We start from the raw sequence: 55,712 nt of genomic DNA, 5'->3' as shown, positions 1-55,712 counted from the left end.
CGGGGGACGATTCCATGCGGCGCCCCGCCGGTCGAGGGCGAGGGTCAGGTCACCGGGACGATCCGCGCCCCGGTGAGCGTGCCGTCGCGGATGTCGAGGAGGCCGAGGGTGCCGTGCGGCTGGCGGCGCCGGTCGGTCGGCGACCCGGGGTTGAAGATGCGGACGCCGTCGCCGGTCTCGTCCAGCGGGATGTGCGAGTGCCCGAACACGACGAGGTCGGCGGCGGGGAACCAGCGCCGCATCCGGGCGGTGCGGCCCCGGGCCTGGCCGCTGTCGTGGACCATCGCGACGGCGAGGCCGTCGAGGTCGAGTCCGAGGCGTTCGGGCGCGCCCCACTCCGCCACGTCCGGGCCGTCGTTGTTGCCGAGGACGGCGTGGACGGGCGCGTACTGGGCCAGCTCGTCCAGGACGGAGGCGAGGCACACGTCGCCTGCGTGCAGGATCACGTCGGCGCCCCGCAGGTGCTCGGCCACCCGCGGCGGGCACGACTTCCAGCGCCTCGGCGCGTGGGTGTCGGAAATGGCCACCGCTCTCACATGTCCCATTGTCCCCGCAGGGGCACAATGGGACGGATGCGGATCGACATCGGCGGTGTGCGCCTCTACTTCGACGTCGAGGGCGCCGGGCTGGTCCCGGACGGTGCGGCGATGGCTGAGCGGCCCGTGGTCGTGGCGCTGCACGGCGGTCCCGGCGCCGACCATTCGCTGTTCAAGCCGGTGCTGGGGCGGGCGACCGAGTTCGCGCAGGTCGTCTACCTGGACCAGCGCGGCAGCGGCCGGTCGGACGTGAGCGAGCCCGCGCTGTGGACGTGGGAGCGCTGGGCGGACGACGTCGTCGACTTCTGCGACGCGCTGGGCATCGACGACCCGGTCCTCCTCGGGACGTCCAGCGGCGGGTGGGTGGCGCTGACGGTCGCGCACCGCCACCCGGAGCGCGTCCGCGGTGTGGTGCTCGACAGCGTGATGCCGGGTCCCGCCGAGGAGCGGCTGGAGGTCTTCGAGCGGCTCGGAGGCGCTGAGGCCCGCGACATCGCGCGCCGCTACTGGGGCGGGGAGGACGTCCAGGACGACTGGGAGCGCGTGTGCCTGCCCCTGTACTCGCGGCGTCCGGACGGCGACCCGGAGGCGAGGGACAGGCTGGCCCGCATCCGGTGGAACCGAGACGTCATCGAGCATTTCCGGCGGTCGCTCGCGGGCGCGTTCGACCCGTGGCCGTACCTTGAGCGGATCGTCCGGCCCGTCCTGGTCCTGAACGGAGAGGACGACCCCGTCGCGACGATCTCGGCGGCCCGGAAGCTCGCCGAGGCCCTGCCGGAGGGCACAGCCGAGCTGCACGTGCTGCCCGCCACGGGCCACGGGGTGTTCAGGGAGGATCCGGACCGGGCCGTCGCCCTGCTCCGCGACTTCGTCGGGCGGACCGCCGCGCGGGGGTAGCGGACGGCCGCGGGGCGCCCGCCGGAAAGGGCGGTGATTTTGCCACGCCCCACTTCGGACACGTGTGGGAAACAACTGTAAGCACGCTGTCATTACCGAGGACTGACCTGCGGAGTTACGCTCGAATTCCTCGCGACCGTCCCAGAAGGATTCCGACCGTACGCCCCCGGTCGGCTCTTTCCGACACGGCGACCCAGCACCGCGAGGGCACAGTGAGGGCGGCCGGGCCCCGAGGAGGATGAACACTCCCTTGCACCGGCCCCGGGACCCGGCCGCCTCTCCGCCTGCCGCGCCGGGGTTACGAGGTCAGGTAGAGCTTGCGGTCGAAGACCCCGGAGCCCGGCGTGCTCTCACCGCGGGCGATGGCGGAGCCGCTGCCCGTGCCGTTGGAGGGGCACAGCGCGCTGCTGCCCGTCTGCCGCACGAGCGTGATGTCGTCGGACCTGCCCTGCGCGTCGTCCTGGTCCGGCATCGGACGGTTCGGGTTGTCGCGGTTGTAGACGTCGAAGCGCAGACCGTCGGTGCTCCCCGTCCGGAACCCGTAGTAGCAGGTGACGGTGATGCCTAGGATCTTGCCCTCCATCTTGAAGCGCAGGCCGCCGTTGATGGACAGGACGCCGTCCCGGCCGCCCTGGACCGGGTCGTAGGCGACCTGGCCGCTCCTGTCGGCCACCTCGCCGAGGTCGAGGTCGGTGGCCGGAGAGCTGAGGCCGTTGGACGTCCGGCACGCGCCGATCGACGCGGCGGTCAGCTCGCCCGCGCCGGTGGACTGGACGGTGCCCTGCAGCCGGGCGCCGTCGCAGGAGCCCGTGACCTTCGCGCCGAGGTAGTCGACGGAGAACTGGAGCGCCCCGACGGTGGCGACCTGCCAGTTGCCGGAGTACGGCGCTCCGGCGGCGGTCTCCTCGCGGATCGTGGTGGTCGCGGCGGAGGCGGCGGGCGCCGCCAGGGCGAGCGCGGCGGTCGCGGCCGCCAAGGGCGCGGCCAGCCTGATGGGAGCCTTCACGGGGTTTTCCTCCTCGGGAAGAGGGATTTGATTTTTTCTACCCGAGTGACCGTGAAAAGCAAGGGCTTTCCAGCCCGATATCCACAGTTTAGAGAATTCCGCTAAACGGCGGCCGCCGAATGCTCGGCGACCGATATGTCAAGCGCGGAGTTGCGCACTTGGTGCGCAAGAAGAGGAGGGCGCGCGGCCGGGACGGGAGGTACGGACGGAACCCGGCCGCGCGCCTGGCCTGTCAGTGGAACACGGGCTTCATCGCGTACACGCGGTTCGGCTTGTTGTAGCCGAAGAAGACGCGGGTGCCGCGGCCGGCGGGTGCGACCGCCAGCCCCTCGCTCTCCCCGGTCAGCGGGATGTCGATGGCGTCCAGGATCGTCCCGGCCCGGTCCAGCACGGTGATCGTGTTGTTGGTGTAGTAGAGGACCTTGTCACCGGCCATCTCCAGGCCCTGCGGGACGCCCTGGTAGCCGAGGTCGAAGGTCGAGCGGACGGTTCCGTCGAGGTCGGTGAACGCGAACACGAACGGGCCCTGGTCGCCCGGTCCGGCGTGCACGAGCAGGCCGTCGCGCCGGTTGTCGACCGCCACGAGGCCCGAGTTGCCGAGGGAGGCGAAGTCGATGGTGCGCACGACCTCAGGCTCGCCGCTCCAGTCCACCACGTTGACCTGGGTGGGGTTCTTGCCGCCGCCGGTGGCGACGTAGAGGAGGCCGTCGCGGTCGCGGACGCTGATCTCGGCGGCGTGCCCGACGGCGAGGGGCGCGCTCTCCTTGAGCGTGTTGCCGTCGCGGTCGTACTCGCGGATGACGCCGTGGCCGCCGCCCACGTCGAACCCGACGTAGAACCGGCCGCGGCGGTAGGCGAGGCCCTGCATGTTGTCGGTGTGGGGGACGTTGAACAGCAGGTCGAAGGTGTAGGGGCGGCCGGCCGCCGCCGCGGGGCGGGCGCCGGCCAGGGCGGCGGCTCCGGCGAGCGTGGCGGCGCCCGCGAAGCCGAGGACTCTGCGGCGGGTGGGAGCGACCTCGCCGAGTCCGGGTCCGTGCATCGTGCCTCCTTGGTGGGGGGTGATGGGGAGGAAGGTCAGGGGCGGGCCGGGCGGGGGGCCTCCAGCACCTCGGGGTTCGCGCAGTGGACGAGGGGCTCGCCGCGCAGGTGGCGGCCGACGTCCCGGGCGAGGATGCGGGCGGCGTTGGCGGCGGTCTGCTTGCTGGCCCCGGCCAGGTGCGGCGTGACGATGATGTTCGGGGTGGTCAGCAGCCGCGACCCGGCCGGGATCGGCTCCTCGGGGAACACGTCGAACGCGGCGGCGAACAGGTGCCCGGACTCGGCGGCGTCGCAGACGGCCTCGTAGTCCAGCAGCGACCCGCGCGCGCAGTTGACGATGATGGAGCCGGGCGGCATCGCGGCGATCTGCGCGGCGCCGATCATCCCCGTGGTCTGCGGCGTCGCGCGGGCGTGCAGGGAGACGATCTGCGCGCGCGCCAGCAGCTCGTCGAGCGGGACGAGCTCGGCGATGCCCGACAGGTCTCCGAGGTCGTCCAGGTAGGGGTCGTGGACGAGCACGCGGGCGCCGAGCGCGGCGAGCATCCGGGCGACGCGGCGGCCGACGGCGCCGCAGCCGACGAGGCCGGCGGTGCTGCCGAGGATCTCGATGCCGACGTCGTCGTAGCGGTAGTAGTCGCCGCGCCACTGCCCCGCCATCAGGTCGACGTGCGTCTGCGGGATGCGCCGCACCGCCGCGAGGATCAGCCCGAGGGTGTGCTCGGCGGTCGCGCCCGCGTTGCGTCCGGGCGCGAAGCAGACGGCCACGCCGTGCTCGGTCGCGGCCTCCAGGTTGGCGTTGACGGGCCCGCCGCGGCTGATGCCGAACAGCCGCAGGTCCGGGGAGGCCTCCAGGATCCGCCGGGTCAGCGGGGCCATCTGGGTGACGCAGACCTCGGCGCCGCGCAGCGCCTCGATGAGCTGCTCCTCGGTCCCGGACGCCTCGTCCACCTCGGCGACGCGCCCGAACGGCTCCACCGGCCACGGCAGCGTGACCTCCGAGAACGCCAGACCGCCGGGGGTCTCGGCGCGCAGGGCGTCGATGAGCAGGTCGTTGCGGACGAAGAGGTCACCGGCCGCGAGCACGCGGGTAGTCATTCATCGCTCCAGTGGGGTGTTGAACTCCAGGAGGGCGGCCTCGCCGTCCCGGAGCCGGATCTCGGTCAGTGCGCAGTTGCCCAGCGACGGGAACCGCCGCCGGTAGTCCTTGAGCGGCATCCCCAGCAGCCGGCACAGCGCGAGCCGGATCGCCGTGGAGTGCGCGACGACCAGGACGCGCCCGCCCTCGTGCAGGCGCGCGATGTCGTCCAGGCAGGCGGTGAAGCGGCGCGCGGCGGCGGCCGGGTCCTCGCCGCCGGGCAGGTGCGCGGCGACGGGGTCGGCCAGGAACGCGCGCAGCTCCTCGGGGAACTTGCGCTCCATCTCCGCGCGGGTGAGCCCCTCGCCCTGCCCGAAGTCCAGTTCCCGGAGCCGCCCGTCGACGTGCAGCCGCGAGCCGATCGCCGCGGCGGACGGCGCCGCGGTCAGCCGGGACCGCGACAGGTCCGAGCACCACACCGCGTCGGGCCGGGCCTTCGCCGCCCACGCGGCCAGCGAGCGGGCCTGGTCCAGGCCGAGCGGGGTCAGCGCGACGTCGCTGACCCCGGCGTAGCGGTTCTCGGCGTGCCATTCGGTCTCCCCGTGCCGGACGAGGACGAGGCGCGTCATCGGGATGTCCTCTCGCGTGCGTGCGCGGCGGTCTCGGCGGGCAGCCACCCGCGCCGTTCCAGCTCACCGACCAGGCGCAGGTAGGGCGCGTCGAACACGCCGGTCTTTTGCGGACGCGGGTCGATCACCGCCTTGACGGCGACCATCCGCCCGGCGGTCTCGGCGACGTCGCGGCCCGGCGCGGCGGCGAGCACGGCGGCGCCGAGGGCGGGCTCGGCCTGCCGGGGCAGCACGACCGGGCGGCCGAGGATGTCGGCGCGCAGCTGGCACCAGTACCGGCTGCGCGCGGCCCCGCCGGTCAGCGTCAGGTCGCCGCCGGTGGGCGCGCCGAGCAGGTCGAGGTGGTCGAAGCAGAGCCGCTCCAGGTAGCCGACGCCCTGCAGGACGGCGGCGAAGTCGTCGGCCTCGTCGCCCGTCCCGCCGAGCCGGAACCCGCGGGCGTCCGGCGCGAGGAACGGGAACCGCTCCCCCGCCGGGACGAGCGGGTACGCGAGCGCCGCCGCCGGTTCGTGCTCCGCCGCGCGGCGGTCCAGGTCGGCCAGGTCCCGGCCCGGGAAGTCGCGGGAGATCGCGCCCGCGCCGGTGCTGGACGCGCCGCCGGGCAGCCACCGCCCGTCCGGCGCCTTGTGGGAGTAGACGACGCCGAACGGGTCCTGGACGAGTTCGTCGCTGACGCCCTTGAGGACGAGGGTCGTCCCGAGGACGGAGTTCCACGACCCGACGGTGAGGCGCCCCGTCCCGAGCTGGGCGGCGCACCCGTCGGTGGCGCCCGCGACGACGGGGGTCCCCTCGGGGACGCCGGTCGCCTCCGCGGCGGCGGCGCAGACCGTCCCGAGCGGCGTGCCGGACCGTTCCAGCGGCGGGAGCAGGCCGGCGGGGACGCCCAGCGCGTCGAGGACGTCCGCCGGCCAGGCCTCGGCGATGAGGTCCGCACCGGTCTTGAGCGCGTTGCTGAGGTCGGCGGCCACCGGATGGCCGGTCAGCCGCCGGTTGACGAAGTCGGCCTGGTGGGCGAGGTGGGCGCCCTCGTGCGGGTGGTTCTCCAGGAGCCACAGCAGTTTCGGCAGGGCCCAGGCGGGCTGCATGCGCTGGTAGCCGAGGGAGCGCCACACCTCGCCGCCGGCCTCGTTGACCCGCTGGACGTGCGCGGCGGCGCGGGTGTCGTCGTACATGAGGGCCGGGGTCAGCGGCCGGCCTCCGTCATCGGTGAGCAGGACCGTCCCGGACGTCGCGTCGACGGCGACGGCCTGCACGGCCCCCGCCGGGACGTCCCGGAGCGCCTCGCGGCAGGCGGCGCCGACCGCCGTCCACCAGTCCTCGGGGTCCTGCTCGTGCCGGGGGCCGTCCCGCCGCCCGGTCAGCGTCCGGCTGCCGGCCCCGGCCACGTCCCCCGACGCGGTGACGGCGAGCGCGCGCACGCTCTGCGTCCCCAAGTCGATCCCGACCCAGACCTCCTCGTTCTGGTCGGTCACCGGGCGCCGCCGTCCCGGCCGGTGCGGGCACGGGCCGCCGCGAGCGTCGGCCAGGCGGGCGCCGTGGCCGAGCGGATCGCCAGGAAGTCCTCGTAGGCCCGGGCGTAGTGGTCGGCCCGGCCGGGGTCGGGGGCGTAGGCGTCGCCAGGACGGACGTGGGCGTCGGCGGCCTCGCGGGCGCCGGCGGCCCGCCCGGTGGACAGGAGCCCGACGATGAACGCGCCGCGCGCGCCGGCCTCGGTGTCGGCCGACCGGACGACCGGGACGCCCGTGACGTCTGCGAGCATGCCCAGCCAGACGGGGCTCGCCGAGCCGCCGCCGCTCACCCGCAGTTCGGTGGGGCGGGTCTCGGCCGCGGTCAGGCAGTCGCGCACGACCAGGCTGAGCCCTTCCAGCACGGCGCGGGCGATGTGCTCGCGCTCGTGGTGGACGGTGAGGCCGTGGAACGCGCCGCGCGCCCGCGGGTCGAGGAACGGGGCCCGTTCCCCCGCGGGCGACAGGTACGGCAGGAAGACCAGCCCGTCGGCGCCCGGCGGCGCCTGCGCCGCCAGGTCGGCGAGCGCACCCGGTGCCGGCAGGCCGAGCACGCGGCACGCCCAGTCGACGACCTGGCCGCCCGCGAGCGTCGGGAAGGCCCGCAGGTAGCGGCCCGGCAGGCCCATCGCGACCGTGAGGCCGGACGGGTCGCCGGTGAGGCGCGGGCCGTCCACGACCGTCTCCGTGCACAGCGTGGTGCCGAGGATCGTGCAGGCCTGGCCGGTGTCGACCGCGCCCACGCCGATCGCGGTGGACGCGATGTCGTACGGGGCGAGGACGACCGGCAGCCCCTCGGGCAGCCCCAGCTCGGCCGCCGCCTCCCGGGTCAGCGGGGCGGCGCGCCGGTCGTCGCCGCGCACCTCGGGAAGGAGCCTCGCGGCCCATTCCATGTCGTAGCGGCGCAGCAGGTCGTCGGAGTACCGCAGGGCGGCGATGTCCAGGAACGGCGCGGACGCGTCCGAGCCGTCGACCGCGATCTCCCCGGTGAGCCGGGAGAAGATCCAGCCGCCGCAGGTCAGGGACGCCGCCGAGCGGGCGAGCCGGTCGGGGTCGTGCTCGCGCAGCCAGGTGAGGATCGCGTTCGGAAGCCCCGCGAAGTGCAGCGACCCGTTGACGCGGAACGCCCCCTCCAGCACGCCTGCGGCCGCCCAGCGCTCGACGGCCGGGGCGGCGCGGCCGTCGTTCCACAGGATCGCCGGGCCGGTGGGGGCGCCGTCGCCGTCCACCAGCCAGCAGCCGTCGCCCTGCGCGGTGAGCGCCAGGAAGTCGGGGTCGCCGCCGACCCGGGCGAGCACCTCCCGGACGGCGTCGGCGACGGCGCGCCACACCGCGGCCATGTCCTGCTCGGCGTGTCCCGGCGCGGGCCGGGACACCTCTGTGGGCCGCCGGGCGACGGCCAGTTCGGCGCCGTCCCCGCCGTACCCCACCGCCTTGATCATCGTGGTGCCCGCGTCGACGCAGACGACCGTCATCGGCTCCCCCGTCCGTTGCGTAGTGGTCCCATCAGATGCGCGGTCCCATCAAAGCGCGCGCCGGTCAGGCGCGCCCGTGCGAGGCGCGCGAGCGGCGGGCGACCGAGTCCAGCGCCACGGCGAGCAGCAGGACGGCGCCGGTGACCATGAACCGGTAGGACGAGTCGAGGTTCAGCAGCGTCAGCCCGCTGGAGATCGACTGGATGACCAGGATGCCGAGCAGCGCCGCGAACGCGTTGCCGCGCCCGCCGAACAGGCTCGTCCCGCCGATCACGGCCGCCGCGATCGCGTTCAGGTTGACGTCGCCGCCGCCGCTGCTCTGGTTGGCCGCCGCGAGCCGCGCCGCCGCGAGGACGCCGCCGATCGCGGCGAGCGTGGTGCACATGACGAACGCGGAGGTGTAGACCGTCCGGACGTTGATGCCGGCGCGGCGCGCCGCCTCGACGTTGCCGCCGACCGCGTACACGGACTTGCCGTACTTCGTCCGGGACAGGACGTAGTGCGTCGCCAGCACGAGCACCAGGAACAGGACGAACATCCAGCCGACACCGCGGTCGCGGTTCAGGTACCAGACCGCCACCGCGAGGCCGGCCAGCAGGGCGGCGCTGCGGAGGATCAGCGTGCGCTCCGTCGTCGCGGGCAGGCCCGCCCTGCGGCGCTGCGCGGCCCGGTTGTGGCCCGTCAGGTACAGGATGGCCGCGCCCGCGACCACCAGCGCGTACGCCAGCCACGGCGGGAGGAAGTCGAGCTGGGCGAACGTCACCAGCCGCGAGTCGAACGGCAGGTTGATCGAGCCCTTGGGGCCGAGGATCCACAGCTGGAGGCCGAGCCAGCCGAGCAGCCCGGCCAGGGTGATGACGAAGCTGGGCACGCCGAGCCGGTTGAACACCTGCGCGTAGAACCAGCCGAGCGCGACGGCCAGCACCACCGCCGCGGCGATCGCCAGCCAGGACGGCCAGCCGTGGTCGACGAACAGCACCGCGACCACGGCGGCGCTGAGCCCGCTGACCGAGCCCACCGACAGGTCGATCTGCCCGACCAGCAGCATGAACACCACGCCGAGCGCGATCACGCCGACCGGCACGCACTCCAGCGCCAGGTTGACCAGGTTGGCGCTGGACAGGAAGACCGGGTTGAGGATCTGCATCACGGTCCAGATCACGATCAGCCCGCCGACCACCGGCGCGACGCCGAGATCGCCGCCGCGGACCCGGTCGGCGGCGGCCGCCAGCGCGGCGCGCACGCCCCGGTCGCCGGAGTCGCCCGGCAGCCCGGTCCTCGCCTCCGGCGGCGCCATGAGGTCACTCATCGCCCGCTCCCTTCCTCAGGCCGCCCGGTGCGACCCGCTCGGGCCGGTCGTCGGCCGGCTCCTGCGCTCCGGCGGCGTCCACCGCGCCTTCGGCGGCGTCCTCCGCGTCCCCGGCCTCGGGACGGGCCTTGCCCGCGCGGCGGCTCACCACGTTGTCGGCCGCGCCGGTGATGGCGGCGACCAGTTCCTCGGCGGAGGTCGTCCGCGCGTCGAACACGCCGTTGTTGCGGCCGAGCCGCAGCACGGCCACGGTGTCGGCGACGGCCTGCACGTCCGCCATGTTGTGGCTGATCATGAGCACGCCGTGGCCGCGCTCCTTGAGCCGCTCGATCAGGTTGAGCACCTCGGCGGTCTGCGCGACGCCGAGCGCGGCGGTCGGCTCGTCCAGGATGATGACCTTGGGGTCGCCGAGCAGCGACCGGGCGATCGCCACCGTCTGGCGCTGGCCGCCCGACAGCGCCGCGACCGGCACCTCCACCGAGGGGATCTTCGCCGAGAGCTGGGTGAGCAGCTCCCGGGACCGGACCTCCATCGCGACGTCGTCCAGGCGCAGCGCCCGCATCTCGCGGCCGAGGAACAGGTTCTCGATCACGTTGAGGTTCTCGCAGAGGGCGAGGTCCTGGAAGACGGTCGCGATCCCGAGCTGCTGCGCGGCGGCCGGGGTGGGGATGCTCACCTCCCGCGACTCGAAGGTGATGGTCCCCGCGTCCGGGGCGTGCACGCCGGACAGGACCTTCACCAGGGTGGACTTGCCGGCGCCGTTGTCGCCGACGAGGGCGACGACCTCGCCCGCGGCGACGTCCAGGTCGACGCCGGTGAGCGCGGCGACCGCGCCGAACGACTTGCTGACGCCGCGCAGCGACAGCAGCGAGCCCGCCGCGCCGGCCGGTGGAGTGGGCGATGGTGACATGACGAACCTTCGGGAGATCGCTACTTGAGGCCGAGCTTCGCGCAGGCCGCCGCGTAATCGGCCGTGCAGACCTTGTCGGTCTTGAGGGCGCCGTCCGGGCCGAGCAGGACCTTGCCGATGTTGTCCTGGGTCACCACGGTCGGGGTGAACAGCTCCGACGGCGTGCCGAACAGCGTCGTGTTGCCCTTCGGGCCCTCGCCCTGGACGAACTTGTACGCGGCGTTCGCGGCCGCCTCCGCGACGATCTTGATCGGCTTGGAGATCGTGTTGTACTGGTCGCCGGCGATGATCCGCTGGGCGGCGGCGAGCTCGGCGTCGTTGCCGGTGACGGGCGGGACGTCCACGCCGGCGGCCTTGAACGCGGCGACGGAGGCGCCCCCGGTGCCGTCGTTCGCGGCGACGACGCCCGCGATCTGACCGCGGTACTTGCTGATCTGGCCGCTGACCCACTCCTGGGCCTTCGCGGGCTCCCAGCCGGGCGTGTCGTACTCGGCGAGCAGCTTGAAGCCGCTCGGGTCGACGGCGCTGTGGATGCCCTTCTTGATGAGGTTCGCGGCGGCGTCCGTCGGCGAGCCGTTGACCTCCAGGATGCCGCCCTTCGCCTTCTCCTGCTTGAGGTGGTCGACGAGCGACTGGCCGATCATCGCGCCGATCTTCTCGTTGTCGAACGAGACGTAGTAGTCGGCCTTGGCCGCCGGGATGGGGCGGTCGTAGGCGATCACCTTCACGTCCCGGGACTGCGCCATCCGGACGATCGACGCCGCCGCGGCCGAGTCGACCGGGTCGATCACGATGGCCTTGACGCCCTGGGCGAGCACCGAGCTCGCCTGCTGCTGCTGTTTGGAGGCGTCGGCGCCGGCGTTCTGGTAGAGCACCGAGCAGCCGCCGCACAGCTGCTTCATCCTGGCCTTGAACAGCGGGGCGTCGTAGAGCTCGTAGCGGGTCGAGGCGATGTCGGGCATGAGGAACGCGATCTTGGCGTTCTTCGCGTCGCCGCCACCGGACCCGGCGCTCTTGGAGGAGCACGCCGCGGCGGGCGCGAGCACGGCCAGCGCCGCGGCGGCCGCGGCGACCGTCCTGAGGGAGGGCTTCTTCACAGAGTTCTCCTCGGGGGTACGCCCGTGAAGGGGGCGATGGAGCCGATGCGGCGGCCGTGCGACCGGGCCGGCCGGCCGCCGCGGGGAGAACGTAACATTGCGAACGTTAGAAGTGTCAATACATGGGCGTTAACTAACACAGATGATCGTGAACAGGGATGGCCGGTGACCCGGTTAGCCCAGGTCACAGCTCAGCATCGATCCCGTAGGGGCCCTAGGCACGCACGGGGCAGGGGATGTTAGTTATAACGTCCGTCGTTCACACGAGGTCAGCGGCGCGGGCGCGCGGCGACCTCGTGCTCGACCTTGTGCTGCGCCAGCTCGGCCAGCGCCGCGGGCGGCGCCCCGTCGTCGACGATGACCCGCTCGAAGTCGCTCAGCGGCGCGACCCGGTGCAGCGCGGTACGGCCCAGCTTCGTGTGGTCCACCAGCAGGACGTTGCGGACGGCGCTGCGCAGCATGGCCCGCTTGACGACCACGACCCGCTGCTCCTGGTGGCCGGCGTTGCCGGCCGACACCGCCGAGGTCGACACGAAGCACAGGTCGACCTGCAGCGACTCGATCATCTCCACGCACGAGACGCCCATGAACGAGTTGTGCAGCGGGTCGTAGTCGCCGCCGAGCGCGATCAGCCGGATGCCCTGCACCGGGGCCAGCAGGTTCAGGCCGTCCAGGAAGTTGGTGACGACCGTCAGGGGGCCGAGGCCCGGCAGCCGCCGGGCGAGGGCGAGGGTGGTGGTCGAGTCGTCGAGCATGATCGCCATGCCGGGCTCGACCAGCTCCACCGCCCTGGCGGCGATGGCCTCCTTCTCCTCGCGCATCGTCTTGGCACGGTAGGCGACGCTGCTCTCGAAGACCCCGGACCGCTGCGCGGTCACCCCGCCGCGGTACTTGCGGACGACCCCCTGGCGCTCCAGCTCGTCGAGGTCGCGATGGATCGTCATGAGGCTGACCCCGAAGCGCTCGGCGAGCTCCGCGGCCGTCCCCGACCCGGCGGCGAGCACCGCCTCGGCGATCGCGTCCTGCCGCTGCGCGGGCCCCCGCCGCTGCCGGTCGCTCATGCCCCGCTCCTCACGTCCGGACGCCAGGCCAGAAGTTAACACCACGAATGTTAAGAGCTCAACTCACCGGGTCACCGAGCGCCGCCCCGGTCGCCGGCAGGCCCGCCGCGCGCCACGCCTTGAACCCGCCCACGATGTCGGTCGCGCGCGTCAGCCCGAGGTCGTGCAGGGACGCGGCGGCGAGGCTGGAGGTGTAGCCCTCCGAGCAGAACACGATGACGCGGACGTCGTGGCCGGTGGCCTGGGGCAGCCGGGCGTCCGAGGACGGGTCGAAGCGCCACTCCAGGACGTTGCGCTCCACGATCAGCGCGCCCGGGATCTCGCCCTCGCCCGCCCGCTGGGCGGCCGGGCGGATGTCGACCAGCACCGCCCCGTCGCGCGCCTCGGCGTGGGCCTGGTCGGGGCGGACGCGCGCGAGCCGGTCGCGCGCCTCGGCGAGGATCTCATCAATGGTGCGTGCCATGCACCAATCATGGCAGCTCAGGCGGCCAGCTGAGCCTCGGCCGAGGCGAGCACCTCCTGGATGCGCAGGCCGTGGGCGGCGTCCAGCGCCGGGCTCGTCCCGCTCCGGACGGCGGCGGCGAACTCGGCCACCATCGTGGCGAACGCGTCGTCGCCGAGCTGCGACCAGTCGAGCCGCGCGTGGCCGCCCCGCCCGTACACCTCGACGTGGGCGGGCGGGAGCTCCCCCATGCCCGCCATCGACACCGAGGCCTGGCTGATCGCGCCGCCCTCGTGCTCCAGCGTCAGCCCCAGCCAGCCGAGGGGGTCGCCGTGCGCGCGGACGCCGGCGACCCGGCCCAGCGCGGCGTCCAGCAGGTCGACGATGTGGGGGCCGAGGTCGAGCAGCGCCCCCTTCTCCAGCCGCCACGGGGTGGCGAAGGGCCCCCCGCTCAGTACGGACGACACGAACGAGCCGTAGCCGCCGAACGGCTCCAGCCCCCGCGTGCGGTCGAGGAAGTCGCGGGCGGCCCGCGAGTAGCGCAGCGTGAAGACCATCTGCGACACGACGCCCGCCTCGGCGACGGCCCCCGCGAGGCGGCGGGCGCCGTCCAGGTCCATGGCGAGGGGCTTCTCCAGCAGGACGGCCTTGCCCGCGCGGGCGGCGCGGGCGGCGAGGTCGGCCTGGACGTCCGGCGGGACGGAGAACGCGACGGCCTCGCAGGCGTCGAACAGGTCCTCGATCCGCTCGAACGACGGGGCGCCGTGCTCGCCGGCCAGCGCGGCGGACGCCTCCGGCCGCCGCGCCCACACGCCCGCGAGCCGGGTCGCCGGGCCCGCCGCCAGCGCGGGCGCGTGCACCATCCCCGCCCAGGGTCCCGCTCCGACCAGCCCCACCGCCACGGAATCGCTCATGGGACAAACCTAGGCGATCTACCGGCTTCCCGGCGCGGGCCGGAGGCGGGCCGGGTGCCGCGGCCGTCAGCCGAGCTGGACGCCGAAGAACAGCGCGAGGAGGGCGCCGAGGGCCCCGAGCGCGCCCCAGACGGCGAGCCCGGCCTTGGAGGTGGCGCGCATGTGCAGGAACGCGGCCACCCCGGACAGCAGGACGAAGACGAGCTTCACCTCCAGGGTGCGCTGCGCGGGGCCGCCCAGGTCGCCGGCGGTGATGTTCCAGATGCCGGTGAGGACGAGGACGGCGAACGCGGGCCAGGCGATCGCGTTGAACCGGCGGGCGGCGGCCTTGGTCACGCCCTCGTAGCCGCGCAGCGCGGGTACGAGGGCGCCGAGCGTGATCTGCCCGCCGACCCAGATCGTCGCGGCGAGGACGTGCAGGAAGATCCGCAGGTCGGCGAGGGTGACGGCGAGCACGAGGTCCTCCGGGGGCATGCGGGGCGGTGGTCGGAAGGGTTGCCCTCGGACGTTACCGCCCGCCCTCGCGGAGTCCGGCACCGCCCCGGATCTGTCAGGCCCGCTCCCACCCGCGGCGGGGCCGGTGCATGCCGAGCTGCTCGTCGCGGCTGCGGTAGACGATGTAGGGGCGGGTCAGGTAGCCGATCGGCGCGGTGAGCATGTGCACCAGCCGGGTGAACGGCCAGATGCAGAACAGGACGAGCGCGCTGATCGCGTGGAGCTGGAACAGGATCGGCACCCCGGTCATCAGCGCGGGGTCGGGCCGCAGGTAGAAGATCGACCGGAACCAGGGGGAGACCGTCTCCCGGTAGTCGTAGCCGCCGCCGATGATGTTCGCGACGACGGTCGCGGACAGGCCGAGGAGGATGGTCAGCGCCAGGACGGCGTACATGAGCTTGTCGTTGCGGGTGGTGGCGGAGAACACCGGCCCGACCGTGCGGCGCCGGTAGATCAGGATCGCCAGTCCGGCCAGCGTGCAGAAGCCGGCGATGGTGCCGAGCACGACGGCGACGATGTGGTACATGTCCTCCGTCACGCCGGCGGCCCGCGTCCAGCCGTCGGGGATCAGCAGCCCGCCGACGTGGCCGAGCGCGACGACGAGGATGCCGAAGTGGAACAGCGGGCTGCCGATCCGCAGCAGCCGCCGCTCGTAGAGCTGGGACGAGCGGGTCGTCCAGCCGAACTTGTCGTAGCGGTAGCGCCAGATGTGCCCGAGCACGAACACCGCCACGGCGACGTAGGGCAGGGCGACCCAGAGCAGGATGCCGCCGACGCCGGGTTCGCCGCCGCTCTCGGCGGCGAGGACGGGCAGGTCACTGGTCATGAGCGGGCTCCAAGGACGGGATCGGGCAGGAAGACGGGCCCCATGGCGGTCGCGTCGGCGCCGTAGGGGGCGAGGCCGACCTCCTCCTCCGGCGGGCCTTCGGCGATGAGCCGGGCGACGGCCTCCTCGGTCCGCCCGGTCAGCGGCGGCAGCGTCGCCGCGACGGCGTCCAGGACGTCCTTCCACGGCGAGCCGGACTCGTTGAGGGACAGGCGCAGGAGCTCCAGGCCGGCGCGGTGCTCCAGGAGCAGCCGGCGGCCCTGGGCGAGGTCGCCGGTGGCGGCGAACTCCAGCACGACGGACAGGTGGTCGGGCAGCTCGCCCTCGTCCAGGTCGAGCCCGGCCGCCTGGTACGCCTGCTTGAACCGCACCAGGGCCATGCCGCGTTTGCGGGTGTCGCCGTAGGCGTAGTACGTGAGGTACAGGCAGCAGCGTTTGCGGTGGTCGAACGTGGCGACGTAGTCGGCCGCCAGCTCGCGCGGCGGGGTCGCGTCCAGATGGTCGAGGATGCGGCCCAGCGGCTCCGCGACGTGCGCGGGCAGGCCCGCCACGGCCCGGCGCAGCAGCGGCCGCCGCCCGAGCAGTTCCTCGTCGGGGTAGCCGAGCAGCAGCGAGGCGGCCTGCCAGGCGGTGGCCAGCTCGGCGTCGCTGAGGCCGGACCTGCTCGCGGGTCTGATCTTCACGGCTTGGGCTCCGTTTCCGCGTCGCCCGAGTCCGCGGGCGGGTTGCCGCCGTCCGGGCCCGGGCCCTCGTCCTCGCGGGCGGGGAACAGCCCGGCCGGGGCGCCCTTGCCGTCCCAGTTGAGCAGGTTGACGCGCTTGTGCTTGTCGGCGGGGTCGACCGGGTTGTCGGAGGTCTGCCGCTCCCTGAGCATCTGGAAGTTCTCCACCGCGATGGGGCTGGGACCGCCGGACGCCTCGCCGAACGGCCCGGAGCCGCCGCCCAGGCCCGCTCCGCCCATCCCCGGCCCGCCCTCGTAGTCGAGGGCGCACTCGGTCGCCAGTTCCTCCAGGCCGTGCGCCTGCTCGGCGTGCGCGGTGGGGATCACGTACCGCTCCTCGTACTTCGCCAGCGCCAGCAGCCGGTACATGTCGTACATCGCCTCCCCCGACATCCCGACCCCCTGGGGGATCGCCTCGTCGGGCTCGCGGCCGAGGTTGATGTCGCGCATGTAGGACCGCATCGCGGCCAGCCGCCGCAGCACGGCGTCCACCGGGGCGGTGTCCCCGGCGGTGAACAGTTCGGCGAGGTACTCGACCGGGATGCGCAGGGCGTCGATCGCGGCGAACAGGTTCCCCTTGTCCTCGGCGTCGTGGCCGGTGTCGCGGACGACGTCCACGACCGGCGACAGCGGCGGGATGTACCAGACCATCGGCATCGTCCGGTACTCCGGGTGCAGCGGCAGCGCCACCTTGTAGGTGTTGATCAGGGCGTGGATCGGGGAGCGCTGCGCGGCCTCGATCCAGTCGGCCGGGATGCCGTCGCGCTCGGCCGCCGCCACGACCTCCGGGTCGTTCGGGTCCAGGAACACCTGCCGCTGCGCCTCGTAGAGATCGGTGTCGTCGGGGGTGGACGCGGCCTCCAGCACCTTGTCGGCGTCGTAGAGGACCAGGCCGATGTAGCGGAGCCGCCCGACGCAGGTCTCCGAGCAGACGGTGGGGATGCCGACCTCGATGCGAGGGAAGCAGAACGTGCACTTCTCGGCCTTGCCGGTGCGGTGGTTGAAGTACACCTTCTTGTACGGGCAGCCCGACACGCACATCCGCCAGCCGCGGCAGCGGTCCTGGTCGACCAGGACGATGCCGTCCTCGGCGCGCTTGTAGATCGCGCCGGACGGGCAGGACGCCGCGCAGCTGGGGTTGAGGCAGTGCTCGCAGATCCGCGGCAGGTAGAACATGAAGGTCTTGTCGAACTCCATCTTCACCTTGTCGGAGATCTCCTTGAGCAGGACGTCCTTGTCGCCGTGCTCGATCGAACCGCCGAGGTCGTCGTCCCAGTTCGCCGACCAGGAGACCTTCATGTCCTCGCCCGACAGCAGCGACTTCGGCCGCGCTACCGGCGTGTGCTCCTGCAGGGGCGCGTTGGTGAGGGTCTCGTAGTCGTAGGTCCAGGGCTCGTAGTAGTCGTCGATCCCGGGCAGCTTGGGGTTGGAGAAGATCGTCAGGAGCTTGCGGAGCCGGCCGCCGCCCTTCAGGGCGAGCCGGCCGCGCCGGTTCAGCGTCCAGCCGCCGCGCCAGCGCTCCTGGTCCTCGTACCGCCGGGGGTAGCCCTGCCCGGGCCGGGTCTCGACGTTGTTGAACCACACGTACTCGACGCCGCTGCGGTTCGTCCACGCCTGCTTGCAGGTGACCGAGCAGGTGTGGCACCCGATGCACTTGTCGAGGTTCATCACCATCGACATCTGCGCCATGACCCGCATCAGTACTGCACCTCCTGGGAACGGCGGCGGATGACCGTGACCTCGTCGCGCTGGTTGCCGGTCGGGCCGAGGTAGTTGAACGCGAACGACAGCTGCGCGTAGCCGCCGATGAGATGGCTCGGCTTGATCAGCAGCCGGGTGAGCGAGTTGTGGATGCCGCCGCGGCGGCCGGAGGTCTCCGAGCGCGGGACGTCGATCAGCTTGTCCTGCGCGTGGTACATGTACACCGTGCCCTCCGGCATCCGGTGCGACACGATCGCCCGGGCGACGACGACGCCGTTGCGGTTCACCGCCTCGATCCAGTCGTTGTCGCGCACGCCGATCTTCGCGGCGTCCACCCCGCTCATCCAGATCACCGGGCCGCCGCGCGACAGCGACAGCATGAACAGGTTGTCCTGGTACTCGGAGTGGATCGACCACTTGTTGTGCGGGGTGAGGTACCGGACGGTCAGCCCCAGCTCGCCGGTCTCGCCGAGCTCGGGCTCGCCGAACAGGGCGGACATGTTGAGCGGCGGCCGGAACGTCGGCAGCTGCTCGCCCAGCTCGGCCATCCAGTCGTGGTCGAGGTAGAAGTGCTGCCGCCCGGTCAGGGTGTGCCACGGCTTGAGCCGCTCCACGTTGATCGTGAACGGCGAGTACCGGCGCCCGCCGGCCTCCGACCCCGACCACTCCGGGGAGGTGATGACGGGGACGGGACGCGCCTGGGTGTCGGCGAACGTGATCTGCTTGCCCTCGTGCTCGGCGGCCAGATCGGCCAGGCGCTGCCCGGTGCGCCTCTCCACCGCCCGGAAGCCCTGGGTGGCCAGGTGCCCGTTCGTGGTCCCGGACATCGCCAGGATCGCCTCGCAGGCGTGCACGTCCCGCCGCAGCGACGGGCGCCCGTCCGCCGGGCCGCCCCGCACCACGCCGTTCTTGTGCTTCAGGTACTGGACCGCGCCCTCCATGTCGAACGTGACGCCCTTGGTGGTCGCGCCGAGCCGCTCGGCGAGCGGGCCGAGCGCGGTCATCTTCGCGGCGACGGCCGGGTAGTCGCGCTCCACCGTCACCAGCTTCGGCATCGTCACGCCGGGGATGGGCTCGCATTCGCCCTCGGCCCAGTCGGCCACGCGCCCGTGGGGGGTGGCCATCTCGTCGGGGGTGTCGTGCAGCAGCGGCACGGCGACGACGTCCTTGCGGACGCCCAGATGCCGCTCGGCGAGCCGGCTGAACTGGACGGCGATGTCCTGGAAGGCCCGCCAGTCGCTCCGGGTCTGCCACGGCGGCGCGATCGCCGGGTTGAACGAGTGCACGAACGGGTGCATGTCGGTGGTGTTGAGGTCGTGCTTCTCGTACCAGGTCGCGGCCGGCAGCACGATGTCGGAGTAGACCGTGGTGCTGGTCATCCGGAAGTCCAGCGACAGCAGCAGGTCCAGCTTCCCGGCCGGGGCCTCGTCCCGCCAGACGACCTCCTTGGGGCGCTCGTCCGGCGGCGTCTCCTCCGCCCGTACCGCGTCGGCGGCGCCGAGCAGGTGCTTGAGGAAGTACTCGTTGCCCTTGGCGGACGAGCCCAGCAGGTTGGACCGCCACACGGTCAGGACGCGGGGGAAGTTCTCGGGGGCGTCGGGGTCCTGGCAGGCGAACTTCAGCCGGCCGGCCTTCAGCTCGTCCACGATGTGCTCGCCGGCCTGCCTCCCCGCGGCCTCCGCCTCGTCGGCGAGGGCGAGCGGGTTGCGGTCGAAGGTCGGGTAGGACGGCATCCAGCCCAGCCGCGCCGCCTTCGCGATCACGTCGGCCGTGGACCGTCCGGCGAGCTGCCCGCCGCCCGTCGCCGCCGAGAGCGTGCCCGCGTCGAACTGGTCGTAGCGGAACTGGTCGGAGTGCAGGTACCAGAAGGCGGTGCCGATCATCTGGCGGGGCGGGCGGGACCAGTCCAGCCCGAACGCCAGCTGCGCCCACCCGGTCACCGGGCGGCACTTCTCCTGCCCGACGTAGTGCGCCCAGCCGCCGCCGTTCACGCCCTGCCCGCCGGTCAGCGTGGTCAGCGCGAGGAACGTCCGGTAGATGGTGTCGGAGTGGAACCAGTGGTTGGTGCCCGCGCCCATGATGATCATCGACCGGCCGCGGGACTCCTCGGCGTTCGCCGCGTACTCGCGCCCGATCCGCTCGGCCGCCTGCGCGGGGACGCCGGTGATGGTCTCCTGCCAGGCCGGCGTGCCCGGCTCGGACGCGTCGTCGTACCCGGACGGCCAAGAGCCGGGCATGCCGTCCCGCCCGACCCCGTACTGGGCGAGGAGCAGGTCGTAGACGGTGGTGACGAGGTGGCCGCCGACGTCCCGGACCGGCACGCCCCTGCGGAGCGTTCCCGGCGCGCCGTCGATGCCGTCGAACCGGGCGAGCTCGATCTCGACGGCCTCGCCGCCCTCGACCGACAGCAGCGGGTCGGCGTCGCCCAGGTCCAGGTTCCACTTGCCCACGCCGGCGTCGCCGTAGCGGAATCCGAGCGACCCGTTCGGCACCAGCGGATGGCCGGTGTTCGCGTCCAGGATCACGGTCTTGAACGCGGCGTGCTCGGACTCGGCCTCGGCGCCCGGCAGGTCGGCCGCGGTGAGGAACTTGCCCGGGACGCAGACGCCGTCGCGCTCCTCCAGCCGCACGAGGAACGGCAGGTCGCTGTAGCGCTTGACGTAGTCGGCGAAGTACGGCGCCTGCCGGTCGACGAAGAACTCCTTGAGGATGACGTGTCCCATCGCCATCGCAAGGGCGCCGTCAGTGCCGGGTTGGGCCGCCAGCCACTCGTCGGCGAACTTGACGTTGTCGGCGTAGTCCGGGGAGACCGCCACGACCTTCTGGCCCCGGTAGCGGGCCTCGGTCATCCAGTGCGCGTCCGGCGTCCGCGTCACCGGCACGTTGGAGCCCCACATGATCAGGTAGCCGGCGTCCCACCAGTCGCCCGACTCGGGCACGTCGGTCTGGTCGCCGAACACCTGCGGGGACGCCACCGGGAGGTCGGCGTACCAGTCGTAGAACGACAGCATCGTCCCGCCGATCAGCGACACGAACCGGGCGCCCGACGCGTGCGACACCATCGACATCGCCGGGATCGGGGAGAACCCGGCGACCCGGTCCGGGCCGTACTCGGCGATCGTGTGGACGTGCGCGGCGGCGATCATCTCGGTCGCCTCGTCCCACGACGCCCGCACCAGCCCCCCGCGGCCCCGCGCGCCCTTGTAGACCCGGCTCTTCTCCGGGTCGGAGACGATCTCGCGCCACGCCTCCACCGGATCGCCCGTCCGCGCCCTGGCCTCCCGGTACATCTCCAGCAGCACCCCGCGCACGTACGGGTAGCGCACGCGCGTCGGCGAGTAGGTGTACCAGGAGAACGACGCGCCCCGCGGGCAGCCGCGCGGCTCGTACTCGGGGCGGTCCGGGCCCACCGACGGGTAGTCGGTCTGCTGCGCCTCCCAGGTGATGATGCCGTCCTTGACGTACACCTTCCAGGAGCAGGACCCGGTGCAGTTCACCCCGTGCGTGGAGCGCACGACCTTGTCGTGCGACCAGCGGTCCCGGTAGAAGGCGTCCGCCTGCCGCCCGCCCTTCTTGGTCATGGTCCGCAGATCCGGTGAGACCTGCGCGCGGGTGAAGTACCGCCGCGTGCTCACCAGTGCGTCTTCCAGCGGGCCGTCCAGTCCGGGCCGGCCATCGGTCGAGCTCAACTCCGCTTCCCTTCCCTATGCGGCTTGGCGGCTCTGCACCGCGCGGCGCACGACCGTGGCGGTGAACACCGCCGCGGCCGCGGCCACGAGCGCGAGCGCCACGAGTCCTGCGGCGTACGAGCCGTAGCTTCCGTAGACGAAGCCCATCACCAGCGGCGGGACGAATCCGCCGAGGCCGCCCGCGGCGCCGACGACGCCGGTGACCGCGCCGACCTTGCTCACCGGGGTGAGCTGCGCGACCAGCGCGAACGTCGCGCCGCTGCCGGCGCCGAGCGCGGCGGCCATGGCGAGGAACGCGATCGTCCCGAGCGGCATCAGCGGGGGCGCGGACGCCTGCGCCGCCGCGCCCGCCACCGTCACGGCGAGGGCCGCGGTCATCACCCGGGCCGCGCCGATCCGGTCCGACAGCCATCCGCCGACCGGGCGCATCACGACGGCCAGCAGGACGAAGCCCGCCATCCGGTTCGCGGCGTCCGCCTGCGACAGCCCGTACTCGGTCTTCAGATATGTGGGCAGATACACCGAAAACGCAACATAGCCCCCGAAGGCCACCGCGTACAGGGCCGACATCTGCCAGGTCACGCCCATCCGGACCGTCGCGACCAGCCGCTTGGCGAGCGGCTCGGTCGGCGCGGTGCGCCCCGGGGCCTCCCGCAGGACGAGCCACGCGGCCGCCGCGTACACGGCGAGCAGCACGGCCATCACCACGAACGGGAACTCCATCCCGTACCGGTCGACCTCCTTGACGGTCGTCAGCGCGCTGATCGCGGTGCCGCCCATCCCGGCGCCGAAGATCCCGACCGCCAGCCCGCGCCGCTGCGGCGGGAACCAGGCGTTCACGAACGGCACGCCGACCGCGAACGTCGTGCCGGCGATGCCGAGGAAGAACCCGCCCACCAGCAGCGACGCCAGCGACGAGGTCCCGGCCAGGCCCAGGTAGAGGACGGGCACGATGGTGAACAGCGAGACCGCCGGGAACATCACCCGCCCGCCGAACCGGTCGGTCAGCGCGCCGACCGGGATCCGCCCCAGGGAGCCCACGACCACCGGCACCGCCACGAGCAGCGACTGCTCGAACGACGACAGGTCCAACGAATCCTTGAAGCGCGGGCCGAGGGGGCTCAGCAGCGCCCACGCCCAGAAGTTGACCGCGAACCCGATCGTGGCCATGACCAGCATGACCATGGGCCGGCCGCCGTCACCGCCCGCCCCGGTCTCCGCGGGGCCGGCCACCGCCGCCCGCCGTGTCCCACTCACCGTGTCCCCTGCCTCCGTCAGCCCGATTTCGGGGGGCCTTCCCCTCGCGTCACGCGGATAACCATGATCGGTTTCCGCCGCTTCACCCTCGTGGAGCGCGGTGACGCGCGGTAGGGACCTTGGTCCCGACAAAGGCCCCGCGAGGACGCGGGAGCCCGGCGACCGGCGGCGCCCGCGATGACCTACCGTTGTCACCGTGACCGACCATCGTGAGCACGGCGAACTGGTGGAGGCGCTGCGGGCGGCCGGGGTCAGCGGGGTGGACGACTCGGCGCTCGCGCGCTCCATGTACTCCTCGGACGCCTCGCTGTACCGGGTGCCGCCGAAGGTCGTGGTGACGCCCCGTGAGGCCGAGGAACTGCCGACCGTGCTGGCGGTCTGCCGGGACGCCGGGGTACCGCTCACGATGCGGGGCGCCGGGACGTCCATCGCGGGGAACGCGGTCGGGCCGGGGGTCGTCGTCGACGTGAGCCGGCACCTGAACCGGGTGCTGGAGATCGACCCCGAGGCGGGCACGGCGCTGGTCGAGCCCGGCATCGTGCAGGCGGACCTGCACCGGCAAGCGGCCGGGCACGGGCTCCGGTTCGGGCCCGATCCCTCGACCCGGACGCGGGCCACGCTCGGCGGGATGATCGGCAACAACGCGTGCGGGTCGCGGGCGCTCGGCTACGGGCGGACGAGCGACAACGTGCTCGGCCTCGACGTCGTCACCGGATCCGGGGAGCGGCTCCGGCTGGGCGACGTGCCGGGGGCGCGCGCGGACAGCGTGCTGCTGGAGCGGCTGCGCGGCCTGGTGGGCGAGAACCTGGCCCTCGTCCGGACGGAGTTCGGGCGGTTCGGGCGGCAGGTCTCCGGATACTCCCTGGAGCACCTCCTGCCGGAGAAGGGGTTCGACGTCGCCCGGGCGCTGGTCGGCAGCGAGGGGACCCTCGCGCTGACGCTCGCGGCACGGGTGCGGATGGTCCGGGAGCCCGCGCACCGGGCGCTGGTGGTGCTCGGGTACGGGTCGATGGCCGAGGCGGCCGACGCCGTCCCGGCGATCCTGCCGCACGGCCCGGTCGCGTGCGAGGGCCTGGACTCGCGGATCGTGAACGTCGTGCGGGAGCGCCGGGGCGCGGGCGCGGTCCCGCCGCTGCCGTCCGGCTCCGGCTGGCTGCTGGTGGAGCTGGCCGGGCCCGAGACCGGGGCGCTGCGCTCCACGGCCCGCGAGATCGTCGCCGCGTCCGGCTGCGCCGACTCGGCGCTCGTCGAGGACATGGCGCTGGCCGACGCGCTGTGGCGGATCCGCGAGGACGGCTCCGGGCTCGTCGCGCGCACGCCCGCCGGCGAGCAGGCCCACGCCGGGTGGGAGGACGCGGCCGTCCTGCCCGAGCGTCTCGGCGCCTACCTGCGGGAGTTCGAGGCACTGCTGGCCGGCTACGACCTGTTCGGCGTCCCGTACGGGCACTTCGGCGACGGGTGCATCCACGTCCGGATCGACTTCCCGTTCGGGCGGGCCGACGGGACGCGCGTCTTCCGCGACTTCCTGAACGACGCGGCCTCGCTGGCGGCCCGGCACGGCGGCACCATGTCCGGCGAGCACGGCGACGGGCGGGCGCGCAGCGAGCTGCTGCCGCACATGTACTCGGCCGAGGCGCTGGCGCTGTGCTCGGCCGTCAAGGACGTCTTCGACCCCGACGACCTGCTCAACCCCGGCATCATCGTCCGTCCGGCGGCCGTGGACGCCGATGTGCGCGCCGTGCAGACGATCCCGCTCGACCGGGGCCTCGCTCTCGCCTACCGGGACGACCGCGGCGACCTGTCCCGAGCGGTGCACCGCTGCACCGGCGTGGGCAAATGCCGCGCCGACAACACCGGCGCGGGCGGCGTGATGTGCCCGTCCTACCTCGCGACCCGCGAGGAGAAGGACTCCACGCGCGGACGGGCCCGGGTCCTGCAGGAGGTCGTCAGCGGCAAGCTCGGCCCGGACGGCTGGCGCTCCGAGGCCCTGCACGACGTCCTCGACCTGTGCCTGGCGTGCAAGGGCTGCGCCTCCGACTGCCCGACCGGCGTCGACATGGCCTCCTACAAGGCGGAGGCGCTGCACCGGCGGTACCGGGGGCGGATCCGGCCGCGCTCCCACTACGCGCTCGGCCTGCTCCCCCGCTGGACGCGGCTCGCCGCCCGGGCGCCCGCGACGATCAGGGCGGTGAACGCGGCGCTGCGGTCGCGGGCGCTGAGGCCGCTGCTCGCCTGGGGCGCCGGCATCGACCGGCGGCGGACGCTCCCCGCGCTCGCGCCCGTGACGTTCCGGCGCTGGTTCGCCTCCCACCGCAGCCCCGAGGGCCGCAACGGCGACGTCGTCCTGTTCGTGGACAGCTTCACCGACGCCTTCTCCCCGGAGGTCGGCCGGGCGACCGTGCGGGTGCTGGAGCACGCCGGGTACCGCGTCACGGTGACCGAGCGGCCCGTGTGCTGCGGGATCACGTGGATCTCGACCGGGCAGCTGGACGGCGCGCGGGCGCAGGCGCGGCGCACCGTGCGGGCGCTGCTCCCCCACGTCCGGCGCGGCGCCAGGGTCGTCGGCATGGAGCCGTCCTGCACCGGGGTGCTGCGGTCCGACGCCGAGGAGCTGCTGAGGGGGGTGGACGCGGCCGCCGCGCGCGAGGTGGCCGCCGCGACCCGGACCCTGGCCGAGCTGCTCGCCGAGACCCCGGACTGGACGCCGCCCGACCTGTCCGGCGTCACCGGGATCGCGCAGCCGCACTGCCACCACCACGCCGTCATGGGCTGGGCGAAGGACGCCGACCTGCTGAGGGAGGCGGGCGCCGACGTCGAACGCCTCGGCAACTGCTGCGGGCTGGCGGGCAACTTCGGCGTCGAGCAGGGGCACCACGAGGTGTCGGTCGCCGTCGCCGAGCAGCAGCTGCTCCCGGCCGTCCGCAGGACCGGGGACGACGGCGTGGTCCTGGCCGACGGGTTCAGCTGCCGCACGCAGCTCCGCGAGCTGGCGCACCGCGACGGCGAGCACCTCGCCCAGCTGCTGGCCCGCCGCCTGCCGGAGCGCTGACCGCCCGGCGCGCCCGGCCGTCCGGTCGGCCTAACCGCCCAGGGTGCGCGACAGTGTCAGGGCGGCGGTGTGGACGGCCGGGGCGACCGCGGCGAGCCGCATCCGGGTCGCCCAGCCCGACACCGACAGGGCGCCGAGGACCAGGCCGTCAGGGCCGAGGACGGGGCTGGCGGCGCAGACGATCCCGCGGCCCGACTCCTCCCGGTCGTAGGCGACGCCCTCGCGCCGGATCGTCTCCAGCTCCCGGGCGAGCAGCCCCGGCGCGGTCACGCTGCGCTCGCTCGCCTTGACGAGATCGGACTCCAGCACGCGCTTCACCACGTCCGGCGGGGAGAACGCGAGGATCGCCTTGCCCACCCCGGTCACGTGCGCGGGCAGCCGCCCGCCCACCTGCGACGGCAGCCGCGGCCCGCCGGAGGAGCCGAGGATCTCCACGTACACGACCTCGCGGCCTTCCAGCACCGCGAGGTGGACGGTCTGGCGGGTCGCCTCCCGCAGGTCCGACATGTACGGGACGGCGGCGTCCCGCAGCACCCGCTGGCGCGGCACCCGCTGCCCGATCTCGAACAGCCGCAGCCCGAGCCGCACCCGCGTGCCGCGACGCTCCAGCAGCCCGGCGTCCACCAGGTCGAGGGCGATGCGGTGCGCGGTCGACTTCGGCAGGCCGCTGCGGCGGGCGAGCTCGGCGGCGCCGAGGCCGTCGTCCTCCGGCCGGAACGCCGACAGCACCGCGACGACGCGGCGCAGGAAGCTCTCCTCGGACGGGACGGGCGGCATGGAAGAAGTGTCCCACCACGCGGGACGGGCGCGTTGCCCGCGGTGCCCCCGGCGGGAGAGGCTCGGCCTGCCCATACGACGAAAGGACGGCCCCATGGACCCGGGTTCCGTGGAGAAGGCCGCGGCCGCGCTGCTCGACGCGTACGCCACCGGCACTCCCATCTCGCCGCTGACGAAGGACCATCCGGACATGTCGGTGGCCGACGCCTACGCGGTCCAGCTCGCCCAGGTCGAGGCGTGGAAGGCCGCCGGCGCGCGGATCAAGGGCCACAAGGTCGGGCTGACCTCGGCCGCGATGCAGCGCCAGATGGGCGTGGACCAGCCGGACTTCGGCGTCCTGCTGGACACGATGTTCCTGCCGGAGAGCGCCCCCATCGACACCGGCCGCTTCCTGCAGCCCCGGATCGAGCCGGAGATCGCGTTCGTGCTGGGCCGCCCGCTGGCAGGGCCCGGCGCCACCGCGGCCGACGCGGTCGCGGCCGTCGAGTACGTGCTGCCCGCGCTGGAGGTCATCGACTCCCGCATCGCGGACTGGAAGATCACTCTCCCGGACACGATCGCGGACAACGCCTCCAGCGGCGGCGTCGTGCTCGGCACCCGCCCGGTGCGGCTGGACGACCAGGACCTGTCGCTGATGGGCTGCCTGCTGCGCCGCGACGGCGACCTGATCGACACCGGCGCGGGCGGCGCGGTCCTCGGCTCGCCGATCAACGCGCTGGTCTGGCTGGCCAACGTCCTCGGCGAGCGCGGCGTGAGCCTGGAGGCCGGGCACGTGGTGCTGCCCGGCTCGATCACCGCGGCCGTACCGGTCGCGCCTGGGGAGACACTGACGGCGACGTTCGCCGGGATCGGTTCTGTGACCGCCCGGTTCGGAGAGGAGGGTCAGGCATGAGCGAAGCGACCCGGGGGGCGCGGGGGGTCGCCCCCTCGCAGGGAACAGGCATGAGCAGGTTGACGGCGGCGATCGTCGGGCCGGGGAACATCGGCACCGACCTGCTGGTCAAGCTCCAGCGCAGCGAACTGATCGACGTCCACTCGATGGTCGGGGTGGTGCCGGAGTCCGACGGCCTGGAGCGCGCCCGCAAGATGGGCGTCCCGGCGTCGGCGGAGGGCGTGGACTGGCTGCTGAAGCAGCCCACGCTGCCCGACATCGTGTTCGAGGCGACGTCGGCGAAGGCGCACCTGGCCAACGCGCCCCGCTACGAGGAGGCGGGGATCACGGCGATCGACCTCACGCCGGCCGCGACGGGCCCCCTCGTGTGCCCGCCGGTGAACCTGGACTCGCTCTCGGACGCCCCCAACCTCAACATGATCACCTGCGGCGGGCAGGCGACGATCCCGATCGTGCACGCGGTGTCGTCGGTGGTGCCGGTGCCGTACGCGGAGATCGTCGCCTCGATCGCGTCCCGGTCGGCCGGTCCCGGCACCCGCGCGAACATCGACGAGTTCACCGAGACCACGGCCCGCGCGATCGAGCAGGTCGGCGGCGCCGGGCGGGGCAAGGCGATCATCATTCTGAACCCGGTGGACCCACCGATGATCATGCGGGACACGGTGTTCTGCGCGATCCCGTCCGACGCCGACACCAAGGCGATCGCGGAGTCGGTCGAGAAGATGGTCGCGGAGGTCGCCGCCTACGTCCCCGGCTACACGCTGCGGGCCGAGCCGCAGTTCGACGAGCCCCGCGACATCTGGAACGGGATGGCCCGCGTCGCGGTGTTCCTGGAGGTCCGCGGCAACGGCGACTACCTGCCGCCGTGGGCCGGCAACCTCGACATCATGACCGCGGCCGCCGCCAGGGTCGGCGAGCAGCTCGCGCGCAGGAAGGCCTCCTCATGAGTGAAGCGAACCAGGTGAGCGACGTCAGCGAAAAGATCCGGATCACCGACTCGACGCTGCGGGACGGCAGCCACGCGATGGCGCACCGCTTCACCGAGGAGCAGGTCCGCGGCGTCGTGCACGCCCTGGACGCCGCGGGCGTCGAGGTCATCGAGGTCACCCACGGCGACGGCCTCGGCGGGTCGTCCTTCAACTACGGCTTCTCGCTGGAGGACGACGTCAAGCTCGTCGCCGCCGCCGTGGACGAAGCGACCCGGGCCAAGATCGCCGTCCTGCTGCTGCCGGGGCTCGGCACGGTCAACGACCTGAAGATGGCGCACGACGCGGGCGCGTCCGTCGCCCGGGTCGCCACCCACTGCACCGAGGCCGACGTGTCGCTGCAGCACTTCGCCGCCGCCCGCGACCTCGGCATGGAGACCGTCGGGTTCCTCATGCTGTCGCACCGGGTGGGGCCGCAGGAGCTGGCGCGGCAGGCCCGGATCATGGTGGACGGCGGTGCGCAGTGCGTCTACGTTGTCGACTCCGCCGGCGCCCTCGTCCTCGGCGAGGCGCAGGAGCGGATCAGCGCGCTGGTCAAGGAGATCGGGCACGAGGCGCAGGTCGGCTTCCACGGCCACCAGAACCTCTCGCTCGGCGTCGCCAACTCCGTCCTGGCGCAGCAGAACGGCGCGCGGCAGATCGACGGGGCGCTGTGCGCGCTCGGCGCGGGCGCGGGCAACTCCCCCACCGAGGTGCTGGTCGCGACGTTCGAGCGGCTCGGCGTCCCGACCGGCGTGGACGTGCAGGGCGCGATGGCGGCGGCGGACGACGTGGTGAAGCCGTTCCTGCACCGGCTGCCGTTCGCCGACCGGGGCGCGATCACGCAGGGGTACGCGGGCGTGTACTCAAGCTTCCTGCTGCACGCAGAGCGGGCCGCCGAACGCTACGGCGTCCCGGCGCACGAGATCCTGCAGAAGGTCGGCGAGGCCGGCTACGTGGGCGGCCAGGAGGACATGATCATCGACGTGGCGCTCCAGCTCGCCGCCGAGCGGGACCGCAAGGCCTAGCGCGGGTCATACCGCGAGGGGGCTGCGGTCCAGGTCGTCCAGCAGGGCGCGGGGGTCGTCGTAGACGGCCGCCGCGCCCGCCTCCTCCAGCTCGGCGCGGCTCCAGCCGCCGGTGAGCACGCACACGCACGACATGCCCGCGCGCTGGGCCGCCTCGACGTCCCAGCGGGTGTCGCCGACGAACACGGCCTTCGCGGCGGGCACCCCGGCGCGCTCCAGGGCGAGCTGGACGAGGTCGGGCGCCGGCTTGGTCACCTCCACCTCCGAGCCGGAGGTGGCCTCGTCGATCGCGTCGTCGGCGTCCAGCGCCGCCCGCAGCGCCTTCAGCTCGGGCGCGGCCGCGGAGCTGGCCAGCACGACGCGGCTCCCCCGCCCGGCGCAGGCCCGCAGCAGGTCGGCGGCGCCGTCGAACGCCCGCAGCCGCGACCAGTACTGCGCGTACAGGGCCGTGTGCGCGGTGCGGATGCCGTCGTCGGCGTCCGGGTCCCGGTCCTCCGGGAGCAGGTGGTCGAGCAGCTTGTCCGAGCCCATGCCGATCGCCCGGTGAACGTCCGCCATGGGGACGGTGTGCCCGTGCTGGAGGAACGCCTGCCACCAGGTGGCGGCGTGCAGGTAGTTGGTGTCGACCAGCGTGCCGTCGACGTCGAAGAGCACCGCATCGATCATGCAGCGGCCCCTACCCCGTGCGCCCCCGGGGAATCGGGGCCCGCGCCGATCTCGATCGGTTGCACGGTGCAAGCGTTGGGATAGCGTGGCGTGATGACCCACGAGGAGCCCCGCGCGTCCACACCCCGCGGCCTGGCACGCCGGGAGCAGCTCGTGGGGATCGGGCTCGACCTGCTCGCCGAGGGCGGCTGGGCCGCGCTGACCGCCCGGGCGGTCGCGGACCGGGCCCGGATCCGGCCGGGGCTGCTCCACCACTACTTCAACGGGCTGCCGGGCCTGCACGTCGCCGTCGCGCAGCGGGCCAGCGAGACGATCGTCGACCCGGTGGTGGACGCGCTGGTCGCCGCGCCGGACGCGGCGGCCGCGCTGCGGGTGCTGCGCGAGCGCGTCCTGGCCATGCTCGCCGGCGAGCGCAACCTCAGGCTCACCGCCGAACTGCTGGTCCGCGCGCTGCGCGACCCGCGGATGGGCGCCGAGCGGCGGGACTGGGCCCGGGACGTGCGGGCCCGCGTCGCCGCGCGGCTGGAGCATCTGCGCCCCGGCTGGCCCGCCGAGCGCCGCGAGGGCACCGCCATGCTCTTCACCGCCGTGCTGGACGGCCTGCTGCTCCAGCTGATCATCGATCCCGACCTGCCAACCGACCCGGCCCTGCACGCGACCGAGGCCCTGGTCGCCGACCGCTGACCGCCGCTCAGTCGTGCCGCGCAGGGACGATCGCGACGGCCCTGCGGGCCTCCCGGAGGATCGCCGTGCTGGTCGTGCCGAGCGGGGCGATCCCGGCGCCCCGGTCGCCGAGCACCAGCAGGCCGGCGTCGTCCGCCGCGTCGAACAGCGCCTGCAGGGGGCGCTCCAGCAGCAGCGAGACCCGGATGTCGAGCTCCGGGTACCGCTCGCGCCACGGCGCGACGGCCGCCTCCAGCTCGGCGGCGCGCGTCTTCTCCAGCAGCTCCCGGTCGTGGAACAGCGCCAGCTCGGCCGCGTCGACGGCGGCGGGCTCCCAGCAGGCGTACAGCACGCGCAGCTCCCAGCGGCGCAGCGCCGCCTCCGCGGCGGCGAAGCCGAGTGCCGGGTCGCACCACGTCGACCCGTCGGCGCCCGCCACGACCCGGCGCGGGCCCGCGCCGTCCTTGACGACGACCAGCGGGCGGGACGCCCCCGCCGCGAGCTCCAGCGCCGCCGCGCCCTCCTCCAGCCGCTCGGGCGCCCCGACCACCATCAGCTCCGCATCGCGGGACTCGTGCAGCAGCGCCTCCCGGGCCGGGCCGCGGACGAGGCGGCCGCGCACCGTGCCGGTCGCCCCCAGCTCCCGGGCCCGGCGCCTGCCGCGCTCCAGGAGGTTCCGCCCCGCCCGCATCATGACCGCCTCGGCGCGCGGGTCCCGGTGCTCCTCCGGGTAGGGCCAGTGCCAGCAGTGGCACAGCACCAGGTCGACGCCGCGCAGCCGGGCCTCCTCGATCGCCCAGCGCAGCGCCGTGTCGTTCTCCGCCGTCCCGTCGTAACCGAACAGGACGTGCGCTCGCCCGTCCCTTTCCACGCCCTCCATGTGCCTGCCCTCCTCCTGCCAGTCTGCGCGCTCGCCGCGCGCACAAGAAGAGGCGCGTACCCGTCCGCTTTCGGAAGCGATTACTGTCACGGGCGAAGGAGGAGGCAATGACAAGGCTTGGACGGGTTCGTCGCCGTTTCGGGTTCGACCGCAACGATCTGCGACGCGGGGTCGACCGCCGCCAGCGGGCGGCCGGGGTCGCCGCCGTGCTGCTGTTCACGGTGCTCGCCCCGCCCGCGTCCGTGCTCCTGGCCGCCGACGCCTACCGCAGCGGCGTCCGGGCCGAGCACCGGAACGTCCACCGCATCACGGCACAGATCACCCACACGGAGTCCGAGGGCGGCGCCGGCGTGCGCCACACCTACGCCGAGCTGGCCTGGACGTCCGTCGACGGCCGGACGCGGACCACCGTCGTCCCGGCCGACAAGTCCGTCAGGCCGGGCATGGGGCAGCGGATCTGGGTGGACGCCGCGGGCAACCCGGTCCGGCACCCGCAGACCCGCGCCGCCACCGTCGCCACCACCGCCGTGGCCGCGGCCGCGGCGGCCGCCGCCACGGGGATCCCCCTGCTGGCCGGCTACTTCCTCGTCCGCCGCCGCTGCGACCGCCGCCGCGACGCCCTCTGGGACGAGAGCTGGACGAGCCTGGCCCAGCACGCCTGATCCGTTCCCCAAGCGGCCCCCATTTCCGGGTCACGGCGACCGCTCCGAGACGATCTTCACCGCTCCCGGGGGTAGGCCGAGGGCATCTGACCTCGGGGGAAAGGGGAGGCCGTGTTCAGGAGGATCGCGGCGGAGCTCGTGGGCACGCTGCTCCTGGTCTACTTCGCGGTGGGCGTCGCGACGCTGTCGTTCGGCTTCGGCGTCGCCGGCCGGAGCCTCGCGGCGGGCGTCGTCGCGACGGCGCTGGCCTTCGGCCTGGTGCTGCTGGTCCTGGTCTACGCGATCGGGCCGATCTCGGGGTGCCACATCAACCCGGCCGTCACTCTGGGCGTGCTGCTCGCCCGCCGGATCCCGCCGGTCGACGCCGTCGGCTACTGGATCGCCCAGTTCGTCGGCGGCATCCTGGGCGCGCTGCTCCTCTGGGCGACCTTCTCCGGCTCGCCGCTCTACGAGCGCTCCGTGACCGGCCTCGGCGCGGACGGGTGGGGCGCCGCCAGCCTCATCCGCATCGACATGGGCGGCGCGTTCCTCACGGAGGTCGTGCTGACCGCCCTGTTCGTGTTCATCGTGCTGTCCATGACGAGCACGGCGGCCATCCCGTCCGTCGCCGGGGTCGGCATCGGGCTCGCCCTCACGACCGTCCACCTCATCGGCATCCCGATCACGGGGACCTCGGTCAACCCGGCCCGCAGCCTCGGCCCCGCCGTCGTCCTGGGCGGGACGGCCCTGTCGCAGGTGTGGCTGTTCATCGTCGCGCCCCTGGTGGGGTCCGTGGTGGCCGCGGCGCTGCACAGCTTCGTCGGTCCGCCGGAGAAGGAGACCCCGCTCCCGCCCGTCGAGGAGACCCCCTAGCCCGGCGGCAGGCGGTTCAACAGGCAGAGCGGGGCGCGGCTCAGTCGGTGCCGGACTCCATGGCGGCGCGGTCCAGGACCTCGGCGTCCCCGGAGTCCTTGCCGCGGGAGGCGATCATCTCGGCGCCGCCCGCCGGCATCGCGCCGATCAGCCCGGTGGAGGCCGCCTGCGCCGCGCCGATCAGGCGCGGGTGCGAGCTGCCGACCATGCCGAGCCCGGCGTACTGCTCCAGCTTGGCGCGGGAGTCGGCGATGTCGAGGTTGCGCATGGTCAGCTGCCCGATCCGGTCCACGGGGCCGAAGGCGGAGTCCTCGGTGCGCTCCATGGACAGCTTGTCGGGGTGGTAGCTGAACGCCGGCCCGGACGTGTCGAGGATGGAGTAGTCCTCGCCGCGCCGCAGCCGCAGGGTGACCTCGCCGGTGACGGCCGTCCCGACCCAGCGCTGCAGGGACTCGCGCAGCATCAGGGCCTGCGGGTCGAGCCAGCGCCCCTCGTACATGAGCCGGCCGAGCCGCCGCCCCTCGCTGTGGTAGGTGGCGAGGGTGTCCTCGTTGTGGATCGCGTTGACGAGCCGCTCGTAGGCCGCGTGCAGCAGCGCCATGCCGGGCGCCTCGTAGATGCCGCGGCTCTTGGCCTCGATGACGCGGTTCTCGATCTGGTCGGACATGCCGAGGCCGTGCCGCCCGCCGATGGCGTTGGCCTCCAGCACCAGGTCGACGGCGGACCCGAACTCCTTGCCGTTGATCGTGACCGGGCGGCCCTGCTCGAAGCCGATCGTGACGTCCTCGGCGGGGATCTCCACCTGGGGGTCCCAGAACCGGACGCCCATGATCGGCTCGACGGTCTCGATGCCGGCGTCGAGGTGCTCCAGCGCCTTGGCCTCGTGGGTGGCGCCCCAGATGTTGGCGTCGGTGGAGTAGGCCTTCTCCGCGCTGTCCCGGTAGGGCAGGCCGCGCTCGAGCAGCCATTCCGACATCTCCGTGCGGCCGCCGAGCTCGCTGACGAAGTCGCCGTCCAGCCAGGGCTTGTAGACCAGCAGGGACGGGTTGGCCAGCAGCCCGTACCGGTAGAACCGCTCGATGTCGTTGCCCTTGAACGTCGAGCCGTCGCCCCAGATCTGGACGTCGTCCTCCAGCATCGCGCGGACCAGGAGGGTCCCCGTCACGGCCCGCCCGAGCGGCGTGGTGTTGAAGTAGCTGCGGCCGCCGGACCGGATGTGGAACGCGCCGCACGCCAGCGCGGCGAGCCCCTCCTCCACGAGGGCGGCCCGGCAGTCGACCAGGCGCGCGACCTCCGCCCCGTACTTGGCGGCGCGGCCGGGCACCGAGGCGATGTCGGGCTCGTCGTACTGCCCGATGTCGGCGGTGTAGGCGCACGGGACCGCGCCCTTGTCGCGCATCCACGCGACGGCCACCGAAGTGTCGAGGCCGCCGGAGAAGGCGATCCCGACGCGCTCACCGACGGGCAGGGAGGTCAGCACTTTGGACATGAGCACAAGTATGCACGCTCCTGCATGAACATGCAACGCCGCCGCGCTTCCACAGGTCCGGGACGGGGGAAGTCGTTCACCGCCCCGCACGGCCCGGTCGCATCGGCTGGGCCTCGAAGGCGCCGTGCGACCGCGCGCCGCAGGCGCCGCGCCCGGTCCCGGGCTCGAGGCATTCGGCGCCCAGGACTTCACGACCGCCCAGGAGGGCGGTCGGAATGCGGGACGCCGAGTAGTACCGAACCGCACCGCTTTGAACTTGAATGCACAATGCTCTATTCGTCACACATTCGCCCTTCCGAGATGCGGAGGCGACACGGCGGCTTGATTATCAGTGACCATGGCACCGGCAATTACCGCGCAAGTTGCACGACCCGGAATTGGAATGACCGTAATATGGCGATCCGCCATCGACGAATGGCCGCTTGTGGCCGATGATTTTCCATTCCGCGCGGCCTCGCGTTCCCTGGTTCATGGCGCTGACGACGACCGGCCGCACGAGCGGAGGACGCGTCCCGCCGCGGACCGTCCGAGTCCGGTCCCACTCGGCCGGCCCCCGGCCCGCCGAGCCCGAGCGAGAATTGTCCAGTTACTCCGGATTGCACGGAACGGAAGGAGACGAGATGCGGCCCGTCCGACAACCAGGCGTTACCCGCCAAAGCAGTCGAGAGGCGGCGGAACCCCGGGATTGCGGGGCGGCGGGCACGGAGAACCCGGGCGGTCCGGAAGCGAAGTGTTTTCTAACGCTGCCGAGAGCTTTCCATCTGCCGGGCTCCCCGCTCTTCCAAAAGTCGACCCGGTCACGGGAAGATTAGGATCGGTAACGCAGAGCAACCACCAACGGAAGCCAAAACTGATCATGGACACGCCCGTCAACCCCGCTGACCAGGCGTTAGCCCGTCTCCGCGAGGACTTCCAAGGCCACCGGATCTGGCGCGCGACGCGCTACGACGGAAAGCTCGGCGACTGGGTCGCCACGCTGCACGACCCGAAGGCCGGCATTGACCCGACCGTTATATGCACCACCGCGGACGAACTCCGCAAGGTGCTCACCAACGAGCTCAGCCGCGCAGCCTGCCAGCCGACGCCCCTACGCGGCAGCCGGGGGCGCCGGTAATGGGATGGATCGAACCGAAGCATCTCCCTACCGGCGCCTCGGCGTCCTCCATCACGGACCATCTCGACCGGCTCGCACGGGAAGTGGTCCGGGAGGGCTGGGAGGCCGTGCCGCGCTACGAGGGGACGCGCCCGTTCCTGCGCGTCTTCGACCCGGCCGTCCCGGGGTTCGGCGAGAGCATCGCGCTCGTCCCCGGGGCGGTGCCGGACCTCTGGTGCTACCGGTCCAGCACCGGAGAGGAGCTGGGCCCGCACACGGACCCGGTCGGCGCGGCCGGGCAGGTCACCCGGATCCTCACGCCCTTCGTGACGGCCGCGCTCGCCCGCCGGGCGCGCCGCCCGGTGCGGAACGGCGTCGCGCTCCCGGCCCCGCCGCCCGACCCCGACCCGTCCCGCACGAGAACGATCGCCGACCTCCACGCGCGCTTCGGGGTCATCTGCTGGTGGGGCGCCCACACCAAGGAGTGGTGGGCCCTCATCCCCGGCGCCGCGCGGTGGAGGCTCGTCAACGCGCCCGCTTCGGAGGCCCTCGCCGAGACGATCGCCGCCCACGCGCTCCCGTAGCCCTCCGGGCGGCCGGGGAGGCCGTTCCCTCCCCGGCGCCCGGGCTCACTTCGGGGCGGGCTGGTCGCCGTCCTTGAGGAGGGCCTTATGGATCTTGCCTACGGGGGTCAGGGGGACGTCCCGGGTGATGACGAACTGGCGCGGGACCTTGTAGTCGGCCAGGCGGTCCCGGCAGTAGGCGGTCAGTTCCTCGGCGGTGGGCGGCTCGGCGTCCGGGCGTGGGACGACGTAGAAGCGCCCGACCTCGCCCAGGACCGCGTCGGGGACCCCGATGCCGGCGGCCATCGCGACCTTCGGGTGGGCGGTCAGGACGTTCTCGATCTCGACCGGGTAGACGTTGAAGCCGCCCTGGATGTACATCTCCTTCTTCCGCCCGCGCAGGACCAGGTGCCCGTCGGGCTCCATCTCGACCATGTCCCCGGTGGCGAGCCAGCCGTCCGGGAGGAACACCTCGGCGGTCTCGTCCGGCATGTCCCAGTATCCGGCGGCAACGCAGGCGCCGCGGATCTGGAGCTCGCCGGTCTCGCCCGGCGGGAGGACGGTGCCGTCGGGCGCCGTCACGCGGGCCTCGAAGTCGCCGATAACCGCCCCGAGAGTCCGGGAGACCGTCTCGGGGTCGTCGTCCATCGGCGACAGCACGCAGGCGCCCGACGACTCCGACAGGCCGTACAGGCCGTAGAGCGGCGCGCCGGGGAAGCCGCGCCGGATCGCGTCGGCGAGCGCGGGCTCCACGTTGGAGCCGCCCGCCATGCACAGCCGCACGGACGAGACGTCGTGCTCGGCGAAGTCGGGGCGGCCGAGCATCAGCACGTACATCGTCGGGACGGCGCCGAGGAACGTCACCCGGTGCCGCTCGATCGCGCGCAGGGCGGCGTCCGGCGAGAACGCGGGCAGGAGCGCGACCGATCCCCCGCTGACCAGCGCCGCCATGATCGTGCAGGTGATGCCGCCGACGTGGTTGAACGGGAGGTGCCCGAGCAGGACGTCGTCGTCCGCCATTCCGAAGTGGTCGGCCTGGGCCGAGGCGGAGGCCAGCATGCTGCGGTGGGTGATGACCGCGCCCTTCGGGCGTCCCGTGGTCCCGGACGTGTAGAGGATCATCAGCGGGTCGTCCGGAGCCACCGCGGCGCGGGCCGCGGGGAGGGACTCGGGGGCCGGGGCGGAGGCCAGGGCGTCGAAGCCCGCACCGAAGTACACGGCGGGGATCCCGGACGACTCGAAGTAGGCGGCGAAGTCGAAGTCGGGCACGGCGTCGACGCTGATGACCAGCCGGGCGCCGCTCTGGCCGAGCATGTGGGACAGCTCCCGCTCCCGGTAGCGGACGTTGAGCGGGACGACGACGGCGCCGATCCGGGCCGCGCCGAAGAACGCCGCCAGCCACTGCGCGGTGTTGGGGCCGAGCAGGCCGACGCGGTCGCCCCGGCCGACGCCGCGGGCCAGCAGCCCGGCCGCGACCCGGTCGGTCAGCTCGTCGAACCCGGTGAACGTGATGGTGTGATCGCCGTCGTGGAGGAACGCCTCGTCCCGCGTCGCCGCGGCCTCCAGCGCCCCTCCGACCGTCACTGCCCGCATGTCGCCTTCCCTCGTCCCGGTGGCATCTCATCAGGGAGCGGTCGTGCACACACCTCAGAGCTTGCGGCCGACTCCGGCGTAGAACCAGATCGGCAGGGCCTCCTCGAGCGCGACCGGACGCTCGGGCCGCCACAGCGGCGCCCACACCAGGCCGGGGTCGACCAGGTCGAAGTCGCCGAACAGCCCCGTCACCTGCTCGCGGGTCCGCGGCGTGCCGGGCGCGTTCGTCCTCTTGTAGACCTCCACGACCTTCGCCACGATGTCGGGCACGCCGTCGGCGGAGGCGTGGGTGATCGCCATGTGGCTGCCGGGAGCGAGGGCGTCGCGCAGTTCGGCCATGATGCCGGGCGGGTCGTCCTCGTCGGGGATGAAGTGCAGGGTCGCGATCGTCAGCAGCGCGACCGGCTTCCGCAGGTCCAGCAGCCGGGTGATCTCGGGGTGCTCCAGGATCTCGCGGGGGCGGCGGATGTCGGCCTGGACCATCCGGGTGCCGGGCGAGTCGGCGAGGATGGCCCGCCCGTGCGCGACCACCTGGCCGTCGTAGTCGACGTAGGCGACGCGGGCGGCGGCGTTCACCGCCTGCGCGATCTGGTGGACGTTCTGCTGGGTGGGCAGCCCGGTGCCGATGTCGAGGAACTGGTCGATGCCCTGCTCGGCCATGTACCGGACGGCGCGGCCCATGAACGCCCGGTTCTCCTTGATCAGGGTGGTCAGGGTGGGGTCGGCGGCCTTGGCCTCCTCGGCGCGGAGGCGGTCGGCCTCGTAGTGGTCCTTGCCGCCGAGGTAGTAGTCGTACATGCGAGCGATGTTCGGCACGCTCGGGTCGAATCCGCCTGGCCCAAACCCCTCGCCTGCCACCGTGCCTCCCTCGCGGACAGCCCCATGCTGATCTTCACACGCCACTCTATGGTCTGCAATCGCTCCATCGGACCGGTCCACACGAACAACCGATCACGATTCGGTCGGACGGCGGGAGGCCCCGGCCGGGCCGACCGGCCGGGGCCTCCCGCCGCCGCGGATCAGAGCTTGGGGGTGCCCTGCAGACCCCAGGTCTGGTCCCCTTGGCCGTCGTCGTTGACGTTGGCGACGACGTGCCCGTCGGCGGTGTTCCCGCTGATGTTCAGGTAGGAGCCGGAACTCGGCAGCCGGCAGGTGCGCGACCCGGAGGAGCTGCCGTTGATCGCCGAGGTGAAGTCGCAGGTCCTGGTCTTGACGTCGGCGTCGTTCTGCTCGATCCGGACCTGGACGTCGAAGTTCTCGAACTTGCCCGCCCCGGAGTCGCCCCAGCTGACCTCGGCGGTCGCCCACTTGTAGCTGTCGCCGCCTCCCGAGCCGCCCCAGTTGCGGTAGATGCAGAGCTTCACCGTGACGTCGGCGTTGAAGCCGTTGGTCGGGTACTCCTTCGAACTCGTCGCGCACTGGGTGTCGGTCGCGTTCGCGGGTCCCGCCAGCGTCAGCGTGCCGAGACCGGCCAGCGACGTCGCCGCCAGCCCCGTGGCCAGCATCCGGCCCATCCGCTGCTTCACTTGCCCTCCTGTCCGGAGAAGCCGCGAGGCTCTCCTTGATCACGAACGACCTTACGGACGATCCGAAACCAAGATCAATCCTTTTGCGCAGCGCCGCCATGTCCAGCGACCACGGGATGACGGCGGAGAGCAGCGCGAGGCCGAGGCACGCGAGCAGCACCTCCGGTCACCGCATGATCGACCATCGCCTGGAGACCCTGCGCGTGCTGCGGGAGCGGGGCACGGTCACCGCGACCGCCGACGCGCTGCACCTGACGCCCTCGACGGTGTCGCAGCAGCTCCGGCAGCTCGCCCGCGACCTCGGCGTCGACCTGCTGGAGGCGCAGGGGCGGCGGGTGCGGCTCACCGCCGCGGCGCACACGGTGCTGCGGCACGCCGACGTCCTGGCCGCGCAGTGGGAGCGTGCCCGCGCCGACCTCGCCGGCCACCGCGCCGGGACGGCCGGGCAGGTGCGGTTCTGCGCCGTCTCCAGCGCCCTCGCCGCGCTCGTGGCGCCGGCCGCCGCGGCTCCGCGAGGAGCATCCGGCGCTCGCCGTGCACATGAGCGAGAAGGAGAGCGAGGACGCCGCCCACCTGCTCCTCGCCCGGCACTGCGACATCGCCGTGGTCGTCCCCAGCGAGCAGACCCCGGCCCCGGACGACGCGCGGTTCGCGCAGTGGCCGGTGCTCGACGAGCCGCAGGACCTGCTCGTCCCGGCCGGGCATCCGCTCGCCGCGGGCGGGGCGGCCCGGCTCGCCGACGCGGCGGCCGAGCCCTGGATCGGCTCACCGGACCGGTTCGACCAGCACCAGCTCATGCTCGCCGCCTGCGCCGCCGCGCGGCCCTGACGATCGACAACCGCGGCGAAGGCCCCTAACTTGAGTGCTTCGGTGGCGGTTACCTCCGGCGGCCGCGCGTCCTCCGCCGGATGTCAGCTGAATGGAGAAGTCATGCCCTTCCCCGCAGGGCACGAGCCTCAGGCGTTCGACCCGACCGCGCCCAACGAGAGCCGCATGCACGACTACTACCTCGGCGGCAAGGACAACTACGCCGCCGACCGGGAGGCGGCGCTCCAGGCGATCGAGCTGGCACCGGAGCTGCCCGTCCTGGCGCGGGAGGGCCGCAAGTTCCTGGACCGCGTCGTGCGGTTCCTCGCGGCCGCGGGAATCCGCCAGTTCCTGGACATCGGGACCGGTCTGCCCACGCAGGGAAGCGTCCACCAGATCGCCCAGGCGGTGGCGCCCGACTGCCGGGTCGTGTACGTGGACAACGACCCCGTGGTGCGCGTCCACGCCCAGGCCCTGCTGGGGAAGGACCCCCGCACCGCGGTCGTCGAGGCCGACATGCGCGATGCCGAAGGGATCGCGGGCGACCCGGCCCTGCGCCGCCTGATCGACCTCGACCAGCCGACGGCGCTGCTGTTCTTCCACGTCCTCTACACCATCCCCGACGACGAGGAGGTGGCGCGGAGCGTCGGGCGGCTGGGCGACCTGATGGCCCCGGGCAGCTACATGGCGATCTCGCATCCGGTCAGCGACCTGTGCCCGGAGGTCACCGCGCGGCTCGCCTTCCTCTACCAGCAGCAGACCCACGCGATCCGCGGCACGCCCCGGTCGAACATCCGCACCAGGGCCGAGGTGGAGCGGCTCTTCTCCGGCTGGGACCTGGTCGAGCCCGGTGTCGTCTACCTCCCCATGTGGCGTCCCGAGCACGAGACCATCGAGACGTCCAGGCCGATCTGGAGCGTCGGGGGCGTCGGGCACAAGCCCTGACGCCCGTCACGCGACCGGCGTGCCGTAGACGCTCACCTCGGTGAGGTGGAAGGTGAGGTTGGCGGTGTTGCCGGTCCCCACCACCCGGACGTAGCGGGCCCGGGCCTCGGTGGCCATGGTGTCGCCCGCGTCGGCGGCGGGGCGGGGCCCGTTGCGGCCGCCGATGCCGAACCAGTGGACGCCCGGCCTCACCTGTCCCACGGTGGGGCAGGCGGTGGACGACCTGGTCGAGGCGGGCTGGCTCCAGCAGCACGACCCGGCGGCCGCGTCCCGCACGGCGGCCGCCCCACCGTCCGGGTCTCCCTGCACGGCCGCGCCGCGCCCGTGCTCGGGCTCGACGTCGGCCCGCACACGGTCAGCGCGGGGGTCGGCGAGCTCGCCGCCCGGCGCCTGGCGGCCGTCCGACGCCCCGTCGGCCGGAGCGAGGCCGGGCTGAGCGAGGCCTGCCACCTCCTGCGCGCCGCCGACGAGGTGATCGGGCTCGCCCTCCAGGAGGCCGGTCTCGGCGCGGACGAGATCGCCGGGGTGGTGGCCGCCCCGCCGGGCATCGTCGACCCCGGCGCGAGCCGCGTCCTGCTGGCGCCGAGCGTGCCCGGCTGGACGTCGGTGGACCTCGCCGGCCACCTGCGCGTCCTCACTGGCGCCCTGCACCTGGCCGTCGCCGAGGTCTGGCGCCGCATCCCGGCGGTGGATCCGCACGGCCGGGCATGACCCGGGCGCCGGAAAATGCCCGGACGCGGCCCGCGGCGGCTCCGGCGCCCGGGAAATGCGGAACTGCCGCCGGCGGCTATCCCACGATCAGCTGGAAGTTCACCGGCCGGTTGCCCGGGAATGCCACTTCGCCATTGCCGTCGAGCATTTTAAAGCGCACGAAACAGAAGGCCGGCCCGGGCGGGGCCGTCACCTGGGTCCGGATGTCGACGACCCCGCCGGGCGGTGTGTCCGGGACCGGGACGTCCACGATCGTCTGGCACTGGTCGCGGCGCTGCGGCAGGTCGATGCGGTGCAGGGAGTAGCCGCGCCAGGCGACGGCGCCGGTGTTCTTGAAGCGCCACACCTTCTCGGCCTTCGCGCCGCGGCGGACGCGGGTGCAGTCGGGCAGGGTGACGTCGGCGACGAACACGGCGCGGTCGCCCTCGTGCGCGGGCGCGCTCTGCGGCGGGTTCTGCTGCTTCACGGGGCAGTCGGAGGAGGTGATCACCGGGCCGGCGGAGGAGACCGGCCGGCGGGCGGCGGTGTTGCCGGTGGCGTCCGGCAGGAGGGAGTCCCCGATCACGGCGGCAGCGGCGATGGCCGCGGCCAGGGCCCCCAGCGCGACGTACCGGCGGCGCGACCGCGCGAACCTCCGAGCGGGCCCGTGCTCGACCACGTACGGGACCGCGGGGCCGGAGATGCGCACGATCTCGCCGCTCTGGCGCGGCCCGTCCCGGTCCTGCGCATGCGGATCCGGCGCTTCCTGGACGTGCGTGCCCTGGTCGCGCGCACGCGGGTCGCCCGGATCGAGGGCCGCCGCCACGCCGGCCGGCGCGGGCTCCCGGTCGGCCGGGCCCGCCTCGCCCCGTTCGGCCGGTGCCGGGGCGGCGAGCGGCTGCTGCCCCGCGGCGCCCGCCGTGCGGACCAGCCGGTTCGCCGCCTCCCAGCGCTCGCGGTAGGCCTCCGGGTCGGCGCCGCAGGCCTTGACGAACTCGACCGTCGTCGCCCAGCTCGGGAGCCGGTTGCCCTGGGCCGCCTCGTGCAGGGTGGTGTGGGAGATCGCCCGCGAGCGGCCCGCCATCTCGCGGAACGACGGCGTGCCCGCCGAGGCGCGCAGTGCCCGCAGGTCGGCGGCGAAGCCCTCGATGGCGCGGGCGCGGTCCTTTCGCGACTTCCCCGGTGCGCCCGACACGTCCAGCTCCCTCGTCTACCGCGCATCGGCGCAACGGCGCCGTCGCGTGGCCCGCAGATTACCGGGCTCCCGGGGTTCTGGGTAGCTTGCCGTTTCGAAGCGGCTGTGTTAGAAACGCCGGCCGGGCTGATCACCCGGCGCCTTTTCCATGGCCGCCGGGTTAATGCCGAAGCAACGGCGATTATGGAATGGCGTCGAAGAGGCCGGGCGGCCCGGCGCGGGAGCGGGTCAGCCGGAGCCGCCGAAACTGATCTCGTTGCCCTCCGCGTCCCGGAAGACCACCTTGGTCACCCCGTTGCCGTACTCCTCGCGCTCCACCGGGGCGATGCCCCGCTCGGCGAGCGCCGCCACCCGGTCGCCGAGATCGTCCACGAACGAGAACACCAGGGCGTTCCCCGCCCGCTCCGGGTCCTGGACGATGTAGACGTACCGGTGCTCGGCCACCTCCCACACGGCCTCGACGTCGTTGGGCAGGAAGGACGGCTCGCCGCCGAAGAAGCGCTCGTACCACGGCCGCGCCGCCGCGTAGTCGGTGACGGGGATGCCTGCGAACAGATCGAGTGACATGTCTTTCCTCGCGCGTCGTCGATGCGTCGTGGATACGACCACGGTGGCGCCGCGAACTCATCGCGCCGGAGGGCGGCCGGTCCGTCCGCATGATCGGGCGGGCGGGTCGGTGCCATCCCGGACGGTCGGGCAGACTGGCCACGCGGCCCCCTCGGCCCGGTCGCGAAGTGTCCGCCTCTCGGAAAGGGATCTCGATGCGCGTTGTCTCGGAGGAGCATCTGGCACGGGTGCTCGCAGGGCTGCCGGGACGGCCCCGGATCGTGGCCGGCGGCAACTTCGCCGCCCCGCGCCGGGCACTCGGGATCGTGGACGCCGCGGTGGGCGAGTACCGGCTGTTCATGCTCAACGCCCAGGCGGGCCTTCCGGACCGCGAGGGCGTGGACCTGGAGACGCCCTTCGTCGGCGCCGGGATGCGCGGCCGCGCGAACCTGCGCTACTTCCCGTCGCGGCTGTCGCTGGTGCCGAACCTGCTGAAGGGCTCGCTGCCGCCGGACGTGGTGATCGTGCAGACCTCCCCGCCGGTCGGCGGGACCGTCTCGCTCGGGATCGAGGTGAACATCCTGCCCGCGGCCATCGAGGCCGTCCGGGCGCGGGGCGGCCTGGTCATCGCGCAGATCAACCCCGGCATGCCCTACACGTTCGGGGACGCCGTCCTGGCCACCGACGAGATCGACCTGGCGATCGAGGACGACGAGCCGCTCGCCACCCCGGTCCCCCGGCCGCCCGGGGAGGTCGCCCACGAGATCGGCCGGCGGGTCGCCCGGCTCGTCCCGGAGGACGCCACCCTCCAGCTCGGCATCGGCGCCATCCCGGACGCCGTGCTCTCCTCGCTCCTCGAGCGGCGGGGGCTCCGCGTCTGGTCGGAGATGTTCAGCGACGGCGTGCTGGCGCTGGAGAAGGCGGGGGCGCTCGACGCCGGCAGCCCGATCACCGCGTCGTTCGCGTTCGGCGGTCCGGAGCTCTACGCCTGGGCCGACCGCAACGAGCGGATCCGGATGCTGCGCACCGAGAAGACCAACGACCCGAGCCTCATCGCCCGCCAGCCCCGGATGGTGTCGGTGAACTCCGCGCTCCAGGTCGACCTGTTCGCCCAGGCCAACGCCAGCCGCGTCCGCGGGGCGATCTACTCCGGCTTCGGCGGGCAGACCGACTTCGTCGTCGGCGCTCTGCACTCCCCCGGCGGGCACGCCGTCATCGCCCTGCCGTCCTGGCATCCGCGCGCGGACGTCTCGACCGTCATCCCGCGCGTCACCGGCCCGGTCACCTCGTTCCAGCACAGCTACATCGTCAGCGAGCAGGGCACCGCCACCGTCTGGGGCAAGGACGCGGCCTCCCAGGCGCAGCAGATCATCGACAACGTCGCCCACCCCTCCGCCCGCGACGAGCTGCGCGTGCAGGGCCGGGAGCTCGGCTTCCCGCTGCGCTGACCCTCACCCCGGCGCGGCGGCCCGCGCTCGCACGCCCTCCTTCCCTGCGAGACGGCGGTGTCTTCCCGGTCCGATTCGTCAGGGACGGTAGGTGCGGCCTTCGACGCCCCACTCCCCGTAGGGCGGGAGCGCGCCGCCGTCGATGGCGCGGATGCTGGGACGTCCGATATGGGCGAACACCAGGCGGCGCACCCGGCGGCGGCGGGCCTGCTCGGCGGTGTCCAGGACGGCCGCATGCCCGCCGACTCCCCGGGCGAAGCGGATCGGGCGGCGCCATCCGGCCGCGTCGGCGAACAGCAGGTCGGCGCCGTCCGCCCAGTCGGGGAACTCCCAGAACTCCGGCGCCCAGACCGTGCGGGTGCCGCCGGCCTCGATCCGGTAGCCGTAGGCGGGGTGGGTGGTGTGAACCACCGGCACTGGCTCGATGCTGATTCCGGCGCTGCGGAACGGGGCGACGGCGGGCTCCAGATCCAGGCTCCTGCACCGGCGGCGGATGTCCGGCATCAGTTCGGCGCGGTCGTCGGTCACCAGCCACGCCCCCACCCGGTCCGGCGGCACCGCGTCCCCGCCGCCGTCCAGCATGACGCGGTCGGGGCCGTGCCGGACCAGCAGGCCGGCGGGACGGAAGCGCGGCGAGTTCATCGCCCCGACCCCGAGCAGGCTGAACCGCGGGAACCGGTCCACGGTCCGCCCGTCCCCCGTCGGCGCCGATCTACTCCGTCCACCGGTGCCGAGCCCTCCGTGATCAAGCGGCGGCATGAAGCCGTGCCCCTATTGGCAGAGCGCCAATAAGGGTCTAGGGTTCCGGATTGGCTCAGGAAACCCGGGAGCGTCCGACATCGCGTTCGGGGAGGGCGCGCCCGGCCCGAGGAGGAGCGAAGGCATGGACAGACCCACCAGACGCAACGTGTTGATGACGGGCGGTGCGCTCGGTGCGCTCGGCGCGCTGAGCGTCGCCTCGCCCGCGCAGGCGTCCTCACTGTGGACGTGGTCGCCCAAGGGCTCGGTGGCGGGCGCGGGCAAGGGCGCCGACCCGCGATGGGTCTGGGACCCCGAGGCGGACGAACTGGTCGCCTCGCTGCTCGACCGGGGCGACGTCCCCAAGGTCAACGAGCTGCTGCGGCAGTGGACGAAGAACGGGCAGCCGCTGCCGGACGGGCTTCCGGCGGATCTGCGCGACTTCATGGAGCGCGCCCGCAGGCTGCCGGACTGGGCCGACCGGGGCAAGCTGGCCACCGCGTTCGAGTTCAACGAGAAGCGGGGCCTCTACCTCGGCGTCACCTACGGCTTCGCCAGCGGGATGATGAGCACGGCCATCCCGCACGAGGCGCGCGCGGTCTACTACTCCAAGGGCGGCGCGGACATGAAGGACCGCATCACCAAGACCGCCAAGCTCGGCTACGACATCGGCACCGAGAAGGCCTTCGAGCCCGAAGGCGAGATGGTCGTGACCTGCGTCAAGACCCGCCTCGTGCACGCCGCCGTGCGCCACCTGCTGCCGAAGTCCCCGTACTGGTCCAAGACGGCCGACGAGAAGATCCCGATCAGCCAGGCGGACATGATGGTCACCTGGCACAGCCTTCCCACGACCGTCATGCAGAACCTGGTCAAGTGGAAGGTGCCGATCCCGGCCGCCGAGTCCGAGGCGTTCCTGCACTCCTGGCAGCTCGCCGGGCACATGCTCGGCATCCAGGACGAGTACATCCCCAAGTCGTGGGACGAGGCGAACTCCCAGGCGAAGCAGGTGCTGGACCCGGTGCTCGCCCCGACGCCCGAGGGCGTCAAGCTGGCCGACATCCTGCTCAACCTCGGCTCCACGATCGACGGCGGGATCCTCACCAAGCCCATCCTCGGCTCGCTCACCCGCTACCTGCTCGGCGACGAGATCGCCGGATGGCTGAGGATCTCCCCGGACCCGCTGTGGGACCCGCTCATCGAGACCCTCTGGCCGCCCTTCGTCGCCGTCCGCGAGGGCGTCCTCGACCTCACGAAGGCGCCCAAGGAGCTTCGGCAGCTCTACTGGGCCTTCGACGAGATCCTCCGCCAGGGCGCCCTGCTCTACCTGTCCGGGTTCAAGCTGCCGATCAGCATCGAGATCCCGCAGACCAACAACCCGCACTACTGACCCGGGCCACCCCGGACCGCGGCTCCCGCTCCCCCGAAGACGCTCGACGTCGACGCCGGGCTCTGAACCGAGGAGGTTCCGAGCCCGGCGCGATCCGCCGCGCCTCCCGCCCGCGAGCGGTACAGTCGGCGGTCCAGCGTTGCGACCGTCGACGAGGAGAGCCCCGATGATCGCCAGAGTGTGGCGCGCGACCGCCACCGCCGAGGGCGCGGAAGCCTACCGCGACCACTTCACGGGCTCGGTGCTCCCGGCCCTCGCCTCCGTGGACGGCCATCGAGGCGCGTACCTGTTCCGCCGGGACGCGGGCGACCGGGTGGAGCTGGAGGTCATGACGCTGTGGGACTCCCTCGACGCCGTCCGGGCGTTCGCGGGAGACGACATCTCGACGGCCGTCGTGGAGCCGGAGGCGCAGGCCGCCGTCCTGGCCTACGACACGACGGTCACCCACCGGACGGTCATGGTCGACTCCGTCTCCGACGCGCGGTAGGGCGGAGCCGTCCCGTCCGGCTAGGACGCGCTGCGGACGAGGTCGTGGACGGCCTCGCTCATGGTGACCGGGTCGACCTCGCCGAGCGGCACCGTGTCCCGGGGTGAGCCGGCGGGGGCCGGCCCCGCCCACAGGGCGTTGATCTTCTGGTCCTCGCCCTCGCCGTACATGTAGTACCCCAGGCCCGGGCTCAGGTCCGCCACGACGTACAGGCCGGCGGGGTCGCGCCGGGCGAGCCACCCGCCCGCGAACCCTCCGTCGGCGTCCAGCGACTCCCACCGCCCCTGGGAGTGGCCCTTGGCCTTGCCGTAGGGCAGGACGAGCCCCTCCACCCGGGCGAGCCGGTGCGCGGCGCGCTCGTCGTCCGTGAGGCGGTGGACGGGGCGCCCGAGCTGCTCGAACGGCTGGAGGATCTCGTAGTCGGCGAACAGTTCGGCCCAGGCGTCGAGGTCGCCGCCCAGCAGCACGGGATGGGCGATGCTGATGCGGGCGTCCGGCGCGGGGGTGAACAGGTCGTCGCCGACCCCCGCGTAGGCGCGGCCTTCGTCGACGCGGAAGGCGGTTCCTGAATCGGTGGTCCACACCAGCCGGCGGACGATGTGGCCCAGCAGCGGGTGGTCGACGAACAGGGCGCGGAACTCCTCCGGCGTCCAGCTCCGCCGATTGATCATGGCCAGTTCCAGGCGCCTGATCTCCTGGTCGGCGATCGTCCGCAGATCCTTGCGGAGGCCGGTGAACAGGGCGTGGGCGGCGGGGGCGAGCGCCGGATCGTCCTTGGGGCCGGGCTTCGGCGCGCTCTTGCGCCGCTTGCCGCCGGGCTCCACGACCAGCGGGACGAGCTGCTCGTCGAACGTCACGGTGAACCGGCGCGCGCCGTAGTCCAGGACGAGGGTGCCCCGCTCGTCCAGCCCGAAGTCCGGGACGGCGCGGTCGGCCAGCGCGTCCCGCGTCATCCCGCGCGCCGCGGCGATCGCGTCGATCGTGCGGTCCGCCCTGGCTTTCAGCCCTTTGTACCTGCCGCGGCGGGTCAGCTCGAACAGGTGGGTCAGGGCCACGTCGGAGCCGACCGCGGCGAGGACGTCCAGCGCGGCCGCGGCCCGGCCGGCGAGGCCCTGGCCCGGCCACGCCTTGATCAGCGGGCTGAGCCGCCGCACCGTCGTGTCGTCGCCGATGAGCCCGAGCTGCGCCAGCGCCCAGTTGTGCCGCGTCGGCGCGCCGAGCGCGTGCCAGCGCTGGAACACCGCCCAAGAGAATTCGGCCAGCGAGTGCCGGTCGCAGTACGAGCGGACCTCCGCCGCCTCGGGCGCCTTCTTGGCGAGCAGGGTCAGCAGGCGCGCGGTCGCGCTCGCGGGCAGCGCCCGGTCGCCGCCGCGGGTGAGGATCCGTGGAAGCAGCGCGGGGTCGGCCCAGTCCGTCTTCGCGCCCCGGCCCGGCTTGCCGGTGAGGATGGCGGGCACGTCGTCGCTGTACGGGACGGCCGGTCGCGGCAGGAGCGCCTCGGCGCTCCCCGAGGGCAGCGACTCGGCAAGGGCCGGCCTGACGTGCAGCAGCCCGCGCACCGTTCCCGCCGCCTGCAGGCCCCTCACCGTGTCGTCGCCGACCAGCGGGGCCAAGGCTCGGAGCGCGTGCTCCGGGTGCCGTTCGGCCGCCTCCTGCAGAGCGGCCGGCACGCCTTGCAGTCCCATGTGGTCGAGCAGGAGCGGAAAGACCCTCTCGTCCGCGATCCCCACTAGGGCCCTTAGGACGATCGGCCGCGTCTCGTCGGCGTTGTATCCGCCCTGGAGCGCCCTGTCGAGCAGCGGGAGAGCCTCCGCGCCCAGGGCGTCGAGAAGCGTTCCGATGACGCCGGGAGTGACCGGCACCCAGCCCACCCTGTCGATCTGCGCCGCGCTGGACAGCGAGCACACCAGGTACTCGTGTTCGAGTGCCTGGTGCATCCACCCGAAGGAGTCGTCGAAGGTCTCGTCCAGCCAGGCCGTCTCGGACGGGAGGAGGTAGGCGGCCACCCGCCGCCTCCAGGCGTCACCGCGATGGCACGACACTCGTGCGACGGCGTTGCGGTACTCGTCCTCGGGCGCGGCGGCCAGCAGCGTGCGGAGCCGCTTGAGCGCCCCCTTCTCGGCGAGCCACCGGTTCGCCGGGAAGTGGTCCTCGGTGGTGACGCGCCGGATCTCGCCGCGCCATCCCCTGGGCGGGTCGACGTAGCTGTAGGCGACCAGCCGGACGACGCCGTCGGGGCCGGGTGTCGCGGGTACCGGCACCGGGCCGGGTTCGATCGAGAAGAGCTCGGTGACCGCGCAGGCGGCGAACGGGAGCCCGTGGTCCAGCACCCACGCGTCCAGGAACGCCGCACCGCCGGCGCCTTCGAGGTACTTCACCGCGACGGCGGCGACGGCCGCCGCGCCCGCCGGGTCGGCCTCCCCGTCCAGCCACGCCCGCGCGGCGCGGCCGATCTCCGGGTCGGTGCGCTCGTGCTCCAGCATCTCCGCGGCGATCGGGCGGGCCTCCCGCAACCGCTCGCGCGCCCTCCGCGCCGCGCCCTCGTCCGGGACGGCCGGCGGAACGGGAACGCCGCCGCGCCTCGGATGGATGTGCTCACGCCACTCGACCGGGATCTCCACCGTCTCGACCATGGCACCGCAAACTAGCGGCGGCGGCCGACATCCCGACCTGGCGCCGGCCGGCCCTGCCCGGCGGTGCCCTCGCTCAGTCCTCCTGGCGGGTCTTGTGGGCCCATCGCGCCGGGTCGGCCTCCAGCGAGGCGCGGTCCCAGCCGCCGAGGTCGGCCGCCGCCTCGTAGGTGCCCTGAAGGAACTCCAGGAGGGCTCCGTCGGGGTCGGGGTGCTCCCGCACGGCTTCGTACGGCAGCAGGAACTGGCCGTTCTCCCGGCTGTAGAAGGCGCCGGACGGGCCCACCGGACGGTCGGCGAACCCGGCGGGCTCGGGGTAGGCGTAGGCGTAGAAGGCGCCCTCCTCGCCCCCGCCCGGCCAGAAGCCGCAGCTGCTGAGCTCCCGCGAGTACCCCTCGACCATCACCCAGTCCCCGCAGTTCGGGGCCCCGCCCGGATGCTCGGGCGCCTCCCGCCCGGAGAAGCGCGTGCAGGCGAGGTCCATCGCGCCCCAGAAGAAGTGCACGGGGCTGACCTTGCCGATGTAGCGGGACCGGAACTCGCCCAGCACTCGCGCGGCCTGGAGCAGCTGCTGCCAGAAGAGGTGCGCCGCCTCCGGGTCGTAGGAGGCGTGCTGGTCGTCCTCCGCGAACGGGATCGCCGGTTCGACCTCGTTCGGGTGCGCCTGGATGCGCGTCTCGATCCCCAGCTCGTGCAGTGCCTCCATCGTCCGGGCGTAGAACCGCGACACCGGCATGGGCGCGAGCTCGAACTCCCGGAGACTGCCGTCCGAGGAGCGGATCCGCAGCCGGTGGTCGACGAAGTCGAACTCGACGTCGAACACGCCGCCGTCGTACGGGATCGCGGACGTGGTCAGCCCGCGCGGGCTGACGTACAGCGTCACGTTCCACCAGTGGTTCAGCAGCGGCGCGTGGGCCAGCCGGACCTTGCCGACGATCTGCGTCCACATGTGCAGCGTGTCGCGCGTCCGCGTCCAGTCGGCGACGCGCAGCCGCGGCCAGGACTGTCGTTCCACCAGGGGCCCCCTTCCAGCCGGAACACCATGCTCATGCCCCGGATACGGCCACCGCAATAGCGCGAACGCTTGATCCGGGGCAGTGGGCGCGGCCGGCGGAGCGTCAGGCCGGCCGGGCGTCCGGTTCGAGTTCCCGGCGGATGGCCTGCCCCGCCGCGCGGTGCTCGGCGGCCGCGCCCGGGTCCGTGCCGTCGAGGACGGCGGCGATCCCCTCGCGGGCCAGCGCCTCCGCGTACCGGTATCCCAGTCTCGGGGCCAGTTCCAGCGCCTCCCGGTGCAGCCGCAGCGCCTCCTCCGGGAGGCCCGCGAGCCGGCAGGTCTCGGCATGGCCGTTGAGGAAGTGGATCTTCCAGTGCTCCTCGAACAGCTCGTCCAGCAGGGCGAACGCCTGACGGTGGGCGGCGAGCGCCTCCTCGTACCGGCCCGCCTGCCGCAGGGCCACGCCGAGGCAGTTGAGGCACCACGCCTCGTTGTGCCTGTGCCCGTCCTCGCGCGCCAGCGCGAGCGCCCGCTCCAGGTGTGCCATCGCCTCGTCGGGCTCCTCCTGGGCGATGGCGACCCCGAGGGTGATGCGGGCCGTCAGGACCGGGGGCCAGGCGGGGTCGGTGTGCGGGAGGTCCAGCACGGTGCGGGCCAGCCGCGCCGCCTCCTCTCGGTGCCCGAGCTGCAGCTTGGCCCAGGCCTCGTACGCGATCGCATGGGCCGTTCCCGTGGGGCAGCCGGCGTCCGCGTAGAGCCTTCCCGCCCGCCGGAAGAGGTCGAGCGGCTCCTCGACGCGGCCCTCGTCCCAGCGCAGGTAGCCCCGGCGCATGGTCAGCTCGGCCTCGGCCCTGGCGTCCCCGGCCCGGGACACCAGCGGCTCCGCCGCCTGGTACGCGGCGTCCGCCTCCGCCATCCGGCCCGCGTTGTAGCGGGCGAAGCCGAGGTCGCTGTGCGCCTCGGCCAGTTGCAGCGGGTCGTCCAGGCGCCGCGCGGCGGCCAGCGAGTGCTCGAAGAGGACGTTCAGGTGCGTCGTGCCGCAGCGCCGCGCGAAGAAGGCCCGCATGTGGCGGGGCAGCTCGCACACGTGGGCGTCGGCTCCGGCCGCGACCGCCGCCTCGAAGACGGCCATCAGGTTGGCGTACTCCGCGCCGAACCAGCCCAGCGCCGCGTGCTTGCCGGCGAACGCCGGCAGTTCGGCCGGGGGCCGGCCCGCCGAGACCTCCAGGACGGGAGGCAGGTACGACACCGCGGCGTCGGCGGCGGCCGCCGCGTGCACGTAGTAGTCGAGCACCCTGCCGAGCGCCTTCTCGCGTTCGGCGGGCGGGTCGTGCTCGGCGCCGGCGCGGCGCGCGTGCAGGCGCACCAGGTCGTGCAGCCGGTAGCGGCCCGCCGCCGGCTGCTGGACGAGGTGCGCGTCGAGAAGGTTCTCCAGCGTCGCCCGGGCGGCGCGCACCGGGACGCCCGCCAGCGCCGCCGCCACGTACTCGTCGAAGGTCGCCCCGGGCAGCAGGCCCAGCAGCCGGAAGAAGCGGTGCTGCGCCCGGTCCAGCTGCCGCACCGACATGGCGAACGCGGTGTCGAACTCCGTGGCGCCCTCGGCCATCCGCTCGACGAGGATGCCCACGGTCCAGCCCGGCCGGTGCCGCAGCCGCGCCGCGGCCAGCCGCAGGGCCAGCGGCAGCCGGCCGCACAGCCGCAGGACCTCGGCGGCGGCCTCGGGCTCGCGCGCCAGCCGGCCGTCCGGTCCGCCCGGGTCCCCGCTGGCGCGGGCGAGCAGTTCGGCGCTCTCCCGCGGTGTCAGCACGTCCAGCGACACCGGGGGCACCTCCTCCAGGCCCAGCAGCCGGTTGCGGCTGGTGATCAGGGCGACGGACGGGCCCGCGCCGGGCAGCAGCGGGCGGACCTGGTCGGCGTCCGCGGCGTTGTCGAGGACGACGACGGCCCGCCGGTGCGCCAGTTCCGACCGCCAGCAGGCGGCCAGCGGCTCGATGCCGCCCTCCTGCGGGATCTTCTCCGACGGCACGTCCAGGGCGGCGAGCAGGGTCCGCAGGGCGGCGTCGGGGTCGAGCGGTTCCCGCCCGGCGGTGAACCCGTGGAGGTCCACGTAGAGCTGGGCGTCGGGGTAGCCGGCGGCGAGCCGGTGCGCGGCGTGGACGGCGAGGCAGGTCTTGCCGACGCCCGCCATGCCGTCGACGGCCACCACCCGGCCGGTCTCCACCGCGGCGAGCACGGCCTCCATCTCGGCCTCGCGCCCGGTGAAGTCGGGGACGTCGCGCGGCAGGTCGTTGCGGGGCGGGCGCGGCGCGCCGGCCGGCGGCGCCGGGGGCTGGACCTGGCGGCTGGTCTTCGGGGGCGCCGGCAGCGGGTTGGACGCCCGCTCCCACAGCGGACGCAGCGGGCGGGGGTCGCGCTTGAGCAGGCGGCAGAGCGCGATGACCGCCGTCCAGGGCGGCACGGTCTGGCCGCTGAGGTAGCGCGACAGCGACGAGGAGCTGAGCCCGGCATCGCGCGCGAGGGCGCGGACGCCGCGTCCGGACACCTCCTGGAGCATGCGCAGCCGGGCCGCCAGCTCGTCCTGCGGGTCGGCCTTCGCCGCCCGGTGCTGCTGCGCGACCACCGATCCCCGCCTCTCCGTCCCACCGCGACGGAAACCGCCCCAGGCGCGTCTCCGCTGCTCAGAGCCGTTTCAGCTGTCCCACGGTGTCCCACCGACGTCGTCATCGTAGGCCCCGGCGGCTGTGATGGTGACATGCCCTCGAGGAAAGGGGGCGCGCCACGCAGAGGAGAAACGCAGATGCAGTCCCGTATGAAGAACCCCGCCATGGTCCTGTCCGGCGCGATGCAGCCCATCCAGGAGATCTTCAAGGCCGCGCACTCCGGCGGGGTGTCGGAGGAGATCCTCGAACTGGTGCACCTGCGGGTCAGCCAGATCAACGGCTGCAGCGCCTGCGTGGACGCCGGCGCCAAGACGGCGCGCAAGGCCGGGGTGAGCGACGAGCGGCTGGCCACCGTCGCCGCCTGGCGGGAGGCCCCGTACTTCACCGAGGAGGAGCGGGCGGCGCTGGCCCTGGCCGAGACCGCGACCCGGCTGGCCGACCGCGCCGACGCCGTGGGCGACGACGTCTGGGACGCCGCCGCCACCTACTTCGACGAGAGGCAGCTGGCCGCGATCGTCCTGATGATCGGCGTGACCAACATGTTCAACCGCCTCAACGCCACGACCCGGCAGATCGCCGGCGCGTGGGGCTGAGCGCACCCCGTCCAGGCACGACTCACTCGCGAACCAGGAGAATCCAGCCATGAGCGAAACGAAGAAGACCACCAGGGGCACCGCCGCGGCCGGCGCCCAGTACGACGGCTTCACCGACGAGGAGCGGGCCGCGATGAAGGAGCACGCCCAGGAGCTGAAGAAGGCCGCGCGCCGCAGCCCGGGCAAGGCGAAGGCCGACGGGGAGGCCGACGTCCTCGCCAAGATCGCCGAGATGGACGAGGCGGACCGGGTCATCGCCGAGCGGGTGCACGAGATCGTCAAGGCCGCGGCGCCGGACCTCGTGCCCAGGCTCTGGTACGGCCAGCCCGCCTACTCCAAGGACGGCAAGGTGCTCTGCTTCTTCCAGGCCAAGGCGAAGTTCAAGACGAGGTACGCGACCCTCGGTTTCAGCGACGTGGCGGCGCTCGACGACGGCGCCATGTGGCCGACCGCCTACGCGCTGGCGGAGCTGACCGCCGAGGGCGAGGCGCGGATCGCCGCGCTCGTGGAGAAGGCCGCGGGCTGAGGACCGCCGGGACGGTCGGAGGCCCCGGGCCGGTGGAGGCCCGGGGCCGTTTCGGCGGGTGCGCGGAGCGCCGGGTCGCCGCTAGGAGCGGGACCAGTAGTAGAGGGCGTTCATCATCAGCTTGAGCGGCCCCGGTCCGTTGCTCGTGTTGGTCCAGTGGCTCCCGTTGTCGTGCGAGTACTTCATCTTCCAGTGGGGGCCGGGCCCCTTGTTCTTGATAGAGGAGTGCTCCAGGCCCTGGCCGGCGGCGTAGACGGCCTTGTGCTTGGCCTTCATGCTGATCGCGGCGCCGCTGGTGACGACGTCATCGTCGCTGGCGCCCATCAGCGTCCAGTCGGTGCCCTGGTTGGACTGCGGGTTCTGGCCCGCCCAGCTGAGGAAGCCGCTGCCGGGACGCATGTCGCTGCACTGCTTCCACCCGCGCGCCAGCGTGCAGGTCGTGGCCCAGTTCGTGCCGCTGAACGGGGTGCTGAACGTGGCGACGTCCTCGATGTAGATGTAGTTCGGCCAGTCGGCGTTCTGGTGGTACTTCTTCACCCCGGTGATGGCCGCCCGGACGACCAGGCCGCCCATGGAGTGGGCGACGACGTCGACCGACTTCCCGTGCCTGGAGTAGTTGTTGTAGATGTCCCAGGCGAGCCTGCGGCCGAGTTCCTGGATCCTGCTGTCCAGGTTCCCGTTCACTTTCCGTGTGCAGTTCACGTCCTTCTTGTAGTAGCCCCACGTGATGAACTTGCCGGTCCACCCGCCGTTACGCAGAGCGGTCTGCGCGGAACTCCACGCAC

At 73.4% G+C, this 55,712-nt stretch carries 52 protein-coding genes and 1 pseudogene (1 of these 53 cut by a window edge); 19 read left to right on the top strand and 34 right to left on the bottom strand.

Translation table 11 applies throughout. The annotated features are described in order from the left end of the window. Positions 1-44: 44 nt before the first annotated feature. Positions 45-527, bottom strand: coding sequence for a metallophosphoesterase family protein (locus tag ABWI07_RS33250; protein WP_353820986.1), 483 nt, complete (start codon positions 525-527; stop codon positions 45-47). Between the two features lie 45 nt (positions 528-572). Between ABWI07_RS33250 and ABWI07_RS33245 the strand changes: the two genes are divergently transcribed. Then, positions 573-1,433, top strand: a complete 861-nt coding sequence (locus ABWI07_RS33245; RefSeq protein WP_353820985.1) for an alpha/beta fold hydrolase — start codon at positions 573-575, stop codon at positions 1,431-1,433. 298 nt (positions 1,434-1,731) lie between these two features. Here the strand turns inward: ABWI07_RS33245 and ABWI07_RS33240 are convergent, their stop codons facing one another. The 18 genes from ABWI07_RS33240 to ABWI07_RS33155 form a co-directional block, all read right to left on the bottom strand. After that, positions 1,732-2,439, bottom strand: coding sequence for a hypothetical protein (locus ABWI07_RS33240; RefSeq protein ID WP_353820984.1), 708 nt, complete (start codon positions 2,437-2,439; stop codon positions 1,732-1,734). 232 nt (positions 2,440-2,671) lie between these two features. Then, positions 2,672-3,478 (bottom strand): hypothetical protein, encoded by an 807-nt coding sequence (locus tag ABWI07_RS33235; RefSeq protein WP_353820983.1) that lies wholly within the window; start codon positions 3,476-3,478, stop codon positions 2,672-2,674. A gap of 35 nt (positions 3,479-3,513) precedes the next feature. Then, positions 3,514-4,572 carry a 2-hydroxyacid dehydrogenase gene (locus ABWI07_RS33230; RefSeq protein ID WP_353820982.1) on the bottom strand — a complete coding sequence of 353 codons (1,059 nt, stop codon included), beginning with the start codon at positions 4,570-4,572 and terminating at the stop codon, positions 3,514-3,516. After that, positions 4,573-5,181: a histidine phosphatase family protein gene (locus ABWI07_RS33225; RefSeq protein WP_149264656.1), complete on the bottom strand. Its 609-nt coding sequence runs from the start codon at positions 5,179-5,181 to the stop codon at positions 4,573-4,575. Continuing rightward, a complete protein-coding gene (locus ABWI07_RS33220; protein ID WP_353820981.1) occupies positions 5,178-6,653 on the bottom strand; it encodes an FGGY-family carbohydrate kinase in 1,476 nt (491 codons plus the stop codon). Before ABWI07_RS33220 ends, ABWI07_RS33225 begins: the two co-directional genes overlap by 4 nt. Then, the gene (locus ABWI07_RS33215) at positions 6,650-8,161 is read right to left on the bottom strand and encodes an FGGY family carbohydrate kinase (RefSeq protein ID WP_353820980.1); all 1,512 of its coding nucleotides are present in this window, start codon (positions 8,159-8,161) and stop codon (positions 6,650-6,652) included. Before ABWI07_RS33215 ends, ABWI07_RS33220 begins: the two co-directional genes overlap by 4 nt. Positions 8,162-8,225: 64 nt before the next feature. Further along, on the bottom strand, positions 8,226-9,470 hold the full coding sequence (locus ABWI07_RS33210) for a sugar ABC transporter permease (protein ID WP_149264653.1): 1,245 nt from the start codon (positions 9,468-9,470) through the stop codon (positions 8,226-8,228). Continuing rightward, positions 9,463-10,380, bottom strand: coding sequence for an ATP-binding cassette domain-containing protein (locus ABWI07_RS33205; protein ID WP_149264652.1), 918 nt, complete (start codon positions 10,378-10,380; stop codon positions 9,463-9,465). The genes ABWI07_RS33210 and ABWI07_RS33205 overlap by 8 nt, the downstream gene beginning before the upstream one ends. A gap of 20 nt (positions 10,381-10,400) precedes the next feature. Beyond that, on the bottom strand, positions 10,401-11,477 hold the full coding sequence (locus tag ABWI07_RS33200; protein ID WP_353820979.1) for a substrate-binding domain-containing protein: 1,077 nt from the start codon (positions 11,475-11,477) through the stop codon (positions 10,401-10,403). A 269-nt stretch (positions 11,478-11,746) separates the two neighbouring features. Then, the gene (locus ABWI07_RS33195) at positions 11,747-12,538 is read right to left on the bottom strand and encodes a DeoR/GlpR family DNA-binding transcription regulator (protein WP_353820978.1); all 792 of its coding nucleotides are present in this window, start codon (positions 12,536-12,538) and stop codon (positions 11,747-11,749) included. A 58-nt stretch (positions 12,539-12,596) separates the two neighbouring features. Next, complete coding sequence (locus ABWI07_RS33190) at positions 12,597-13,001, bottom strand: rhodanese-like domain-containing protein (RefSeq protein ID WP_149264649.1); 405 nt, start codon at positions 12,999-13,001, stop codon at positions 12,597-12,599. A 17-nt stretch (positions 13,002-13,018) separates the two neighbouring features. Next, positions 13,019-13,894: a Gfo/Idh/MocA family protein gene (locus ABWI07_RS33185; protein WP_149264648.1), complete on the bottom strand. Its 876-nt coding sequence runs from the start codon at positions 13,892-13,894 to the stop codon at positions 13,019-13,021. Between the two features lie 66 nt (positions 13,895-13,960). Further along, complete coding sequence (locus ABWI07_RS33180; RefSeq protein WP_200842428.1) at positions 13,961-14,368, bottom strand: hypothetical protein; 408 nt, start codon at positions 14,366-14,368, stop codon at positions 13,961-13,963. A 76-nt stretch (positions 14,369-14,444) separates the two neighbouring features. After that, positions 14,445-15,215, bottom strand: a complete 771-nt coding sequence (gene narI / locus ABWI07_RS33175) for a respiratory nitrate reductase subunit gamma (RefSeq protein WP_149264647.1) — start codon at positions 15,213-15,215, stop codon at positions 14,445-14,447. After that, on the bottom strand, positions 15,212-15,898 hold the full coding sequence (gene narJ, locus ABWI07_RS33170; RefSeq protein WP_353820977.1) for a nitrate reductase molybdenum cofactor assembly chaperone: 687 nt from the start codon (positions 15,896-15,898) through the stop codon (positions 15,212-15,214). Before narJ ends, narI begins: the two co-directional genes overlap by 4 nt. Next, positions 15,895-17,634 carry a nitrate reductase subunit beta gene (gene narH, locus ABWI07_RS33165; protein WP_353820976.1) on the bottom strand — a complete coding sequence of 580 codons (1,740 nt, stop codon included), beginning with the start codon at positions 17,632-17,634 and terminating at the stop codon, positions 15,895-15,897. The genes narJ and narH overlap by 4 nt, the downstream gene beginning before the upstream one ends. Beyond that, positions 17,634-21,326: a nitrate reductase subunit alpha gene (locus ABWI07_RS33160; protein WP_149264645.1), complete on the bottom strand. Its 3,693-nt coding sequence runs from the start codon at positions 21,324-21,326 to the stop codon at positions 17,634-17,636. Before ABWI07_RS33160 ends, narH begins: the two co-directional genes overlap by 1 nt. Before the next feature lie 15 nt (positions 21,327-21,341). Further along, complete coding sequence (locus tag ABWI07_RS33155; protein ID WP_353820975.1) at positions 21,342-22,583, bottom strand: MFS transporter; 1,242 nt, start codon at positions 22,581-22,583, stop codon at positions 21,342-21,344. A 286-nt stretch (positions 22,584-22,869) separates the two neighbouring features. On the opposite strand from ABWI07_RS33155, the gene ABWI07_RS33150 reads away from it, so the two are divergent. Further along, positions 22,870-25,632 carry an FAD-binding and (Fe-S)-binding domain-containing protein gene (locus ABWI07_RS33150; RefSeq protein ID WP_502912876.1) on the top strand — a complete coding sequence of 921 codons (2,763 nt, stop codon included), beginning with the start codon at positions 22,870-22,872 and terminating at the stop codon, positions 25,630-25,632. Between the two features lie 30 nt (positions 25,633-25,662). Here ABWI07_RS33150 and ABWI07_RS33145 read toward each other — a convergent pair whose 3' ends face one another. Then, positions 25,663-26,409 carry an IclR family transcriptional regulator gene (locus ABWI07_RS33145; protein ID WP_149264644.1) on the bottom strand — a complete coding sequence of 249 codons (747 nt, stop codon included), beginning with the start codon at positions 26,407-26,409 and terminating at the stop codon, positions 25,663-25,665. Positions 26,410-26,503: 94 nt separating this feature from the next. On the opposite strand from ABWI07_RS33145, the gene ABWI07_RS33140 reads away from it, so the two are divergent. From ABWI07_RS33140 to dmpG, 3 genes are read left to right on the top strand one after another with little or no spacing between them, the layout of a single operon-like run. After that, positions 26,504-27,301 (top strand): 2-keto-4-pentenoate hydratase, encoded by a 798-nt coding sequence (locus ABWI07_RS33140; RefSeq protein ID WP_149264643.1) that lies wholly within the window; start codon positions 26,504-26,506, stop codon positions 27,299-27,301. A 50-nt stretch (positions 27,302-27,351) separates the two neighbouring features. Beyond that, positions 27,352-28,248, top strand: a complete 897-nt coding sequence (locus ABWI07_RS33135; protein WP_149264642.1) for an acetaldehyde dehydrogenase (acetylating) — start codon at positions 27,352-27,354, stop codon at positions 28,246-28,248. Further along, the gene (gene dmpG, locus ABWI07_RS33130; RefSeq protein ID WP_149264641.1) at positions 28,245-29,294 is read left to right on the top strand and encodes a 4-hydroxy-2-oxovalerate aldolase; all 1,050 of its coding nucleotides are present in this window, start codon (positions 28,245-28,247) and stop codon (positions 29,292-29,294) included. The genes ABWI07_RS33135 and dmpG overlap by 4 nt, the downstream gene beginning before the upstream one ends. A 6-nt stretch (positions 29,295-29,300) precedes the next feature. Here the strand turns inward: dmpG and ABWI07_RS33125 are convergent, their stop codons facing one another. Then, positions 29,301-29,960: an HAD family hydrolase gene (locus tag ABWI07_RS33125; protein ID WP_353820973.1), complete on the bottom strand. Its 660-nt coding sequence runs from the start codon at positions 29,958-29,960 to the stop codon at positions 29,301-29,303. 93 nt (positions 29,961-30,053) lie between these two features. On the opposite strand from ABWI07_RS33125, the gene ABWI07_RS33120 reads away from it, so the two are divergent. After that, positions 30,054-30,644: a TetR/AcrR family transcriptional regulator gene (locus ABWI07_RS33120; RefSeq protein WP_353820972.1), complete on the top strand. Its 591-nt coding sequence runs from the start codon at positions 30,054-30,056 to the stop codon at positions 30,642-30,644. A gap of 7 nt (positions 30,645-30,651) precedes the next feature. Here the strand turns inward: ABWI07_RS33120 and ABWI07_RS33115 are convergent, their stop codons facing one another. Next, entirely contained in the window at positions 30,652-31,503 is an 852-nt protein-coding gene (locus ABWI07_RS33115; RefSeq protein WP_149264639.1) for a universal stress protein, read from the bottom strand. Between the two features lie 107 nt (positions 31,504-31,610). On the opposite strand from ABWI07_RS33115, the gene ABWI07_RS33110 reads away from it, so the two are divergent. Together ABWI07_RS33110 and ABWI07_RS33105 are read left to right on the top strand one after the other, a co-directional pair. Beyond that, positions 31,611-32,165 (top strand): Rv1733c family protein, encoded by a 555-nt coding sequence (locus ABWI07_RS33110; protein ID WP_149264638.1) that lies wholly within the window; start codon positions 31,611-31,613, stop codon positions 32,163-32,165. 111 nt (positions 32,166-32,276) lie between these two features. After that, on the top strand, positions 32,277-33,017 hold the full coding sequence (locus ABWI07_RS33105; protein WP_149264637.1) for an aquaporin: 741 nt from the start codon (positions 32,277-32,279) through the stop codon (positions 33,015-33,017). Positions 33,018-33,057: 40 nt separating this feature from the next. Here the strand turns inward: ABWI07_RS33105 and argG are convergent, their stop codons facing one another. Further along, a complete protein-coding gene (gene argG / locus ABWI07_RS33100) occupies positions 33,058-34,506 on the bottom strand; it encodes an argininosuccinate synthase (protein WP_149264636.1) in 1,449 nt (482 codons plus the stop codon). Positions 34,507-35,362: 856 nt separating this feature from the next. Here argG and ABWI07_RS33095 point away from each other — a divergent pair. Both ABWI07_RS33095 and ABWI07_RS33090 read left to right on the top strand, forming a co-directional pair. Further along, the gene (locus tag ABWI07_RS33095) at positions 35,363-35,620 is read left to right on the top strand and encodes a hypothetical protein (RefSeq protein ID WP_353820971.1); all 258 of its coding nucleotides are present in this window, start codon (positions 35,363-35,365) and stop codon (positions 35,618-35,620) included. After that, complete coding sequence (locus ABWI07_RS33090; RefSeq protein ID WP_353820970.1) at positions 35,620-36,183, top strand: hypothetical protein; 564 nt, start codon at positions 35,620-35,622, stop codon at positions 36,181-36,183. The genes ABWI07_RS33095 and ABWI07_RS33090 overlap by 1 nt, the downstream gene beginning before the upstream one ends. Positions 36,184-36,228: 45 nt before the next feature. Here ABWI07_RS33090 and ABWI07_RS33085 read toward each other — a convergent pair whose 3' ends face one another. From ABWI07_RS33085 to ABWI07_RS33075, 3 genes are all read right to left on the bottom strand, one after another. Further along, positions 36,229-37,755, bottom strand: a complete 1,527-nt coding sequence (locus ABWI07_RS33085; RefSeq protein WP_353820969.1) for a class I adenylate-forming enzyme family protein — start codon at positions 37,753-37,755, stop codon at positions 36,229-36,231. A gap of 54 nt (positions 37,756-37,809) precedes the next feature. Then, positions 37,810-38,571, bottom strand: a complete 762-nt coding sequence (locus ABWI07_RS33080; protein WP_353820968.1) for an SAM-dependent methyltransferase — start codon at positions 38,569-38,571, stop codon at positions 37,810-37,812. 203 nt (positions 38,572-38,774) lie between these two features. Beyond that, positions 38,775-39,281 carry a hypothetical protein gene (locus ABWI07_RS33075; protein ID WP_353820967.1) on the bottom strand — a complete coding sequence of 169 codons (507 nt, stop codon included), beginning with the start codon at positions 39,279-39,281 and terminating at the stop codon, positions 38,775-38,777. Positions 39,282-39,379: 98 nt separating this feature from the next. Between ABWI07_RS33075 and ABWI07_RS33070 the strand changes: the two are divergent. The 3 genes and pseudogenes from ABWI07_RS33070 to ABWI07_RS33060 form a co-directional block, all read left to right on the top strand. After that, positions 39,380-39,577: pseudogene (locus ABWI07_RS33070) on the top strand (helix-turn-helix domain-containing protein); the annotation flags it as partial. A 244-nt stretch (positions 39,578-39,821) separates the two neighbouring features. Next, positions 39,822-40,109, top strand: a complete 288-nt coding sequence (locus ABWI07_RS33065) for a LysR substrate-binding domain-containing protein (RefSeq protein ID WP_353820966.1) — start codon at positions 39,822-39,824, stop codon at positions 40,107-40,109. A 102-nt stretch (positions 40,110-40,211) separates the two neighbouring features. Continuing rightward, complete coding sequence (locus ABWI07_RS33060; protein WP_149264630.1) at positions 40,212-41,033, top strand: SAM-dependent methyltransferase; 822 nt, start codon at positions 40,212-40,214, stop codon at positions 41,031-41,033. A gap of 6 nt (positions 41,034-41,039) precedes the next feature. On the opposite strand, the gene ABWI07_RS33055 is transcribed toward ABWI07_RS33060, so the two are convergent. Continuing rightward, entirely contained in the window at positions 41,040-41,384 is a 345-nt protein-coding gene (locus ABWI07_RS33055; RefSeq protein ID WP_353820965.1) for a hypothetical protein, read from the bottom strand. On the opposite strand from ABWI07_RS33055, the gene ABWI07_RS33050 reads away from it, so the two are divergent. Then, a complete protein-coding gene (locus ABWI07_RS33050) occupies positions 41,358-41,744 on the top strand; it encodes a hypothetical protein (RefSeq protein ID WP_353820964.1) in 387 nt (128 codons plus the stop codon). The genes ABWI07_RS33055 and ABWI07_RS33050 overlap by 27 nt on opposite strands. 76 nt (positions 41,745-41,820) lie before the next feature. Here the strand turns inward: ABWI07_RS33050 and ABWI07_RS33045 are convergent, their stop codons facing one another. Beyond that, the gene (locus ABWI07_RS33045) at positions 41,821-42,918 is read right to left on the bottom strand and encodes an NBR1-Ig-like domain-containing protein (RefSeq protein WP_353820963.1); all 1,098 of its coding nucleotides are present in this window, start codon (positions 42,916-42,918) and stop codon (positions 41,821-41,823) included. Positions 42,919-43,146: 228 nt separating this feature from the next. Continuing rightward, the gene (locus ABWI07_RS33040) at positions 43,147-43,485 is read right to left on the bottom strand and encodes a VOC family protein (protein ID WP_353820962.1); all 339 of its coding nucleotides are present in this window, start codon (positions 43,483-43,485) and stop codon (positions 43,147-43,149) included. A gap of 194 nt (positions 43,486-43,679) precedes the next feature. Here ABWI07_RS33040 and ABWI07_RS33035 point away from each other — a divergent pair, with 194 nt between their 5' ends. Continuing rightward, a complete protein-coding gene (locus tag ABWI07_RS33035) occupies positions 43,680-44,912 on the top strand; it encodes an acetyl-CoA hydrolase/transferase family protein (protein WP_353820961.1) in 1,233 nt (410 codons plus the stop codon). Between the two features lie 78 nt (positions 44,913-44,990). Here ABWI07_RS33035 and ABWI07_RS33030 read toward each other — a convergent pair whose 3' ends face one another. Next, positions 44,991-45,596 carry an MBL fold metallo-hydrolase gene (locus tag ABWI07_RS33030; RefSeq protein ID WP_353820960.1) on the bottom strand — a complete coding sequence of 202 codons (606 nt, stop codon included), beginning with the start codon at positions 45,594-45,596 and terminating at the stop codon, positions 44,991-44,993. A gap of 199 nt (positions 45,597-45,795) precedes the next feature. On the opposite strand from ABWI07_RS33030, the gene ABWI07_RS33025 reads away from it, so the two are divergent. Both ABWI07_RS33025 and ABWI07_RS33020 read left to right on the top strand, forming a co-directional pair. Continuing rightward, the gene (locus ABWI07_RS33025) at positions 45,796-47,037 is read left to right on the top strand and encodes an oxygenase MpaB family protein (protein ID WP_353820959.1); all 1,242 of its coding nucleotides are present in this window, start codon (positions 45,796-45,798) and stop codon (positions 47,035-47,037) included. Positions 47,038-47,203: 166 nt separating this feature from the next. Then, positions 47,204-47,524 (top strand): antibiotic biosynthesis monooxygenase, encoded by a 321-nt coding sequence (locus ABWI07_RS33020; protein ID WP_353820958.1) that lies wholly within the window; start codon positions 47,204-47,206, stop codon positions 47,522-47,524. Between the two features lie 20 nt (positions 47,525-47,544). Here the strand turns inward: ABWI07_RS33020 and ABWI07_RS33015 are convergent, their stop codons facing one another. The 3 genes from ABWI07_RS33015 to ABWI07_RS33005 all read right to left on the bottom strand — a co-directional run bounded on the left by ABWI07_RS33015 (position 47,545) and on the right by ABWI07_RS33005 (position 53,768). Beyond that, on the bottom strand, positions 47,545-50,157 hold the full coding sequence (locus ABWI07_RS33015) for a DUF4132 domain-containing protein (RefSeq protein WP_353820957.1): 2,613 nt from the start codon (positions 50,155-50,157) through the stop codon (positions 47,545-47,547). A 73-nt stretch (positions 50,158-50,230) separates the two neighbouring features. Continuing rightward, a complete protein-coding gene (locus tag ABWI07_RS33010) occupies positions 50,231-51,169 on the bottom strand; it encodes a DUF5996 family protein (RefSeq protein ID WP_235037410.1) in 939 nt (312 codons plus the stop codon). Positions 51,170-51,272: 103 nt separating this feature from the next. After that, on the bottom strand, positions 51,273-53,768 hold the full coding sequence (locus ABWI07_RS33005) for a helix-turn-helix domain-containing protein (protein WP_353820956.1): 2,496 nt from the start codon (positions 53,766-53,768) through the stop codon (positions 51,273-51,275). Positions 53,769-53,945: 177 nt separating this feature from the next. Here ABWI07_RS33005 and ABWI07_RS33000 point away from each other — a divergent pair, with 177 nt between their 5' ends. Continuing rightward, a complete protein-coding gene (locus ABWI07_RS33000) occupies positions 53,946-54,401 on the top strand; it encodes a carboxymuconolactone decarboxylase family protein (RefSeq protein ID WP_149264621.1) in 456 nt (151 codons plus the stop codon). A 49-nt stretch (positions 54,402-54,450) separates the two neighbouring features. Then, positions 54,451-54,927: an iron chaperone gene (locus ABWI07_RS32995; protein ID WP_149264620.1), complete on the top strand. Its 477-nt coding sequence runs from the start codon at positions 54,451-54,453 to the stop codon at positions 54,925-54,927. Positions 54,928-55,008: 81 nt separating this feature from the next. Here the strand turns inward: ABWI07_RS32995 and ABWI07_RS32990 are convergent, their stop codons facing one another. After that, positions 55,009-55,712, bottom strand: the 3' portion of a protein-coding gene (locus ABWI07_RS32990) for an esterase/lipase family protein (RefSeq protein WP_149264619.1). The gene runs 196 nt beyond the window's last position; 704 of the gene's 900 nt are visible here — the last part of the coding sequence; the start codon falls outside the window, past its right edge; its stop codon occupies positions 55,009-55,011.

The organism is Actinomadura sp. NPDC000600 (assembly GCF_040492135.1).
In the GTDB taxonomy this organism is placed as follows: domain Bacteria; phylum Actinomycetota; class Actinomycetes; order Streptosporangiales; family Streptosporangiaceae; genus Spirillospora.
Note: the sequence above shows the minus strand (reverse complement) of the source record. Positions and strands in the feature narration are given on the sequence as shown.

Coding starts and splice junctions, on each gene's coding strand:
- ABWI07_RS33120 (WP_353820972.1), top strand. CDS start 30,054: ATGACCCACGAGGAGCCCCGCGCGTCCACACCCCGCGGCCTGGCACGC.
- ABWI07_RS33215 (WP_353820980.1), bottom strand. CDS start 8,161: ATGACGGTCGTCTGCGTCGACGCGGGCACCACGATGATCAAGGCGGTG.
- ABWI07_RS33125 (WP_353820973.1), bottom strand. CDS start 29,960: ATGATCGATGCGGTGCTCTTCGACGTCGACGGCACGCTGGTCGACACC.
- ABWI07_RS33185 (WP_149264648.1), bottom strand. CDS start 13,894: ATGAGCGATTCCGTGGCGGTGGGGCTGGTCGGAGCGGGACCCTGGGCG.
- ABWI07_RS33035 (WP_353820961.1), top strand. CDS start 43,680: ATGCGCGTTGTCTCGGAGGAGCATCTGGCACGGGTGCTCGCAGGGCTG.
- ABWI07_RS33025 (WP_353820959.1), top strand. CDS start 45,796: ATGGACAGACCCACCAGACGCAACGTGTTGATGACGGGCGGTGCGCTC.
- narI (WP_149264647.1), bottom strand. CDS start 15,215: ATGACCAGTGACCTGCCCGTCCTCGCCGCCGAGAGCGGCGGCGAACCC.
- ABWI07_RS33190 (WP_149264649.1), bottom strand. CDS start 13,001: ATGGCACGCACCATTGATGAGATCCTCGCCGAGGCGCGCGACCGGCTC.
- ABWI07_RS33110 (WP_149264638.1), top strand. CDS start 31,611: ATGACAAGGCTTGGACGGGTTCGTCGCCGTTTCGGGTTCGACCGCAAC.
- narH (WP_353820976.1), bottom strand. CDS start 17,634: ATGCGGGTCATGGCGCAGATGTCGATGGTGATGAACCTCGACAAGTGC.
- ABWI07_RS33000 (WP_149264621.1), top strand. CDS start 53,946: ATGCAGTCCCGTATGAAGAACCCCGCCATGGTCCTGTCCGGCGCGATG.
- ABWI07_RS33060 (WP_149264630.1), top strand. CDS start 40,212: ATGCCCTTCCCCGCAGGGCACGAGCCTCAGGCGTTCGACCCGACCGCG.
- ABWI07_RS32995 (WP_149264620.1), top strand. CDS start 54,451: ATGAGCGAAACGAAGAAGACCACCAGGGGCACCGCCGCGGCCGGCGCC.
- ABWI07_RS33205 (WP_149264652.1), bottom strand. CDS start 10,380: ATGTCACCATCGCCCACTCCACCGGCCGGCGCGGCGGGCTCGCTGCTG.
- ABWI07_RS33210 (WP_149264653.1), bottom strand. CDS start 9,470: ATGAGTGACCTCATGGCGCCGCCGGAGGCGAGGACCGGGCTGCCGGGC.
- ABWI07_RS33040 (WP_353820962.1), bottom strand. CDS start 43,485: ATGTCACTCGATCTGTTCGCAGGCATCCCCGTCACCGACTACGCGGCG.
- ABWI07_RS33065 (WP_353820966.1), top strand. CDS start 39,822: ATGAGCGAGAAGGAGAGCGAGGACGCCGCCCACCTGCTCCTCGCCCGG.
- ABWI07_RS33020 (WP_353820958.1), top strand. CDS start 47,204: ATGATCGCCAGAGTGTGGCGCGCGACCGCCACCGCCGAGGGCGCGGAA.
- ABWI07_RS33090 (WP_353820970.1), top strand. CDS start 35,620: ATGGGATGGATCGAACCGAAGCATCTCCCTACCGGCGCCTCGGCGTCC.
- ABWI07_RS33225 (WP_149264656.1), bottom strand. CDS start 5,181: ATGACGCGCCTCGTCCTCGTCCGGCACGGGGAGACCGAATGGCACGCC.
- ABWI07_RS33180 (WP_200842428.1), bottom strand. CDS start 14,368: ATGCCCCCGGAGGACCTCGTGCTCGCCGTCACCCTCGCCGACCTGCGG.
- ABWI07_RS33230 (WP_353820982.1), bottom strand. CDS start 4,572: ATGACTACCCGCGTGCTCGCGGCCGGTGACCTCTTCGTCCGCAACGAC.
- ABWI07_RS33145 (WP_149264644.1), bottom strand. CDS start 26,409: ATGCCGCCCGTCCCGTCCGAGGAGAGCTTCCTGCGCCGCGTCGTCGCG.
- ABWI07_RS33015 (WP_353820957.1), bottom strand. CDS start 50,157: ATGGTCGAGACGGTGGAGATCCCGGTCGAGTGGCGTGAGCACATCCAT.
- ABWI07_RS33195 (WP_353820978.1), bottom strand. CDS start 12,538: ATGAGCGACCGGCAGCGGCGGGGGCCCGCGCAGCGGCAGGACGCGATC.
- ABWI07_RS33095 (WP_353820971.1), top strand. CDS start 35,363: ATGGACACGCCCGTCAACCCCGCTGACCAGGCGTTAGCCCGTCTCCGC.
- ABWI07_RS33245 (WP_353820985.1), top strand. CDS start 573: ATGCGGATCGACATCGGCGGTGTGCGCCTCTACTTCGACGTCGAGGGC.
- argG (WP_149264636.1), bottom strand. CDS start 34,506: ATGTCCAAAGTGCTGACCTCCCTGCCCGTCGGTGAGCGCGTCGGGATC.
- ABWI07_RS33150 (WP_502912876.1), top strand. CDS start 22,870: ATGTACTCCTCGGACGCCTCGCTGTACCGGGTGCCGCCGAAGGTCGTG.
- ABWI07_RS33135 (WP_149264642.1), top strand. CDS start 27,352: ATGAGCAGGTTGACGGCGGCGATCGTCGGGCCGGGGAACATCGGCACC.
- ABWI07_RS33115 (WP_149264639.1), bottom strand. CDS start 31,503: ATGGAGGGCGTGGAAAGGGACGGGCGAGCGCACGTCCTGTTCGGTTAC.
- ABWI07_RS33085 (WP_353820969.1), bottom strand. CDS start 37,755: ATGCGGGCAGTGACGGTCGGAGGGGCGCTGGAGGCCGCGGCGACGCGG.
- dmpG (WP_149264641.1), top strand. CDS start 28,245: ATGAGTGAAGCGAACCAGGTGAGCGACGTCAGCGAAAAGATCCGGATC.
- ABWI07_RS33235 (WP_353820983.1), bottom strand. CDS start 3,478: ATGCACGGACCCGGACTCGGCGAGGTCGCTCCCACCCGCCGCAGAGTC.
- ABWI07_RS33140 (WP_149264643.1), top strand. CDS start 26,504: ATGGACCCGGGTTCCGTGGAGAAGGCCGCGGCCGCGCTGCTCGACGCG.